This window comes from Sphingobium cloacae, assembly GCF_002355855.1.
GTDB lineage: Bacteria > Pseudomonadota > Alphaproteobacteria > Sphingomonadales > Sphingomonadaceae > Sphingobium > Sphingobium cloacae.
Map to the genome: position 1 here is coordinate 57672 of NZ_AP017655.1, position 54490 is coordinate 112161.

Below are 54490 nucleotides of genomic sequence, written 5' to 3' on the forward strand. Positions count from 1 at the left end.
GGCGCATGTCGTGGTGGAGGCCGGCAGCTTCTATGGCCCCGGTGGCGAGGGTCATCTGCGCCTGTGCTTCGGATCGGAAAGCGCCGAACGAGTCGACGAGGGCATGGACCGGCTTTCGCGTTTCTTCAACGCGCTCTAAAACAGCCCCCCTTCGTAACGGAGACTGCATTGACCGATCTCATCCGCCTGTCGTCCGGTTCCCGCTTCGAGGAACTGGCGGCCTATAGCCGGGCCGTCGTCGACGACCGCTATGTCCATCTGTCCGGCACGGTCGGCGGCGATCCGGCGACGGGCGTCATGCCGGAGGATGTCACGGAGCAGATGGACAATATATTCCGCGTCGTCACCGACGTGCTCGACCGCTTCGGCATCGGGCTGGACGCCGTGGTGCGCACCCGCGTGTTCCTGACCGACATGGAGCATCTGATGCCGGTCGCGGCCGGTCTGCGGGCGCGCTTCGCCGATTGCCCGCCGGCCAACACGACCCTGCTCTGCGGCATTCCCGCGCTCGGTGCCAAGGTCGAGATCGAGATCACGGCGCGCGTGCCCTGATCGGCTCCAAAAAAGGGAGCGGTGCCGCCACGGCGCCGCTCCCTTTTTGTGCCTCAGCCCTGCTCCGCCAGCCAGTTCGCGTAAGTCGGCCGCTCCAGCTGGAACAGATCGGTCGAGCACGCATACCAGCCCGCGCCATGCATGCGCGCCACAAGCTGCATCGCGAGCGTATCGACATGCAGCGCGCGCAACGGCACACCCAGCTTGCAGGCGCCCCAGCCAGATCACGACCAAGCTGCGGCGGCTCGCGACCCAGCGCCAGACCTTCCTCGCCATGCAGGGTGAAGTCAGAGACCAGCGCAGAAATCAGGCACCAGAGGCCCTGCGGCAGACACAGGCTCGACATAACCATAGCGGCATGTCAGCCGACCAATGAGCTTCCTGCCTGCTGGATCATAAAGGGCCGGTCGATACCGACCTCGCCGGTTTCATTCTGTGGGTCGATGGAGAAGTCGCCAAACTGAAAGGCGTTCCGCCTTCCCCTCCCGGCGATCCAAACACGCCTTATTTCCCTGACGACACCGATCTGGCGACCTTGCCTCAGGCCGCCTGGAAGCCGAGATGTCGCGCCTCGAAAAGCTCGTCAGCGCCGACAAGGAAACGCAGCGACAATATAGCACCCTGTCCACCCGCATCGCGACCGAAACCGCCGCGTGGCAGACGCTGACCGAGAAGCTCACCGACGCCAAGGGGGCACGCGAGCGTGCCGTAGCGCTTCAGACAGAACGCGAAGCTACCTACGGCCGCACCATCGATGCGCTGGTGGCCGAGCAACAGGTGCTCCAAGCCCTTTATCAGCCCCTCATGCACCGGCTCGCCACCGCCCCAGGAACCCTGAAGAAGCTTTCCTTCTCGGTCGCCCGTGTGGCCAATGTGGAGCAATGGGCTTCGGAAGCCGAAGATGGGCTGATCGACCTGAGGAAGGCAGGCGCCTTCAAGGGCAAGGGAACCTTGCTGCAAGAGGCCAATGAAACGCTAAAACGCGCCTGGGAGAACCGCTTGACCGGATACCAGGCAAGGTTGCCATATTTATTCGGTTTCAGCATGGGGAACAGGCGTGCGGACGCGCCTTGCTGCTTCTGCCGGTCCACGAATTGAAGGAAACCGATCCGTATCAGTTCGGATTGGATGGGGACCCTTCTGCGGCTGGCCTGGGTCTTGAGGCTGTTTCCATCCTTCTCGTCGGTCATGGACATATACCAGACCCCCATCGGTGTCCGGGCAATATCATCGACGTGAAGCTGGCATATCTCATTGGGCCGGGCGCCGCTGAACAGCATCAACAGCGGTAGCCAGAAGCGCCAGTCGCGATACTTTCCGGCGTAGGGCTCCGCGGCGTCCGGCACGCAGGAGCGGTAAAAGCTGCTGCCCATGAAAAATTCGCGCAGTTGCTGGTCCGTCCATGGCCTGCGCTTCTGGGCAGCGGTTACGCCGTCCTTCCTCAGCGGCTTGACCTCTTCGGCGGGATTGGAGGTCAGATATTTCTTCCGCACCGCCACCTTCAGCATATCCCGCAGGATTTCGAGATAGTGCGCCTGTGTGGAGGAGGAGAGGCGGGACTTGTCGTCCTTCTTCGCCCGTTCGATCGCGGCATCGAGAGACAGGCCCGGATAGAGCTTGGTGCGATTCGACGGCATCTGCGCGAGCAGGCCCCGCACCCGCTGCACGACATCGTCGTCTATCGCATGGACCGGCATCTGTCCGTCGATCATCTCGCACAAGACGGTCACGTTCGCCTTGATCTTGTCCAGCCGCTTCGGGCTGTCGCGCAAGCTTGACGCTATCATCGCGATCAGAGGCAAGCCACTGATGATCGTCAGCGACAATGGTACGGAACTGACCAGCCTGGCCATCCTGCGCTGGACACAGGAGCGGCGGATCGAGTGGCATTACATCGCACCGGGCAAGCCGCAGCAGAACGGCTTCGTCGAGAGCTTTAACGACCGCCTACGAGACGAATGCCTGAACGAAATGCTGTTTGCATCACTCTCCCACGCCCGCGCTGTGCTGCGAGCCTGGCACTACGACTACAACCATGTGCGGCCGCATATGGTGGCTGCCGCCGCGTCGAATGACGGGGCGGCGATCGAAGCCTTGCCGGGCGCCCGGCTTTTCCGGGTCTGGGTCAACGATCAGCCGCGCCTTGAAATCCGGGGTTATCCCTTCGACCGGCTCGACTGGCTGAAGTCCCTGGGCTGCTTCACCGAGATCATCACCTATCGTACCCGACTGTTCGTTCCACTGGGCCAGGCAGAGGAGATTCTAGCGGCCATCGAACCGGTTGGCGGGTGAGGCTCTATCAGCTAGCGCGGCTTTTTTTGGATGATTCCGCTGCCAATTCCTGGGGGAGCTGGAAATCATTGCGTAAACAGCTATATTGAACTAAACCAATAAAACTTAGTCTATGGAAGCAGGCAGATGGAAACGGTGAATATCCACGAAGCGAAAACGCATCTCTCGCGCCTGATCGAGCGCGCGGCCCGCGGTGAGCCGTTTATCATCGCCAAGGCCGGCAAGCCGATGGTCAAGGTTTCGCCAATCGATGCACCGGCCCGTGACGAGGTGCGGCGTATTGGTTTCATGGCGGGGCAGATCAAAGTGCCTTCCGATTTCGACCGCATGGGCTCGACCGAGATCGAGCAGATCTTTAGCGGTCACGAATGAAGCTGCTTCTCGACACGCATCTCCTGTTATGGGCGGCGGACGATTCCAGGCGCCTGTCCAAGGCCGCCAGAGGCCTGATAGCAGATACAGGAAATAGCTTGATGTTCAGCGCCGCCAGCCTTTGGGAGATCACGATCAAGCGAGGACTGGGCCGGGAGGATTTCGAGGTGGACCCCCATATTTTCCGCCGCGCCTTGCTGGATAATGGCTATGATGAACTGGCAATCACCAGCGAGCATGCGGTTGCGGTCGATGGCCTGCCGGAGATTCACAGGGATCCTTTCGATCGGATTCTTGTCGCGCAAGCCACAGCCGAAGGCATCACGCTTTTGACCTCGGATGCGACTGTCGCCCAATATCCGGGGCCGGTTCGAAAAGTCTGATGCTGTTCAGGCCGATGATGGACAGCCAGAGAGGACCTCGACGCCGTCCATATAAATCTTCGTCGGCCCTCGGTGTGAGCCTATAAGCCATGATCTGTATCTGCGCGGCACCGGGCTTCCTTTATGACATCGTCCATGGAACGGGAACTGACGCCTGAGGCAAGCGCCTTATCGACCATGTTCTGCATCGTGACGATCTTCTCCCGGCGCTCCTGATCCCGCCGGATCAGATCGCGGACATAATCTTTGGCATTGTTATACCGCCCGGTTGCAGCCTGACCCTCGACCCATTGCTTCATCGCGTCAGGAAGAGAAACATTCATCGTTGCCATGGAGAACACCTCTTGGCGGCTTTCATGCCATTTTTGGCGAGGATTGTTAAACTAGTGCACTGACTCAGTCGGTTGGTACAGGCAGCCGCCTGAGTTTGGCGAGAATGGTCTCGGCCGGCTTGGTCCAGACGAAGGGCTTAGGGTCGGCGTTCTGCTTTCGGATGTAAGCGCTAATGGTGTCCTGGAGGTCGACGACGGAGGTGAAGACGCCGCGCCGGATGACCCTTCGGGTGAGCGCCGAGAAGAAGTTCTCGACGGCGTTGAGCCATGAGCCCGAGGTCGGGGTGAAATGGAACACCCAGCGTGGATGATCGGCGAGCCACTCCAGGACCTTCGGATGCTTGTGGGTGGCGTAGTTGTCGAGGACGGCGTGGATCACCTTGCCGGCAGGAACGGCGCGCTCGACGGCGTTGAGGAACTTGATGAACTCCTGGTGCCTGTGCTTGGGCATGCAGCGACCGACGACTGTGCCGTGGAGGACGTCGAGCGCGGCGAACAGGGTGGTCGTGCCATTGCGTTTGTAGTCGTGCGTCATTGTTCCGCATTTGCCCGGCTTCAACGGCAGACCGGGTTGGGTTCGGTCGAGGGCCTGGATCTGGCTCTTCTCGTCGATCGAGATGACGACGGCGTGAGCCGGCGGGGCCATGTAGAGACCGACGATGTCTTCGACCTTGGCGGCGAAGGCGGGGTCGCTCGATCTCTTGAAGGTTCGCAGACGGTGGGGTTGGAGGTGATGGACCTGCCAGATGCGCTGGACGGTTCGGAGCGAGACGCCGAAGGCTTTGGCCATTGCGCGGCCGGTCCAATGGGTCACGGCACCGGGCGGTTCGGAGCAGGTCAACGCAACGATCCGTGCGACGACGGGCGCGGCGATCGGCGCCGTACCGGGCTTGCGCGTCTTGTCGCGGAGAAGACCATCGACGCCTTCCTCAGCGAAGCGCTGTTGCCAGCGCCAGACCGCAGGTCGGCTGACGCCGGCGCGGCGGGCCACTTCGAGCACCGGCAAGCGGTCGCTGGAGAGCAGCACGATCCTGGCGCGCAGCACATGCTTGAGCGGGCAGTTGCGGTCGCCGACGATTTGTTCAAGCCGAGCACGGTCGGCGGCGTTCAAGAGGATGTTGACGGTCTGGGCCATGACGGGAGAGTCGCATGTCCTAGACGATTTGTGAATCTCCCGTCTGCGTCATTGCACTAGCGTCCTCGCTCCACGCCGCCGCGTCGACGCAACTCGTTTCCGATCGGCATGGGCGATTGACGGAAGCGCGACGCTTGCGCCCAGCATCAGTATGGCCAGGACCGAGGCCCGGAAACCATGCGTCATTCCGGCTGCGGCGTCTCGGCGGCTTTCTTGCGGGCACGGCGGATGTGCGCAGCCTTGGCGGGTTTGACGGCTTCCGGGCTTGGTCTGGCTACCGACGCTTTCGTTTCCGGTTTGTGGCCCAGGCCAATCGTCTTGGCCAAAGTGCTGCGCTGCTCGGTATAGCTGGGTGCGACCATCGGATAGGCGCCAGCGGCGTCCAATGCCCGATTGGAAATAGGAGCGGCCCGCAGTTCGGGCCGCATCCATTGGTTGATTTCCTGTCGGAAGAATATGGCTGTACCGAACAGGACTATCAGGAACAGCAACCACCCGGGCAGGAGACCCGCCCAGGTGTGAAGCTGCGCCATGGATTGCCGAAACCCCGGCCTTTTCATCTCGCCACTTTCAAAATGGCCGGGGATGAGCGAGGCAGGGCGCTCCTATCCGGATTACCATTTGTAAGTGAGTCGTCCGATTATGCTACGGACTTCGCCAATATTACAGAATTCCAAAGCCGTGCACGATGCCACATAATATTTATCGAAGAGGTTGCGCGCATTGACGGCAAGGTTCCATCCGGAAAGGGCCGGACTTGCCTCACCCAGATCATAGTTGAACGCGGCATCGACAAGCGTAAATCCCGGAACCTTGAACGTATTGAGGGCATTTCCATATGTCGGGCCGACATAACGCGCGCCCATGCCAATTCGCACACCCTTGAACACACCTTCACGCTGGCTATAGTCGGCCCAAAGCGAAGCCAGATGCCTGGGCACGCGAGCGGGTGACATGCCCACATAATCGACCCCGGCGGCATTTGGATTGTCCTTGGTCGTTTCGACTTCATTATAGGTATAGGCCGCAATGACATTAAGGCGGTCCGCTATCTTGACGGTCGTTTCGATTTCTACCCCGCGAGAGCGCTGCTCGCCTGTCTGAACGGTGTATCGCGTGTCATCCGGATCGACGGTCGAAACATTCTGTCGGCGCAGGTCGAACAGCGAGATGGTGACAAGGTTGGGAGACCCTTCCGGCTGGAATTTCAGCCCGATTTCCCATTGCTTCGCTACCTCGGGATTGAATGGCGCGCTTCCCCTCGCCGGTGAGGTCGTGCCACTCACCGGCAGGAAAGATTCCGAATAACTTGCATAAGGCGCGAGGCCGTTGGGAAAGATGTAGGTCAGCCCTGCCCTGCCGGAGAAAGCCTTGTCCTTCTGCTTCGTGAGAACCCCAGTGCCGATATTGAGCGTGCGCTGCCTTGCCCAATCCTGTCGCCCGCCGATCGTCAATACCCAGCCACCAGACCGGATCTGATCCTGGAAATACAGGCCGGTTTGATGGTTCGTCTGCCGCGTCTGGAAAGGGGCGCCGTAAACAGGTGCGATCGATTGACCGTAAACGGGATCGTAGAGATCGATGCCGGATGCGGGCGCATCGATGCTCAGAACATTCGTGGTTCTGCGGATATAGTCCAACCCGAACAGGACGGTGTGCGAGAGAGCCCCTGTCCGGAATTCGCCGGTCATGGCGTTATCCGTCCCTATGCTGTCTCCTGTGATCTTTCGCAAATTGTAGGAACGCCCCACAGTGCGATTATTTGTGAGCAAGCCCAGCTTATAAAGCCATTGGAAATAATCGTCCGCATGGGAATAACGGACGGTCTGTTTGAAATTCCAATGATCGTTCAGGCGCTGTTTGAGTTCATAGGAGAAGGAATAGACTTCCATATCCCCGCGATCATAACCGGGTTCCCCCATGAACCTGCTGCGAGGAATACGGCCGTTGGGATTTGAACCATCCATCGTCTGATAAGGAAATAACGGAAGGTAGAGGGAATGATCTTTCTGATAGGAAGCCTGCACTAGAAGGGATGTGGCCTCTCCGGGGTGCCAGGCGATACTGGGCGCAATATAAACCCTGTCGTCTTTCAGATAGTCGATTTGCTGGTCAAGATTGCGCGCCAATCCGACCAGACGATAGAGAAGGGCGCCATCGCTTGTGACCGGGCCACTAACGTCGAGCGTGCCCTCCAGCCTGTTTTGCGTTCCGGCAAGAATTGCAACCTCGCCCCGGCGGTCCTCTGTCGGACGCTTGGTCACGAGGTTGATCAAGCCGCCCGGCGCATTCTGACCATAGAGAACGGATGAAGGCCCCTTCAAAATCTCTATACGTTCAAATCCATAGGGTTCCTGACTGAAATAGGACGTCGTGGGCAGCAGACGCACGCCATCCACATAGAAATTTGACGTGAACTGCGAGAATCCACGGATGATCAGCGCGTCGTCTTTGGGATTTGCGCCCGCGAAGTTTGAACGAACGCCCGCAGTATAGCGCACGCTGTCATTGATGCTCTGCCCACCCTGGGCTTCGATCCTGTCCCGGGTGAGGATGGATATGGTTTGCGGAATTTCGAGGATCGAACTGTCCGTCTTGGACCCGGTAGCCGTCCGGGTGGCGACATAGCCTGTCACGGGGCCGGTGGCCGTCTCCGCTATGCCAGAGCCGCCACGGCCAGCGCCTTCCCCCTCGACCCGCACCGGCCCGAGCTGGATCGCGCCGTCCGCCGATTGCGGGGCGGGTTCCAGCGTGAAGATATTGGGGCCGGTCTGCCGGAAGGTTATGCCCGACCCGGCCAGAAGCCGGGAAAGCCCTTCAGCGACGCCGAAGCGTCCCTTCAGCCCCGCCGAATCGCGGCCCTGAGTCAGCGCCGCGTCATAGAGGATTTGCGCGCCGCCCTGTTCCCCGAAACTGTTGATTGCGTCAGCCAGCGAGCCAGCGGGAATGTCAAAAACATGGACGGCCTGCGCCGCTGCCGCGCCGGGAAACGCGAATGCGGTCGTGGCAAGGCCTGTAGTGGTCAGAAGGATCGCCCCCAGCGCCGAGCGCAAGGGACGGATATGGGCGGTTTGGCTATATTTGGAATTCACGCTCCTGGTTCCCCCGAATCTGCAAAAAACTGTCGGGGCCTTTCGCTAATGCGAATTGCCCTCATTAATGCAGACTGCCGGGATCGCAATTTGGAAACCTGAAATAGGAAATTTTTTTCCAACGGCTGTCAGCAGTGGAGGAGAATCATCCGGTCGGTGAGCCGGGTCGAACCAATCCCAAGCGTCCGCTGGATCATGTCGATCGTGCCCACGGGATCGCGCACGTCGAAGGTTCCGCTGACGGGGCGCTTCGCCAGATCGTCGCCGATCACCCGGATATAGCCGCGATGATAGCGGCCCAATTCCGCCACGACCTCGCCCAGCGGACGGTTGACGACCCGCATGCGCCCTCTTGTCCATGCATCGGCATCGGCCACCGAAACGGGCCGGGAGGCGCCGAGACGGTCGGCGTCATAGTCGATCGCTTCGCCCTCGCGCAGCACGGCTGATTTCCGCGCCAGCGCGACGCGCACGCTATGTTCCGTCACGGTGACGCGCGCGCCGTCGCCAAGCTGGCGGACGATGAAGCGCGTTCCCAGCGCCGTGCTGGCGCCCTTCCCCGCCTTCACGGAGAAGGGGTGGGCGGGATCGGGCGCGACCTGAAACGCGGCCTCCCCCTTCAACAGCGTCACCGTTCGCCCATCGGGCGCGAACGCTATGGCGCTGCCGGTGTTGAGCATCGCGGTCGAGCCATCGGGAAGCCTGATTTCCCTGATCTCGCCCGTCGCGGTCATGACGTCGGCCCGCCAGCGTGTCGGCAGGTCGCTCTCGACGGCGATGAACAGGGCGAGGCTGGCCGCAATCGCCGCGCCGATCCATTGCCGCCTGTGGCCGCGCGCCGGTTGCATCCGCCGCCCCGGTTCGCGACGCGCCGGGCGAGGGATCGGGGCGAGCATCGGCGCATCCATGGACTGCCAGACGGCCGCCGCCCTCTCGAACGCGCGGGCGTGCCGCGGATCGGCCGCAAGCCATTGCCGAAAGCGGGCTTCATCCTGCGCCGTCATGTCGCCCGATTCGCGCTCGGCGAACCATTGCGCCGCTTGCCTGTTGACCTGCTTCGGGATTGGCCGCTCTCCACCCATCGTCATTTCTCCGCCAGCGAAGCGCCGTTTGCGCTCAGCCTGCTCTCACTTCTTATGACGACCGAAGAGGGAAAATGGAAACCTGTCCGCCCGGATTCATTCATCCGTATCGAGCCGATCGAGGCAATGCGCCATGGCTTGCGCGATATAGCGCGTCACCATCTGGCGGCTGATTCCAAGGCGGGATGCGATTTCACTTGCGGTCAGGCCCTCGACGCGGCGCATGTGGAGAATCGTGCGGCACCGGGGCGACAATTCCCGCACCGCCGATTGCACCAGCCCCAGGGCCTCGCGATCGAGCAGCATCCTTTCCGCCAGCGGGCTTTCATCCGCCACGTCCTCGGAAAGCGGCCCGTCCTCGAACAACGCGTCATGACGGCGCTCGGCCTTCGCGCGGTCCACGGCAAGGTTGGTGGCCAGCCTGAACAGATAGGCCCGCTTGTTGCTGATAGGCGGATCATCCTCGACCTGCTGGACGCGGAACCACAGGCTTTGTGTCACGTCCTCGGCCGCCGGAACACTACCGACGATGCGCTGCACGAGCCGCACAAGCGAAGCGCGCTCGGCGAGCAACAGGCGAGTCAAGGCAACGGCGTTCGTCGTCATCGCCAAGGCCTTAGCGCAGCTTGAGAACCATTCGCAACAACTGGGAGTAACTATGTAGAGAATATCCCGTGGTGAAAATACTCTGCGTGGCGATGCCATGCCCGCCCATGGACATACGGGACATGTTGGCGCGGAACATCAAGCGCTCCCGGCTTGAACGGGGATTGTCGCAGGAGGAACTTGCCCGCCGGGCAGGATCGACCGCACCTGCATCAGCGCGCTGACTTCCGGCCAGCCTCCGGCATCGCAATTGTCAATTGACTCATAAATGATCCCGTTTATCCCTTTGACGCATGTATGATGTTCTGCCATTAAGATGGCATGAGCAAGAAAAGCCCTTCCGCCACTCCTGAGTTCTCGGTTCGCGAGTTCTTCCAGCGGTTCCCCGATAATGATGCCTGTATCGCGCACATCATGCAGGTGCGGTTCGGCGGCACGCGCTTTGAGTGCAGCGCCTGCGGCAAGGAAGCCACGCATCACAAGCTGGCAACCCGCCGCACGTTCGTCTGCGCCAACTGCGGTCATCATGTGAACCCGACCGCCGGCACGATCCTGCATGACACGCGCACGCCGCTGGTTTCGTGGTTCTACGCCATGTATCTGTTCTGCACGACGCGCCATGGCGTGAGCGGTAAGGAACTCCAGCGCCAGCTTGGCGTGACCTACAAGACCGCTTATCGCATCGGGCAGCAAATCCGCGACCTGACCGCCAAGGCGCAGTCCTTTGACGCGCTGCTGGCCGGTCACGTCGAACTGGACGAAGCCTATGTCGGCGGTCGCCGTTCGGGCGGCAAGCGCGGTCGCGGCGCTCCGGGTAAGACGATCGTCATGGGCCTGGCCGAACGCGGCGGCAACATGAAGGCTGTCGTTATTCCCAACGTCAAGAAGGACACGCTGCGCGGCGTGGTGCTGGACAATGTGGAAGCGGGTTCGGTCGTCTCGACCGACGAACTCTACAGCTAAAACTTACTGACCGGCGACGGCTTCGAGCATGGCCGCGTGAGCCACGGGAAGGGTGAGTATGCGGTTTACGTGAAGCGCTTGGGGTTGGTGGTTCAGGTCGAGCGTTAGCTTCCGACTTGCATTGACCCCATGGGGTCAATGCAAAAACTTGATCCGGCAAGGTATTCCGCCGGGGTCAGATTGCCAAGAGCCGAGTGAGGACGGCTAACGTTATAGTCCATCCTCCAGGCCTCGATCAGCCGCCTGGCCTCGGGGATCGAGGCGAACCAGTGGATGTTCAGGCATTCATCCCGCAACGATCCGTTGAACGTCTCGATATACGCATTATCCGTTGGTTTTCCGGGCCGGCTGAAGTCGATCCGAACGCCATGGTGGTAAGCCCACAGATCAACGAGACGACCGGTAAATTCTGCGCCATTGTCGGCAAAAAGATACTTTGGCGCTCTGCGCTGGCGCACGAGGCGATTGAGAACTTCAGCGACATTCTCTCCGCGCAGGCGCTGCCCCACCTCAATCGCCAGGGCCTCCCGGCTGAACACATCGACCACCGTCAACATCCGGAACTTCTGCCCGCTACTCAACTGGTCATGGACAAAATCCAGGCTCCAGGCCTCGTTCGGGCGTTGTGGTTTACACCGCGCCTCCCGATGCACGACCATCTTGCGTCGGCGCGGCTGCTTCGTGCGCAAAACCAGGCCTTCCTCGCGGTAAAGCCGGTAGACAACGTTCCGCCCAATCTGCCAACCTTCGCGCTTCAGCATTACATGCACACGCCGATAACCGTACCGGATCCGTGTCGCGACGATCTCGTGCATCCGTTGCCGAACCGCCGTGCGCGGGTCTCGCATACTCGGCTTGCGCTGGGTCGAGCGATGCTGCGTCGTGACAAGGCAGGCCCGGCGCTCGCTGTAACCGTGCGACGACACGACATAAGCTACAACTTCCTTCATGAGCGCTGGCCGGGGAATTTTTTTGACAAGACATCCTGCAATACTGCCTTGTCGAGGCTCAACTCAGCGACCAGCTTCTTGAGCCGCGCGTTCTCCTCCACGACCTGCTTTAGCTCGCGGACCTGATCCGATTCCAGGCCACCATATTGCCGCTTCCAGCGGTAAAAGGTTTGTTCGGTTATCCCGATCTGCCGGATCAAATCCGCTACCGGCAAGCCCAACTCCGCTCGCTTCAACACCGCCACGATCTGCTCTGTAGAAAACCTCTGCTTCTTCATCGACGTCACTCCTCAAAAGGGAAAATCCGTCGGAAATACTAACTTTGCAACTGGACCACTTTCGCCGTGTCACCTCACCACGCTTTCATCATCCGATAGTACTTTATATCGGAGGCCGTCGGGTCTGTCTTACCTTCAGCGTGGAACGCGATGTAGGTACCCGCTGCTTCCTTCTATGGTCAAACCAAATCGCCTTGCGTGTCCGCTCCGACGACGCTTCGTCTTTGCGCCGAATGATCAGACGTGCCCCGAATGTCGAATCGCCGGGCGCTCCTCGCTTACGGCCGGAGTGATCGACCAGCACCTCGTGTTCGGCTATTTGTCCCGGCTGCATTCCTGCGTAAAGCGCGTTCCAGTCCAGCCGCGCGCCGTTCGGTGTCAGCAATCGGATTGTCGACCAGCCGATCCGCATGATGAAGTCCGCGCCCATCTCGCGCACATGTAGCAATCCCGGCGTCCGGGCATATCCTCGGTCCGCCAAGACGAGATCGCCCTTCTCAAATGTGTGGCGCGACAAGCTCTCACCACCGTGCGTATCGCTGATCTCAAGTTGGCTGAATCGCCCTTCTGCTGGATCGTATGTTGCGTATAGCCGCCAGTTCGTGCCGCCCTTGCCCGACGATCGGATCACGCTGCCGTCCACTACCCGCAGCCGTCGCGCAGCATGCCGGCCGCGGATATTGTCGTTGAGCAAGGATGCGGCAACATGGCTCAGCCAGTCACTTGCCCCTTTAAGGCGCTTCAACAGCCCGACATCCGACAAATGCGCAATATCGCATCCAGCCGCCCATGCCGCTGCAGACCGTAGACTCATCCCGCCCGGCCCATAGGCCAACGCCAGTCGAAGCATAGTCGCGCCATCCCGCACTACCCGCCTGCGCTTCAAAGCGCCATATTCTCGCGCGCTTTGATCGAGATCCAGATTGGCCGGCAAACGCGACAGCAAATCACGCCATGCAATGTCGGAATAGGGATGGGTGTTTGAGTCCATCCTCCTCATGAATCACAGACCGATTCCTGCCGTCCATCGCAAAGTTAGCGCTTATGGGAAGGCTTTCCCCTCCAGCGAAGTCGATGAGCCGCGTCGCCCCGTCCCCGCCATGACGAAGATCGCGAACGCTAGTGCCTCCTTTCACCATATGTTAACCATCCCGCGATAGCCCTATGATTATGTCTATCACGGGAATCAGCGGTTACATGCCGGGAGCTTTCAACCGGCAAATTGCCGATCCGGGCCGCGCAAGCGGGGCCGCTTTTAGTGAAGCTCTTGCCACCGCCAATAATCAGGCCGTCGTATCGCCTAGCGAAAGTGATGCTACGGCTCCCGCCGTTCGGACGTTCACGACAGAGAAGGGCACCGTCTGGACTATAACCGATATTGCGGCGTCTCTCACCGATAGCGACAAGCGCATTTTGGGATGGCCCTCTACCGACCCGGCGACCGGAATGCTTGCGGCCATGGTTGCTCAAGACCGTAATGACGGTTTCCTCAACGGTCCCATGACGAACGACTACATTGTCGGCAATCCTGCCAAGGGCATACCCGGCCTTGTGGACCGCCAACCCAGCGCGGTTATGACACAAGAGCGGGTAGCGGCGCTGCTGGATCGCTTGTCGCAAGGCGTATCTCGCTTCGCTTGAGGCTTATTCCTTCCCGCGCGCACCCAACACCATAGCTGCGCGGACCCGAACATGATCATAGCTTGCGCTGCCCAACCTGACCGTGCCGCGCGAACCTCCAAGGAGCGCGACCAGGGCCCGCAACGCCTGATCGCCGGTGGCGGTGGGGCATGGATGGCCTGCGCGGCAGAGGTATTGTCGCGCTCGCGAGCCGCGATCCCGGCGACGCGGACGCGCGGACCTTCGGCGCAAAACATGGGTCCGTCGCCATCACAGACCAGGGTGGGCGTGCAGGCGAACAGCGCGCCGGCGACAATGATTGCGGGCATGGCCGACCCTACATCATGCCGCGAGCGAAACGAATGACGGGCGGCCCGAAGGCCATCCCGAAACCGATCGCCGTGAACACCGCAAGCACCCAGACTTCGAGATGGAAAAGTAGACGCGAGCCTTTCGGCTCATCGGGATCGGGCCAGTCTTTCATTATATCAATGCTCCCGGCCCTTGGCCTAGCGCAACTGACTATCCTTGCTTCCCCGGCGATTGATCCCGGAGAAAGTCGGACGGCGGTCCCGTTGGCTCTGGCATTCCACGCATGTCGTGACGCCGGGAACGGCCTGACGGCGCCTGGCGGGGATCTCGTTTCCGCACACCTCGCAGTCGAGAGTGCCTTCGCCCGAAGGCAAGCGGGCTCGCGCGGCGGAGACCGCGTCCACAATGGTGGCATCGATCTGATCCTGCACCGCGCTGTCGGGCGCCCATCCATTAGCCATCGCTGCAGGCTCCTTCGATTTGGCGTCTGCGGGATCGGATGGCCGGGATTGTGGCCCGTCATTCCGCGCGACCCGACCGTCTCGCGACGGCGACACCATACTGACTCAAGCAATATAATATACTCCCGAGGAGTATCAAGGCATGCAGGCCAATGGCTGATCGCGACATCTCCCCGACGCACGCCAGAGATACATCGCCCGCGCAGAATTCGGGCGGCCGTCAACCGGGCGCCAAGCAGGGTTGAAACTCCCCCCCTGTATAGTATGGAGAGGTAATTGTTCAGGAAAGCGCGATGCCACATTCACCGGAAGAGAAGAAGCGGGCGGTCACACGTCTGCGCCGCATCAGGGGGCAGGCGGAAGCGCTGGAACGGGCAATCGAAGCCGGAACCGACTGCGGCCCGCTGCTCCAGCAAATCATGGCGATGCGGGGCGCTCTCAACGGATTGATGGCGGAGGTGATGGAGAGTCATCTTCGAGAGACGTTCGGTCCCGGGCACGCTCCGGCAGACCAGAAGCAGGATAGCGACCCCGATGGCGCCATCGACGGCGTGATGAAGATCTTGCGCACGTATCTGAGGTAGTCTCTCCGCGAGATTCCCGTCTCGGTGTTCGCGCGCGCACCTGGGTCCGCGTCATCATATGGTGGGAGTGGAGCCGCCGCACGAAGCCCCCGCTGCCTTTTGCTCGAATGTGAGGGTGATTACGTGGCGATTACGCGGGCGCTCCCGGCACTCTTCGATGCCACGTTATCAATGCTAAGTTATTGAAAAGGTGGTGGACGCACTAGGGCTCGAACCTAGGACCCGCTGATTAAGAGTTTCACTAAGTCTCTGATTGTACTGTATTATTATGTCCAATCTTGTAGCGTAACGCATTGGGAGTGCGAATCTTTGGTGTAGTGACGCGTTCGGATCGATTTCACCCTGTTTCATTCAATTGCACGCGTCTGATGCCCTAAAAATGCCCCGTTTGGATAGCTGCAAAGGAGGCTTGGGAGCGCCATATCGATGGGTTACCACAAATGCACATTTGTGGTAATGTGGGGATCAAGCCATATGCGAGGTTCCCATGAGTCGCCTGACCATAGATATTACCGACCAGCAGCACCAAAGCCTAAAAGCCTTGGCGGCGTTGCAGGACAAGACGATCAAGCAATATGCCATTGAGCGGCTGTTTTCTGCCGATGTGGGCGAAGATACCGCATGGCAAGAATTGAAAACTCTGCTGGGAAAGCGGATTGCCGAGGGCTTGGCAGGCGGCGTGTCCACCAAGAGCATTGATGCCATCGTTGACGAAGAGCTGGGAAGGGATAGCCGCGCTTGACCGCCAGCTATGTCCTGACGTTGGCGGCGGAAGCCGACCTGCGCGACGTTATCCGCTATACACGCAAGCAATAGGGCGATGCGCAGACCCGTAGCTATGTGGTCAAGCTGCGAGCTGGCATGGAAAGCGTTGCGACGGGAGAGGGCTTTTTCAAGGACATGTCTGCGCTCCATCCGGGCTTGCGAATGGTCCGTTGCGAGCATCACTATGTCTTCTGCCTTCCGCGTGACGACGCGCCCGCCCTCGTGGTGGCGATTTTTCACGAGCGCATGGACCCGATGGTGCGACTGGCTGACCGGCTGGAATAGATGCCTTGCGCTCAATCCCCCATAGTGGGCAAGCGGCGCCTGCGGTTTGAAGCCGCTCCATCGGGAAGGCGAGACATCTTTTGCGTCTTCGGTTAGGAAGTTGGGATCGGGGGACGAATGGACTCGCTCAATTTCGGTTTTCTGTCCACGCATGATGGACGACTGGTAACGCTGGGAGGACTCGCGGAACGCTATTTCCGCGACGATCCTTCCACGGCCATCGTCAAGCTGCGCCAGTTCGCCGAGTTGATGGCCAAATTGACCGCGGTCATCCACGACCGGTGAAGCGCGGGGTGGAAAAACTCACGCTCGAAGCGGCCCGGGCAAAAGCGCGGCAGTGGAAGGCGGCGATCGCGAATGGCATTGATCCGACGAAACCGGATCCTGCGGGCGACAGCCAGGAAGGGGCGGATGATGAGAGCGGGGCCGAGCTTTTCGAGTCGGTCTATGGGGAGTTCATGAAACGGCATGTCCTGAAGGAAGGACAAAAAGACTTTCGAGGACGCCCGGTGCCGCCGCTGCGTTCGGCCCGGGAAATCCAGCGCCTGTTCGAACGCTATATTCTCGATGACGCCGACGGCCACCCCCGATGGCGCGGCCGGGATATCAGAAGCATCCGGAGAGCCGATGTCACGGCGCTTATGGACGATGTCCAGGACAAGAGCGGGACGGGGCAAGCGGACGCTGTGCTCGCCCAGATCTCATCGCTCTGCAATTGGTATGCGGCGCGGGCTGACGGCTATGTCTCGCCGATCATCAAAGGCATGAAGCGCGCCGACGGCAGTGCCCGCGCCCGCAAGCGCATTCTGGACGACCGCGAGATCTGGCTGCTGTGGAAAGCCACAAGCGGAGCCGATCCCTTCAACGGGCTTGTCCGGATGGCCTTGCTGACCGGGCAACGCCGGGCGAAGCTCGCGGACATGCGGCATGCGGACCTTTCCCCGGACGGCGTCTGGACGATACCGGCAGAGGACAGGGAAAAGGGTAATGCCAGCTTTCTGAAGCTGCCGCCGCTGGCGATGGACATCATTCGGGCCCAGCCGCGTCACGCGTCCAGTCCCTTCGTCTTTCCGGGCCGTTTCGACGACCGACCTCAAAATGGGTTCAGCAAGGCGAAAGCGCAACTCGACGCCGCGATTGCGAAGAAAGGCGGGGACGCGATCCCGCGCTGGGTTATCCACGACCTCAGAAGAACGGCGAAATCGCTGATGGCAAGGGCAGGCGTGGATTCGCATATTTCCGAGCGGGTGCTCGGGCATGCGATCCCCGGCGTCGAAGGGACCTATGATCGCCATCATTATCTTGAGGAGAAGGCCGCCGCCCTGCGGAGCCTAGCCAGGCTCATAAATGGCATCGTCACGAAACCGACGCCCCCTGAGAAAATCCCGCCAGCGCCCCGCCGCCGGCTTTCGACGAAGAAGGGAGATTCCTGAAATTTGTCCATATAAGGACAATTATATTGTATTTCTTGTGATATGGGGCCATATATGGCCAATGTTCGAGACACCCATCGAAATGGCCCAGGCAATCGGCCACCGCATTCGTGCACGCCGCCTCGCGTTTGGCTGGGGGCAGGTTGAGGCCGCGGATCGCGCCGGGGTATCTTATCGCACATGGCGGCGCCTGGAAACCGAAGGGAAAGCGTCGATCGACGATCTAGTGCGCGCCGCGATCGCGCTTCGCTGCGAGCAGGATTTGAAGGCGTTGTTTCCGGAACCCCCGGCGGTCAGCATGGACGAGCTGCTCGAGCGCCAGAAGAAAGCTGGGAACGGCGCGGAACGTCGCATTCGGGCGCCGCGGCGGTCCGTATGAAGCTTGCTGCGGGCACGCCGCTGCAGATCGGGCTGTGGCAGGATGAAGGAAGCCCGGCCGAACCGGTAGGCCGATTGGCAATGGGGCGGGGGCGTGCCGTGCTCGAATGGTCATCGGAAATGGTGGCGGGCAAGCGCCCGATCGCCCCCGCGCTCTACCCGGCCGAACCCGGTCTCCACGAAGCCCGCAGCCGAGACTTCGAAGGTCTGCATGGGTTTCTTGCCGACAGTCTGCCCGAGGGGTGGGGCGCGCTGCTGATGAAACGGCGCCTCGCGAAACTCGAGGTCCGGTGGGAGGGTCTGGACGGTGTCGACCGTCTGGCGCTGGTCGGTCGGCAGGGGCGCGGCGCCTTGATCTACGAGCCTGCCACCACACCAGCCGAGGAAGTGGCGACGCTCGACCTCGATGCGCTGGCGGCGGAGGCGCGTTCGATCCTGCTGGGAGACGAGGCGCGGCTGGCTGACACGCTGGCGACGCTCGCGGGTGCTTCGGGTGGCGCCCGCCCTAAGATCCATGTCGGTTTTTCGCCAGATGGAGACATTCACGTCGCCGAAGGCGAGGTTGCCGCCGGGTTCGAGAGCTGGATCGTCAAGTTCCGGGCGCTGACGGACCCCATCGATATTGGCGCTGTCGAGGAAGCCTATGCGCGTATGGCGCGGGCTGCCGGTATCGTCATGGCGCCGTCGCGCCTGTTGCCGGCGAAGGATGGCCCAGGCTATTTTGCGACCAGGCGTTTCGACCGGCCTCAGCCGGGACGGCGCGTGCATATGGTCTCGCTGGCCGGGGCGATCGAAGCGCCGCCCCATGCGCCGAGCATAGACTATGATGGCTTTCTTCGCGCCGTGCAGGGCATAACCCGGCATGCGGACGACCTGGACCAGGCTTTCAGGCGCATGCTGTTCAATATTCTGGCGTACAACAGGGACGATCATACCAGGCAGCATGCGTTTCTGCTCGGCACCCGGGATCAATGGCGTCTCGCCCCTGCCTATGACCTCACCTTCTCCCATGGTCCGGGCGGTGAACATTATCTCGCGGTCGAAGGGGAAGGGCGGACGCCAACCCGCGCACATGTCGAGCGGCTCGCGAAACGTCACGGACTATCGGACAGTTCGGTGTCGGACATGATTGACGCAGTCCGAGCGAGTCTTGCCCAATGGCCGGTCCATGCGGAAGAATTGGGGGTCACTGCTTCGCGTGAGGAGGTCGCCGAACGGCTCGCGCATATGAACAGAATATTCTTCTGAGCCCGCTTGGCGGCGGCCGGCTCGGTCGAATGCGCGAGCGATGCTGTCGCGACCAAAGGTTGGTCATGGACGCTGACCAAGTGAAGCTCTTAATGAGCAAAACGCCGCCGGTTTGAGGAACGCGCCATGGGAATGTACGATCGAGTCTATTGCGAAGTTCCGTTGCCGGATGGCTTCATGGGAGAAATGCAGACCAAGGATTTCGACTGTGCGTTGGATAATCGCTATCGCTACGACCCGGAGAAGCGGAAGACGCTCGATACGTGGGCGGCCCATCTGCAAAATCTGATCGAGGGGCGCGAACCTACGACCAATGTGGTGCCGTTTGCCCGATACGCATGAGGCTAATGGCGAAATGGGTTGCCGCTGTTGACCGACCTTCTTGAAATTATAGCTCTAAGGACTATAGTATGAAGCGTTTCGCTGCTTGGGTGCTGCCATGAGCGTGTTCATGACCAAAGGGTTCGCCCGGTTTGCGCGCAAGGCAGGGGTGGCAGGCGAGAGCCTGTACCGAGCTGCGGTAGAGGTTGCGGCCCGGGAATATGACGCGGACCTGGGCGGAGGTGTGTTCAAGCAGCGCGTCGCCCGACCGGGTGGCGGCAGATCGGGAGGCTTTCGGACGATCATTCTGTTCAAGGCTGGCGGGCACAGCTTCTTCGCCCACGGCTTTGCCAAGAATGAGAAGGCCAATGTGAACGCGAAGGAGCTAAGGGCGCTGAAACAACTGGCGACCATATATTTGGGTCTTTCCGACGACCAGATTGAGGCCGCTGCGACGGCCGGAGAATTGATCGAGGTATCGAGTGATGACGAAGACGAAGGGCAAGCGGGCTGAAAGCCTGATACTGGCATCGGTCCACGAGGCGGCGGCAGGACTCCATCGAGTAGGCTTGGTGGACAAATCGACCATGCGCGAGTTCGATGCGTTGTGCCTTACGCCGGTGGAGCCTTTGGCACCGGAGGAAATCCGGGCGTTGCGCGAACGCGAAAAGGTGTCGCAGCCGGTTTTCGCTCACTATCTCAATGTCAGGAAAGATGCAGTCAGCAAATGGGAACGTGGCGAAAAGCGCCCCGATGGTCCTTCGCTCAAGCTGCTCAATCTGGTGAAAGCGAAGGGGCTGCAGGCGATCGCGTAAGCGCGGTGCGTTAGGAAATCCGCCGTGATGAACATGGTGCGCTGCCTTTGTGCGAGGCGCCAGCTACAAGCCGTTGCTTCTATTCGTTCCGGCGAACAATTCCGCATAGCGAGTGGCGGCAACCCATTGGGCGCGTTTCAAATGGCTGGACCAGCAACGCCGCGCGCGTTCGGTATCGGCCGCAGGATCGCGGTTCAGGACGATCCGGGCCACTTCCCGCCAGTGCGCACCATCGGCTTCTGCATCGAGGAGCCGTAGATAAAGGCACAGCCTTTCCTCATCGTAGGGCGTCAGCTTGTCTTCGGAAGGAGCATCATCGGCAACTGCGGGATCAGGCTCGACCATCTTCGATCCTCCGGGATAGGCACGTTGAACGGTTCAATCCCGTTATGGGATAATCCGAATTTGGGATCAAAGAAAATACCGGCCTTTCATTTTGCCGGATTCCATGACCAGTTCCCTTCGCTCCCCTCAACATCATAAACTTCGGGAAATCCTGATTGAAAGCCGCAAGTTTGCCGGGTTGACGCAGGCCGTTCTTGCAGCCCACCTGGACCGGCCGCAATCCTTTGTCGCCAAATATGAACTTGGCGAACGGCGGGTTGATGTTGTGGAGTTTGTCGCGGTGGCGAAGGCTTTGGGCCGCGATCCGACGGAATTGCTGGCGGTTTATCTGGACGCTTGTGGGGCCGACGGTATCTAGTGCAATGACGCAGACGGGAGATTCACAAATCGTCTAGGACATGCGACTCTCCCGTCATGGCCCAGACCGTCAACATCCTCTTGAACGCCGCCGACCGTGCTCGGCTTGAACAAATCGTCGGCGACCGCAACTGCCCGCTCAAGCATGTGCTGCGCGCCAGGATCGTGCTGCTCTCCAGCGACCGCTTGCCGGTGCTCGAAGTGGCCCGCCGCGCCGGCGTCAGCCGACCTGCGGTCTGGCGCTGGCAACAGCGCTTCGCTGAGGAAGGCGTCGATGGTCTTCTCCGCGACAAGACGCGCAAGCCCGGTACGGCGCCGATCGCCGCGCCCGTCGTCGCACGGATCGTTGCGTTGACCTGCTCCGAACCGCCCGGTGCCGTGACCCATTGGACCGGCCGCGCAATGGCCAAAGCCTTCGGCGTCTCGCTCCGAACCGTCCAGCGCATCTGGCAGGTCCATCACCTCCAACCCCACCGTCTGCGAACCTTCAAGAGATCGAGCGACCCCGCCTTCGCCGCCAAGGTCGAAGACATCGTCGGTCTCTACATGGCCCCGCCGGCTCACGCCGTCGTCATCTCGATCGACGAGAAGAGCCAGATCCAGGCCCTCGACCGAACCCAACCCGGTCTGCCGTTGAAGCCGGGCAAATGCGGAACAATGACGCACGACTACAAACGCAATGGCACGACCACCCTGTTCGCCGCGCTCGACGTCCTCCACGGCACAGTCGTCGGTCGCTGCATGCCCAAGCACAGGCACCAGGAGTTCATCAAGTTCCTCAACGCCGTCGAGCGCGCCGTTCCTGCCGGCAAGGTGATCCACGCCGTCCTCGACAACTACGCCACCCACAAGCATCCGAAGGTCCTGGAGTGGCTCGCCGATCATCCACGCTGGGTGTTCCATTTCACCCCGACCTCGGGCTCATGGCTCAACGCCGTCGAGAACTTCTTCTCGGCGCTCACCCGAAGGGTCATCCGGCGCGGCGTCTTCACCTCCGTCGTCGACCTCCAGGACACCATTAGCGCTTACATCCGAAAGCAGAACGCCGACCCTAAGCCCTTCGTCTGGACCAAGCCGGCCGAGACCATTCTCGCCAAACTCAGGCGGCTGCCTGTACCAACCGACTGAGTCAGTGCACTAGGTTTCGTGGACAAAGCTTGACTGGGGACTCGGTCGCTGATTCAAGGCTGGCTTTTGGAGGCAGCCTTGGGCGAGCGGATCGGCGTTACGGACGAAGAATGGGAAGTGATCGGGCCGCTGCTGCCGCCTGAGCACGGTCGTGGATGCCGCCCGGCGCAGGATAATCGCCCTTATTTCGAGGGCATGATGTGGATTGCGCGGACCGGCGCGCAATGGCGGCACCTGCCGGACGAGTATGGCAAGTGGAACAGCGTGTTCCGGCGCTATCGACGATGGGTCACGACCGGCGTGTTCGATGCCATGCTCGAGACGCTGGCCGAACTGGCGGGGCGCGACGCGGCCGCCGACATGATCGACAGCACGGTGGTCCGGGCACATCATTGTGCCGTCGGCATAAAAAGGGGACTCAGCAAACCGAGGCGCTTGGCCGATCGCGAGGCGGCTTCACGACGAAGCTCCACGCAAGGTGCGATGCCAGGGGCCTCCCCCTCGGCTTCGTGCTGACACCCGGACAGGCGCACGATGTGCAGGGCTTCGCCCCACTGTTCCGTATGATAACCGACCGGATCAAGGCCTTCCTGGCCGACCGGGGCTACGATGCCGATGCGATCCGCGAAGAGATCGAGGCGGCGGGTGTCGAGGCGGTGATCCCTGCCAAGGTCAACCGGCGCAATCCCGCCCCGCACGACCGCGCGAAATACAAATGGCGCAACCTGATCGAACGCCTGTTCAACAAACTCAAGAACTGGCGGCGCATCGCGACCCGCTACGATAAAACCAAAGAATCATACCTCGGCTTCGTAGCGCTCGTGTCAGTCAAACTCTGGATACCCTTTGTCCACGAAACCTAGGTCTGGGCGGTGATGTTGCTGGCGCTTGTTGTGCGATCATCTCTACCGCCGACTTGTTGAGCGAGAGCGTTGGCAGTGTCCTTGACGTGCATATGGCTGCGTCAAGCCGGTTCCGGGGCGTTCGGCATCTAACAGCCTATGATGAACAAGTCGGTCCGGGCTTTGGTGCGGCGGAAGCAGGCATTATGCGCCGCCCGGAGTTTGCGCGTGGCATAAGAGAGCTTCGCGAGCGAGGGCTCATTTTCGAGGCCTGGACCTTTCAGTCCCAATATCGAGAAGTTGTGGAACTGGCGAGATCTGAGCCGGCGATGACGATCGTTCTTGATCACTTCGGTGGCCCGGCAGGTGTTGGAGGATATGCGACCGACAAACGTCGATCCATGGCCGAGTGGAAGACTGGTCTTCGAGAGGTGGCTCGATGCGAAAACGTCTATCTCAAGCTCGGCGGCTTAAACCAGGGCTTTACTGGACTGGTAGATGTTGACCAGTCTCGTCCTCTCACTTCTCTCGAAATGGCGAAGCAACAAGAAGAGTATTTTAGAGAGGCGATCAATATATTTGGCACAAAGCGTTGTATCATGGAAAGTAATTTTCCAGCCGATATGATCTTTACGTCTTATACGATAATATGGAACGCCTTCAAAATCATGACATCTGATCTCTCCGATGAGGAAAGATTGGACCTGTTCATGCATAACGCGATGAGAGTGTATAATATCGACGCTCCAATCGGCAATTAAGATATCGGAAGAGGAGATTTAAATGCTTGTGAACCATCCCCAACGGCAGTTCGAGCGCCAACCAGCGCCCGAGAAGCTGTGCAATATTCCTCGTCTGGTCGAAGTGATGGAGGAGCGGGGAGTCGACGGCATTGTCGCGTTGTTCGGTACAAATCAATACTATATGAGCAGCTTTAGCAAGCACTCCTCCCTGCCAGAGACGACAGGTTCTTTGCCTGTTATCTTCTCACGCCATGATCCTGAGCATCCAATCTTGGTCATGTCTGAAAGCGAACTGATGCGCTTGCAGGTCCAGCCAACGTGGATCAAAGACATCAGGCCCTTTGCTTCGTCGAACCTACCGTTCCACCGGGAGGCGAACTTCGAGGAGCTTGCTCGGTTTGCGGGTCAGGAGGTGCTTGAGAATTCGACTTGGGGACGCCAAGGCGCAGCCACTTACTATTCGAATATGGGCCAGGCGATCGTGGCGGGCTTGCGCGACCTTGGGCTGACGCGCGGTCGCGTTGCGTTTGATAACTATGAAATGGGCGTGCTTTTTGCATCAGCTATTCCTGAACTGGAAGCCGTTCCTGGAGAAAACCTGTTCCGGCATGTACGTGCAAGAAAGACGGATGTCGAAATCGAGCTCTTGCGGAAGGCGTCGTGGATCAATCAGACGTCGCTGGAGGGTGCTGTCCGGAACTGGCAGAAGGGAATGAGCTGGCACGATCTCATCTTTGAATACCAGATCAATGCTCTCACGCATGGCGGGTCTCCAAATCTTCCTGATACAAACGCACCGGATAACGGATTGAGTCCATATTTCCATGCTGACCTTGAGGTCGTGGATTTTGAGCTTCGCGAGGGTATGAACATCATGTTCGATCTTCATGGCCGGTATAACGGCTATTGCTGGGATGGTGGAAAGAGCTGGACGGTGGGAGGCAACCCGAACCCCGTCACAGAGAAGAACTGGGAAGCTACTGTTGCTGCAACACGCGAAATGGCCAATGCTTCGCGGACAGGTACGAAGATCAGCGAGCTCTCGCGCATCGGATTTGAAACGTTTGCAAAGTTTGGCCATGACGAGAAGGGACTAATTATCTTCTTCCACAGCCTTGGTCTCGATCATATTGATCAGGATCTATCGCACGGCATGAAGGATTGGGCGCTTCAACGTGATATGGTATACTCGATCCACATCGCCTTCCCCGGCGATGAAAACCAGCGCCTGTTTATCGAAGATATCCTTCACGTGAAAGATGACTGCTCGGATCGCATTTTTACTTGGGATGATCAATTGCTCTCCTGATGTCTGGATGCCGGCGTCTCGGAGATTGTATCTGAGGTGCCGAACCCATCGCGTGCCGAAAATGCTTGATATTTTGCTCAATTAAATAGGCTTAATTGGTGGAGTTCATCTCTACTGTGATGGGTCAAATATAAAATGTCTTATTATATCATTTGAATTGATGTTTGCTTTCTTGGGGTGTGCCCGAATGCTTGTCATTAATGATTGGCGCAGGGGTATAATATTAGAATCTCTACAGGGAGAGGGCTATGTTTAAGTTCCACGGAATAAACCAAACCGCGTCTTGTCGTGCGAGGATGCGCAAGCGTGTACTCATCTGCACAGCGGCCGTCGTTGGTATTGCTTCAACATCCGCTCGAGCGCAGGAGGACCCAGCGAAGGCGGCTCCTGTTCGTGACACTGGCGAAATCGTGGTTACGGCGCGGCGCGTTAGTGAGAGTTTGTCGAAAGTTCCGGTCGCGGTCAGCGCGCTTAGCTCAGAGCAGCTTGCGGCGCGCGTGGTACTGTCCGACTCTGATCTCCAGAAAAACTTTTCAGGTCTTATCGTTCGCACAGCCCAGACCAACAATGCCGTGAACTTTGCGATACGGGGACAAAGTATCGATATCTATACCGGCTCACAACCTGGAGTTCTGCCATATTTCAATGATGTGCAGATTTCCTCCTTTAATAGCTCGGGCTATTATGATCTTGGCAATATACAGGTTCTCAAGGGCCCGCAGGGAACTTTGTTTGGCCGAAATGCAACCGGGGGCGCCGTTTTGTTCAATTCGGCTAAGCCGACAGATAAATTCGAGGGCTTCCTAACGGGGCGCCTTGGCAATTACAGCCGCCGTCAGATCCAGGGTGCTATCAACGTTCCTATTGTCGATGACAAGGTCCTACTGCGTGTCGCGGGTGACCTCGAGCGGCGCGACGGGTATCAGTATAATGTGTATAAGCATGTGAATGAGGGGGCGGTAGACCGAGAATCCGGCCGTGTATCGCTTACGCTGCGTCCGACTGAACGCCTGACGAACGAGACGGTTTTTCAATATTCACGGGCGCGCGGTACAAACGTGCAGATTGAGGCATTCTCGGCCTATGCGTGTGGTACGCCTGGTGTCAGCAGCACTGTCGCATGCCTTTATTCCCCATCGTTTCTAAACCAATTTCCTGGCGGGTATGCTGCATATCAGGCGTTGCATCCCGGCTCCGAAGCGATGCCCAATGGCTATATTGACCAGATTGCCTTTCAAAAGGTGCTGGGTCCTTGGAAGGTGAACACTTACGCGCCATCCGTTCACCGTGGGAAGGATATCGTTCTAACGAACAGCACGGCATTCGAACTGACGGACGACGTGACGATTAAGAACATTTTTGGCTTTGCTAGGACGAAAACCTTTGATTTATACGATGGCGTGAATGGTGGTCCCTTTACGTTGCAATCCCTTGACAGTTCGATGGCTAGCACGGCTCAGCCGGCATATACCGGCGAGTATAAAGGTCTTTCTACCAAAGTTCGCAGTATTTCTGAGGAGCTTCAGGTCATTGGATCCATCGGTTCCTTGAGCTATATTGTTGGGGGATATTATTCTAAAGAGAGAAAGTCTTCTTCTTCACCTATTGCCTATCTGGAAATCGCACCCTTTGGTCAGTATCTGGGCTATCCTGCAGGATATCAGCAGAGCGTCCAAATGAACGATTTCGGAACTGCCGATATCAGCAAGGCGCTTTACGGTCAGCTTACCCAAGATTTTTCGTCAATCGGCTTGGAAGGCCTGAAGCTAACCGGTGGCTTTCGTTACACTTGGGAGAAGTTCTCTCTGACTCAGGGGGAGCTAGCAACATCGCGACTGTATACCAATGCTGCGGTCAATCCATCAGTTATTTTCGAAACGACTTCGTTTAGCAAGCCGAGTTGGAACGTAACAGTTGATTATCAGGTGACGCACTCGCTGCTCGTATATTTTGCCCAGCGTGGCAGTTGGCGGGCCGGTGGCGTCAATGGTCAAGGACCTGCTCGGTACTTCTATGCCAGTGAAGGAGGCAATCGATTCAAACCTGAAACGACATATGATTTCGAACTTGGCATGAAGTTCAAGGGCGATGTAGGCATGATTCCCGTTAGGGCAAATCTTGCACTCTACAATCAGATTGTCAAGGATGTGCAACGGGTTATCTATGCCACAGCGCCTGCAGCGTTTGCTGTTGGTGGTGTTTCGAGCCTTTTGGCTCTGACTGTGAACATACCTAAGGCGCGGGTACGCGGCTTTGAGTTTGATCTGGCGTTGAATCCGACCAACTGGCTTGAGATTGGTGGCACCCTTGTTCACACCGATGCGGAGTTTTTGAATGGGAAGACGACGCTTTTTGGTCAGGAGGCGATATACGGAACCTATGCTGACACGCCGCGCTGGAGCGGATCTGTTTACGGCGCGGTTACCGTTGGCCTTCCGAACGATCTAGGCGCGCTGTCCCTGCGGGGTGATCTCTATGCCCAAACCGGCCAGTGGTTCTCCAGCCAAGGTACTACCGTGGCGCCGGATACATATTTGCCGTCCTACAAGTTGGTGAACGCCCGTTTGGAATGGAAGGATATTGTTGGATCTCCAATGTCCTGGGCTCTCTTCGTCAAGAACCTTACCAATCAGGGCTATTACACTGGCGGTAATGCACTAGTGCCTTTTGGAACCAACGGTGCTGTTCCTGGTGAACCTCGGATGTATGGATTTGAGGCGACTGTGCGCTTCTGAGATTGTCTCTACCTCTGAAAGGAATGCTTAGGTATCACCCAGGGTTAGGCGTGGCCCTGCCCTGGATGATATGCTTGGCCCGGGCGATGAGAGATGGCCCCAGTTCGCTGGCTTAGTGCGAATTGGTGGCAGCCGGCAGAAGCTTTCATGACGAGAACATGAATTCTCATTGGATCGGACTGAGGTGGTGAGGTGGTCCCGCCTTCTTGGACAGTTTGGCGGCTAAGTTAAGCTAATCCCGTTTGTCGTTCATGCCGCCTGTCTGATTGCCCGATCCGCCGATAGGCCTCTTTCGGGGTTCTCCCGGCAAGGCCTGAGTGCGGACGCTGAGTGTTGTAATAGGTGATCCACCGCCCAAGGCCAGCCTTCAGCTCCGATCCGGTCTCGAAGGCATGGAGGTAGACGCACTCGTATTTCAGAGAGCGCCAGAGTCGCTCGATGAAGACGTTGTCCATCCACCGGCCCCTGCCGTCCATGCTGATGCGGACTTCGGCGTCACGCAGCACGCTGGTGAAGGCGAAGCTGGTAAATTGGCTGCCTTGTCCGTGTTGAAGATCTCGGGCCGGCCGAAGCGGGCCAGCGCCTCCTCCAGTGCCGTGACGCAGAAGCCCGCATCCATCGTGTTCGACAGCTGCCAGGCCAGGACCTTGCGCGTCGCCCAGTCCATGATCGCCACCAGATAGAGGAAGCCGCGCCGCATCGGGATATAAGTCACGTCAGCGCACCACACGTGGTTGGGCCGCTCGATCACCAGCTTGCGCAGCAGATACGGATAAACCCGGTGCCGCGGGTGCGGATCCCGCAGACGCTGGTCTATCCTCAGCGTGTATCATCGTTCGTGACCATGTATCGGTGGTGGGCGGAAAGGGGGGGCGGGGGTTTTTGCGCAGGCTTTTGGATGCGCGGCAGCTTTACGTACAAAGTCCACGCCCGTTGCGACAATAAGGGGGCGCTCTCGGCTTCATCCTGATTGGCGGTGCGGCATACTTTTATGGCGCCGTGGATGCTCTGATCGCGATATCCGTCATCAAGCCCAAGGCTCTGATTGCCGACAATGGCCATGATCGCGACGTTGTTGGCCAGTAACTTCCAATGCAGGGCATCCTGCCTATCATTGCGCCTAAGTCCAATCGCTGAGAGCCCATTCCAAGCGACTTTGCGCCGTTAATGGGTATTGCGACAGCATCAAGCGCATATTCGGCATTTCAAGCGATTTCCACTGTGGTGCCGATGTTACGGCAGCATGACTCTAATATGGCGCCAACTCCCTCAACATCGCCGCGATCCGCAATCGGTTGCCCCACATTGTCAACGCGGCCCAGATAGGTTGGCTGGCGCCAGTAATGCAGTCCTGCGCAATAGTCTGTGCACTTCAGGAAAGGTGAAACTTGGCGGCCCGTGTAAGCCAGTCTTCATAGCGTAGTTTTTTGCTTTGCGGGGTTGGAATGCAGGAACAGGCAGTCAAGGAAGTCGCCAGTGGGTTCGACGCGGAAGCAAGCTTCCGTACCCCATTTTGCGATCTCGTTGGTATTCGATATCCCATTGTGCAAGGCGGCATGCAGTGGATCGGGACGGCGGAGCTGGCTTCGGCCGTCTCGAACGCCGGCGGGCTTGGCATTTTGACGGCTCTTACGCAGACCAGTCCCGAAGCGTTGTTCGTCGAGATAGCGCGGACCCGCGAGATGACCGATAAGCCTTTCGGTGTTAATCTTACGATCCTCCCGACCATCACGCCTCCTCCCTACGAAGAGTATCGCCGTGCGATCATAGAGGGTGGGGTCAAGGTTGTTGAGACGGCAGGTTACAAGCCGGAGGAGCATGTCAGCGAATTCCGGGCGCATGGCGTCAAGGTTATCCATAAATGTGTGGCGGTCCGTCATGCTATTGCGGCTGAGCGGCTGGGGGTCGATGCGATATCGATCGACGGATTTGAATGCGCCGGGCATCCAGGTGAAGAGGATGTGCCGGGCCTTGTCCTTATTCCCGCTGCCGTTGACAAGGTTTCGATTCCCGTAATCGCGTCCGGTGGCTTTGCCGACGGCCGCGGGCTCGTGGCGGCCCTCGCTCTTGGGGCGCAGGGCATAAATATGGGAACGCGGTTCTGCGCGACGAAGGAAGCGCCCCTTCACGAAAATTTTAAGCGTGCGATCGTCGAAAATGATGAGCGTTCCACGGATCTGATCTTCCGCAGCTTCCGCAATACGGCTCGCGTGGCGCGAAACGCCATCAGTCAGGAAGTACGCCGGCTGGAGGCTGAAGGCGTTCCCTTTGAGGCCGTGCGCCCGCTCGTCGCCGGCGTGCGTGGGTGCGAGGCTCTGCAGAATGGCGATCTCGATCATGGGATCTGGACAGCCGGCATGGCCCAGGGCCTGATCAGCGATATCCCAAGCTGTGCTGATCTTCTGCGAAATATCATTTCCGAAGGGCGGGACATCATCCAGCGTCGCCTTCCTCCTGTCGTCGCCTGATTGGGGGCTCAGCAAATGCAAGAAGCGTGGATCATCGATGCGGTTCGCACGCCGCGAGCTGTCGGAAAAATCGGCAAGGGGGCGTTCTCTGATACGCACCCTCAGCGGCTTCTGTCCGCCGTCCTGGCGGCTCTTTCTGAGCGCAATAGCCTCAATGTCGCGGAGATCGACGAGGTCATTGCCGGATGCAACAATCAACTGGGGCGCCAAGCTTACTGTATCGCCCGTGCATCGCTGCTTGATGCGGGCTGGGACCCCATCGTTCCGGGCATGACCGTGCAGCGCTTCTGTGGCTCGGGGCTGTCTGCTGTCAATTCTGCGGCGATGGGCGTGATGTCAGGCGTGCAGTCATTGGTCGTGGCTGGTGGCGTCGAGTCTATGTCGCACGTGTCGACCCACCAGCTTTATCCGCTGGTGGACGCCGGCAATGCCCATCTTCGTGATCTTCACCCTCAGCCGCACCAGGGTATTTGCGCGGATGTCATCGCCACGATTGAAGGTATTGCGCGAGATGACGTGGACGCCCTTGCGATGGAAAGCCAGCGTCGGGCTGCTGAGGCCATAAGGGAAGGCCGTTTCAGTCGAGGTGTAATCCCTGTATATGATTATGATGGCACGCTTATTCTCGACCATGAGGAGTTTCCGCGCCCGGGCACGACACTTGAGGGGCTGGCCACGTTGGCCCCTGCATTCGCTGGCCGTTATGATGCACATCTGACGGATGACGGAGTTACGTTCAGGCAATTGGTTGAAAAGACCTTCCCCGGGATGGTGGTCAATCATGTCCATCATGCTGGTAACTCATCCGGCGTCGTCGACGGAGCTGGCGCGATCGTTGTCGCGTCATCGGACTATGCGAGAAGTCGCGGGCTCAAGCCGCGAGCCCGCATCAGGGCAATGGCTACGGTCGGCGATTCTCCTGAGTTGATGCTGAATGCGCCCGTGCCGGCGGCACGAAAGGTGCTGCAAAATGCAGGGATGTCGGTCGGTGATGTCGACCTTTTTGAGGTAAATGAGGCCTTCGCGGCCGTGCCCATTAAGTTCATGCGCGATCTCGATGTGGATCCTGCTAAAGTCAATGTGAACGGCGGCGCTATTGCTCTTGGGCATCCGATCGGTGCTACCGGCGCGATGCTCATAGGTACACTGGTTGACGAACTCGAGCGACGCGACCTGAACACCGGACTTGTTACGATGTGTACAGGCGGCGGAATGGCGCCTGCTATGATCATTGAGCGGATCTGACGCATGGGAAGTGATGCGCCATCCGATAGGCCTGGGGTTCTGTCCGGTCTCCGGATCATTGAAATGGGCGGTATAGGGCCTGGCCCATTTGCAGGAATGATGCTTGCCGACCACGGCGCAGAGGTCATCAGGATCGATCGTCCCGGCGGCGGGGCCTACTATTCTCCGAAGGACGTATTGAACCGCTCACGTCGTTCCATTGCCATTGACCTCAAATCTCCCGCCGGCGTTGAAGTCGTTCGTGATCTGTGCAGGTCTGCCGAGGGATTGATCGAGGGCTTCCGGCCGGGCGTTATGGAGCGTATGGGGCTCGGTCCCGAAGTTCTTCGGGCTGACAATCCTGCGCTTGTCTATGGCCGCGTAACAGGTTGGGGGCAATCGGGCCCCTACGCCCAAATGGCTGGTCACGATCTCAACTATATTGCCATTACCGGCGCGCTGCATGCCTGCGGCGCGGCAGGAGGAAAGCCTGCTGTGCCCTTGAACCTCTTCGGAGACTTTGGGGGTGGAGGAATGATGCTGGCTTTTGGCATGGTGAGCGCGATCTTGCAGGCCCGGGCGACGGGCAATGGTCAGGTCGTCGATTGCGCCATGGTGGACGGCGCATCGACGTTGATGGCGATGATTTGGAGGTTCCGGGCTGAAGGACGCTGGAACGACGAGCGTGGTACGAACTTCCTCGATGGCGGTGCCCATTATTATGACAGCTTCGAGACCGCCGATGGGAAATATGTGTCCATCGCGGCAGTCGAGCCGCAATTCTATGCTCTGCTACGCGAAAAGCTTGGGCTTCTAAGCGACGAGGAGTTCGATGCACAGAACGACAAAGCGCGCTGGCCATATCTGAAAGCAAAGCTTGAGGCGATTTTCAAGAGCCGGACGCGCGCCCAATGGTGCGATGTCTTTGAAGGCACTGACGCGTGCTTTGCGCCGGTTTTATCCATGGCCGAAGCGGCTGGCCATTCTCATCTCGCTCAACGTGAAACGCTCGTTGATATTGACGGCATCGTGCAACCTGCACCTAGCCCAAGATTTGATGGGACGCCTGCGGCGACCCCAATACCCGCTCCGATTCCTGGCGCGCACAGCAGGGCCGTGCTGGAGAGCATAGGCTACTCGCAGGAACAGATCGCCGATCTCGTTGCCCAAGGGACGATCGCGACGCCCAAACTTGAATCCGCAACGATCTAACGCAGCCAGAAAGGGCATTTGCGTGTCTAGCATTACCGTCGAGAAGCCTGATTTCATGATAACCGAAGAGTTGGCCATGTTCGAGGACATGGTCGAGCGCTTTCTGCAGCTGAATGCTTCTCCGTTCCAGGCTGCGTCGTGGCGTGACGAGGGCAGTGTGCCTCTTTCACTTTGGCGGGAGGCGGGGGCTGCGGGTCTTCTTGGAGCGTCGCTGCCGGAAGCCTATGGCGGCAGCGATGGAGACTTTCGGTTCGACGTCGTCCTTATGCAGATGCTGGGCAAGCATAATGCGCTGAACTTTGCCTTGCCGCTCCACAGCGCTGTCATAGCGCCTTACATCGCACAATATGGCACAGAGGGGCAGAAACGCCGCTATCTTCCCGAGGCCGCGAGTGGAGAACGCATTCTAGCGATTGCCATGACTGAGCCGGCGGCGGGCTCTGATCTCCAGGGCATGCGCACGACGGCGCGCCGCGATGGAGACGACTATATCATAGATGGGCAGAAGACTTTCATTTCAAACGGTGAGGTCGCTTCTACCGTGATCGTTGCGGCCAAGACCGATCCGGCAGCGGGTGCCAAAGGCATTTCACTCTTCATCGTTGATACGGATACCCCGGGGTTTCAGCGTGGCGCTCCGCTGCACAAGCTCGGACAGGCGGGCAGAGATACGGTCGAGCTCTTTTTTAGCGACATGCGTGTCCCCGCGACAGCAATGCTCGGCCGAGAAGGCGGCGGCTTTGCGATGCTGATGGAGAAGCTTCCGCAAGAGCGCTTGGTCATTGCGTGGCAAGCTATGGCGATGATGGAGGCCGCGATCGATACGACGGTTGCCTATGTTAAGGAACGCAAGGCATTTGGCAAAAGCCTGTTCGATTTTCAGAACACTCAGTTCAAGCTTGCCGAATGCAAGACACAAGCGACGATCGCCAAAGTATTTCTGTACGACTGTACCAGGCGTCTGCTCGAAGGGAAGTTGGACGCGGCTACTGCGTCAATGGCTAAGCTGTGGGTATCGGAAGCTCAGGGTAAAGTTATAGACGAGTGTCTACAGCTCCACGGCGGATATGGCTATATGGCGGAGTATCCAATCTCGGACATGTACCGCGATGCGCGCGGATATCGCATTTACGGCGGCGCTAACGAGATCATGAAGTTACTGATTGCACGCTCGCTATGAAATCGTTGGGCTTCGTTGATAAAATTTCAGAACGAGAGGAAATGGAACTGTGAATATTCAAGGTATGGGGGCGCTCGTGACGGGAGGCGCGTCGGGTCTTGGACGGGCAACCGCAGAATTGCTTGCCTCTAAAGGCGCGAAGGTCGTCATTCTAGATCTGCCAACTTCCAATGGTGAAGCGGTTGCAGCGGAAATCGGAGGTGACACGCAATTCGTCGGCGCAGATGTCACGAACGAGGACCAGGTGAATGCTGCGATCACTGCAGCAAGTGAGAAGGCTCCCTTGCGCGCTGTTGTCAATTGCGCAGGTCGCGGCCATACCCTCGGCGATTATCGCCTTCCATTCGCGCGCCTTCTGGCGAGCGGCGTCTAGTGTGAGTCTACAGACGCCCTTAGCGACGACATACACGCGGTCCTTCGCGTCAGCCGGGCAATAATCTCCGAGAACACGCCGGCTAGCGTGCAGCGTTGTGCCATCACCTCCTGGAAATCGCGCCATGAGAAGAAACGACACCCGGCGCTTCGGATTGACGCGAACGATCAACCCAGCCTCGATTTCGTCCATCCACTCATCGCGAGACCCAGGCTCAGCAGCTTTCAGCCCTCGGAGCCACGGATCAGAGAATTTTTTTGTAGCCATAGCAGCCTCATATGTGGACGACCCCCTCTTACAAGGTCTTTCTTGGGCATTAATTTGATCAGATCGCTTGCTTCCATATGTCCGGCCTTTTTGCGCGCTCGAGTGAACGCTGGCCAAGATGGTTTCCGCGACGTCGGTTCCAGCCAAGTGTGCGACCTCGAAGGCCATTGGGGCTACCGGATTTTCCTACGTCGGGATCGATCGATCACACCATCTGCTTTTTCCTTGCAAGTTCGGGCATCGGCTCAGCGCGGTTGCATCTCTTTGCTCCCCGCGTTGGCTGACCTCTATGCGGCGACGGCTATCTCGACCGGTGCAGTCTTGCCGGCGTAGCTTTGGCCGGTAACCATCAGCTTCCAGGCTATGCGAGCCATCTTGTTGGCGAGAGCAACGGCGACGAGTTTGGGAGCCTTGCGCTTGAGCAACTGTTCCACCCAAGGCGCGAAGGCATTTTTGCTGGTGCCCGCGGCGACGTGCCTGACGACCGCTGTGGCGCCCGCCACCAGGACGCTGCGCAACCCTTCATCGCCTGCGCGGGTGATGCCGCCATGCCTGACTTTGCCGGCGGTGGAGTGATCTTTCGGTGTCAGGCCGATCCAGGCAGCGAACTGGCGCCCTGAGGCAAACCTCTCTGGTGCCGGCGTCTTCATCACGAGCAATGCGGCGCCGATCGCTGCGATACCGGGGATCTTCGCTAGGCGATTGCAGTGAGGCTCAGTTTTCTGCCAGGCTGCCAGCTTGGCATCGACCTCCGCGATTTTTGCCTGAAGCTGCTTATATTCTTCCGCGTGGGCCGCGAACAATTCGCGGGCCAATGAAGGAAGGCTGTTGTCGGCTTGCAGCTGATCAAGCAATCGACCGAGATGATCGATACCCCGGGCGGCCGTCAGCCCGAACTCTGCAGCAAAGCCGCGGATAGCGTTCGAGAGCTGCGTCTGGTTGCGGATCAACCGGTCACGCACACCCATCAGCATCAACACGGCCTGCTGATCGGCCGTCTTTACTGGCACAAACCGCATAGTCGGTCGGCTCATTGCTTCGCACAGGGCCTCGGCGTCGGCTGCGTCATTCTTCCCACGCTTGACGTACGGCTTAACCAGCTGTGCGGCTATCAGCTTCACCTCGTGACCGAATGAGGTGAGCAGGCGCGCCCAGTGATGCGAGGCACCGCACGCCTCGATCGCCACGACGGTCGGCGGCAGTTTTTCGAAGAACGTCACCATGTCCTTCCGACGCAGCTTGCGACGAAGAACGACCTCCTCGGCCGCATTCACTCCATGAAGCTGAAAAACACTCTTCGACGTATCCATTCCGATTCTGATAAGCTGTTCCACGGGCGGCTCCCTTGTTTGAGCGTTGACAACTCATTCTGGCACATTCGATGCCGCTGGGGGTCGTCCACTCCAACAAGTGTGCAGCAAACTGTGCAGCAAATCGGAAGTAATGCCCCATTTCAGCTTGCTCAGGATATTGCCGGGAAAAGGTAGGAAAATAAAGGGAAATCATAGACTTCATAGGTGACACGATGTGCCCCAAGGTTACTCCATGTTCCACCGCGAGACGCCGAATCCAATTTCTCTTAATCAGCGGGTCCTAGGTTCGAGCCCTAGTGCGTCCACCATTTTTTCACTATATATCAAGCTTTTAAGTTACTTCCAGAAGTGGGCTTTTCGTTCGCTTCCAGGGCTAGGTAGCTTTCTAGGTAGCAGGCAAGATTTCCGCATATCCTAAAGCGGCGCTCGTTTGGCCGATGTCTATCGAACGCGGTGGTATGTGGACTTTTGTGGAAGCGTGCGGATGGTAGCGGAGGAGGAGTATTTTTTAGACATTTATCATACTGATATATAATGCTTTCCGTGAGGGTCGCGCCCCAAATACCCCCACTGATACCCCCAGAATTTCGATGCGGCGAAGCGCATATTTTATGCGGCGATTTGCCGAGTCTTCAGCGCCAGTCACCGCACCTTCCGCCTCGACAATCACCCACCAGCGCATTCGGCTTCCAGGTAGCGCCGGACACGTATGATGTCCGCCAGCTCGCCGTTCAGCATGAGATGAAGTGCGCTCACGCCATCAAAAGCGGCATTGTCCATTCGTATCCACGAATAGGCTCGCTCCGGCTTCCGGAAGATTGTCATGAGCGCCTCCTGGATGCCCATCAAATTCGACAATCGAGCATGGCACTCTGAAGAGCACTTCGCTAAGCTCTTCTCCTTCCATTGCCGATAGGTCCGCAACGGCAAATCCAGCAGCATGGCCGCCTGCTCCTCCGTCACGCCCCATTTCTCGAAAAGGTTCAGGCTCGTACGAAAGAACGCGGCAGCTTCCTGCTGGGCATCGATGGCATAAACTTCGCCGAGCATTTGCTCCAAATCCTCGCAAAATCGAAATCTGCTCGGAGACTTCATAACATGAGGGCATGGTGTGATCCACACGGCGGCGGCCACCCGCCATTCCCATAAACTGTAGCCATTGACTACATATAAGCCATGAGCTACACTGCAGGAAATGAAACCAGTCACCTACACGCGGGCTGCGTTGAAGGCCCTTCGCAAGATGCCCGTGGACATAGCCGAACGGATCATAAGGAAGATCGAGCAATATGCCGCCGACCCAACCTCGCAGGCCAACAATGTCACGGCTCTTAAGGGGCGGGAAGGTATCCGTTTAAGAGTGGGTGATTGGCGCGTGATCATGAATGATGAAGGCGTTGTTCTGACGGTTCTCGATATAGGACCACGTGGCAGCATCTACGGTTGATGGAGGCAGATATGGGTGAAATGATTTCGATCCCGCTTGAGGAATACCGTAGCTTGCAGGCCGCCGCCGAACAGCTGGCCGATCTGCAAGCCTATGACCGTGCTCTGGCGCAGTTGGCAAACGGCGATGAGGAAATGCTCCCTACCGAGTTCGTGAAGCGCATGCTCTCCGGCGAAAGTCCTCTGCGCGCCTGGCGCGAGTTTCGTGGCCTCACCCAGACCGCCCTCGCCGAAGCTTCGAGCGTCAACCGCGTGCAGATCGCGGATATCGAATCCGGACGGAAGAGCGGTTCAATCGAGACCGTCAAGAAGCTGGCCGAAGCCTTGGGCATTACTCTCGATGAACTGATTTAAAGGCACCGCAGGAAACGCTAACTTTGCGGACGTTCCACCGTTCAAGATGGCTCCCTGAAACCTGCCCTTCATTCATCAAGCTGACGTGCGGTAGCGAGCGACCTGACTTGGGACAAGTACGAACCCGCTGGCGCGGGAGTGGCGTTTGTTTTGAGGCCTGGTCAGTGATCGGCGGTCTGGGTCTAAGTTGAGGTCTGGGCCAGGTAGGCAGACGATTGCGGCTCCTTTCAACCAAGGAGTCGTATCATGACCAATGTTCTATCTGATGCCCCCGTCACTTCGCTGCGTCAGCGCATGATCGAAGACATGAATATGCGCCGGTTTACGCGGAAGACCCAGTTCGACTACGTGCGGCATGTCGCGAGGTTCGCTACATATCTTGGGCGCCCTCCCGATACTGCGACTGTTGAAGAGCTCCGGCAATTCCAGGTCGAACAGCGCGAAGCGGGTATAGGGATCCCGACCATGAACAGCATCGTTTCTGCGCTGCGTTTCTTTTTCACTCACACCATTGATCGCCCGGATCTGTCCCGCAAGCTCTACACGGTCAAGAATCCGCGCTCCTTGCCCATTGTCCTCAGCCGCGAAGAGGTCGTGCTTCTCCTCGGCGCGACCAACTGCCTGAAGCACAAGGCTGCACTGTCCGTTGCGTATGGCGCTGGTTTGCGCGCCGCCGAAGTGACGATGCTGAAGGTCCGCGATGTAGACAGCAAGCGCATGCTCCTGCGAGTGGAGCGCGGTAAAGGCGGGCGCTATCGCAATGCGCTCCTGCCCGCTGACCTTCTTGCTCTTTTGCGTGAGTGGTGGACGGTGGGCCGCAAGCAAGGCGTCATGCACGCCGATGGCTGGCTGTTCCCGGGAATGCACTATCTCAAGCCGCTGAGTACCCGACAGCTCCATCGCATTGTTGTCGATGCTGCAGAGGCCGCAGGTATCAAGAAGCGGGTCGGCCCTCACACCCTGCGGCACAGCTTCGCCACGCATCTGTTGGAAGACGGCGTCGATATTCGGATCATCCAGGCGCTGCTGGGGCATGCGAACCTTGAGACCACCGCCTTCTACACTACGGTCGCAACTCGAACCGTGCGTGCGGTCATCAGTCCGCTGGACAAGTTGACGACGCTGCTCGAGGCGCAGGTAGCGCCGCCCGGCTGAGCCGTTGCGCGCCTCGCTCGAGGTCGCCGATATCTTTCGTAGCGCCGGGCCCGCCTATCGCGCGGCCCATGCCGGGCATCTCAACCTCGGCCAGCTCAAGGTCATGACGGCCATCGAGAATTGCCGCACCGCCGCGCTGGGCGGTCACGTCGAGGCCTGCGACGACTGCGGGCACTGGCGGATCGCTTACACGGCATTGCCCTAAATGCCAGGGCGCTGCGGCGCGCACGTGGCTGGTGGTGGCATCGCGCTCGACGGCACGCGATGGATCTCATCGCGCCCCGCGTTCCTGCTGCCGGTGCGTGTGCTGGGCGCCTTGTTCCGCCGACTGTTCCTCATCCGCCTGCTGGCGCTGTTCGACGCCGGCAAGCTGGGCTTCTTCGGCACCATGGCTGACCTCACGACACGCAAGGCCTTCCTGCGGTATCTGTCGCCAATCCGGAGGAAGCGCTGGATGGTCTATGCCAAGCCGCCCTTTGCCGGACCACAGGCCGTACTGGCCTAACTCTCGCGCTACACGCACCGCGTTGCCATCTCGAACCGGCGCCTCATTGCCTTCGACGAGTGAGGTGGTCCCGCCTTCTTGGACAGTTTGGCGGCTGAGTTACGCTAGTCCCGGTTGTCGTTATGCCGCCTGTTTGATCATCAGATCATGGTGGGCATGCCCCCCATGATCTGATTGCCCGATCTGCCGATAGGCCTCGAGCGGGGTTCGCCCGGCTAGCCCCGAGTGCGGGCGTTGGGTGTTGTAATAGGTGATCCACCGGGCAAGGCCAGCCCGCAACTCTGAACCGGTCTCGAAGCCGTGGAGATAGACGCATTCGTACTTCAGGCTGCGCCAGAGCCGCTCGATGAAGACATTGTCCATCCACCGGCCCCGGCCGTCCATGCTGATGCGGACCTCGGCCTCGCGCAGCACCGTGGTGAAGGCCTGCGACGTGAACTGACTGCCTTGGTCGGTGTTGAAGATCTCGGGCTTGCCTGTCATCGGTCGTGCAATTCTCCGCAAAAGTGGGCTTTGAAAATTCCCTAGTTGGTGGCCCCTTCATCTCATTCTGCCGGGGCTAGCCCCGGCAGAATGAGATGAGCCGACATTGTCCTCATCTCCTTTGCAGACGCGGAGACGGGGCCGATGATCCGACTTGGAGAATTGATGATGATCCTCGAACTACATCGGCAGGGCGTATCGATATCCGCCATTGCCCGACGCACTGGTCGCGATCCCAAGACCATCCGAAAATATATCGAACGGGGCATCGAGGCCCCGGTTTACGGCCCTCGCATGCTGGGTCGACCGAACAAACTGGCACCCTATCTGGAATTTTTGCGTGAGCGAGTGACGGCCTTTCCCGATCTGACTGCGGCGCGCCTGACGCGGGAAATCCGTGAGCTGGGATATATGGGCGCCTATACCGCGGTAAAGCGGTTCCTGGCAGCGATCCGGCCGGAAAACGGCCCCAAGCCCTTTGAGGTTCGGTTCGAGACGCCGCCTGGCGTGCAGGCACAGGTCGACTTTGCCCGGTTCGTCGTCGAATTTACCGATGAGCCCGGCGTCAGCCGGATCGTCTGCCCGTTCAACTCGGCCACGCAGCGCGCGCTTTTCGAAACTCATGTCGACGACGGCTATTGCACCAACGCGGCGTGCTTCGAACTCAAGACCGAAGCCGCCGAGGTGATCCGTTTCGAACAGGAAGAACGCGCCGCGAAGGCCGCACGGGCCGCGGCTCCACCCCCCGTCGAGACGGACGACGGTGACGATCATAGTGATGGGATCGAGGACACCACGTCATCGCCCGACACTCAGCCGCGTTCCGACGCTACCACCTTGAACTTGGATGGCGCCGGTACGCGCGCCGCGACGCCCGCCGCCCCGGTCAAGCCCGCAACCAGCGCCAGTGCGGCGGACAAGCCAGCTGTCACCGCCAGGTCGATCGCAGCCCGCACCACCGAGCTTCGCGAGGCGATGTGGCGAACCGCGCTTGCCCGGGCGCTCGCCGGCAATGCCGAGCAGGCTCGCACGACCATCCTTGTCGCGGCGATGTCGGGCACGCTCTCGCAGATCAAGTCCAATACGCTGACGTCGCGCGCCGGCCTGCTGGTCGGCCCCGAGTTTCCGGAGCTCGACTACAGCGCCCAGATCACCGCGATCCGCGCGCTGCCCGACGCCCGCGCGGCGAATGTGCTGTCCGTCATCGGCGCCGCCTACGCCAAGGATGTGGTCAGTTTCGGCCATGTCGCCGATCTCGCCAGGATGTTCGAGGTCGACCTTCGGCCAAGCTGGCAGGTCGATCAGTCGTTTCTCGAGCGATACACGAAGGGCGAGCTCAAATTCATCGCCCAGGAATGCGGCCTTGTCGCACATGTAGGCGAGAAGCGGTTCGCGAAGATGCTCGCCTCAAAGAAGCCCGAGCTGATTACCGGCATGCTCAATCGGATCGGCTTCGATTGGGCCGGGCGCCTGCCGAGCGCCATTACCCTCGACGGCACTTATGGTGCGCCCCCGGACCGCGGTGCCCACCAGGCCGAAGCGCCGATCGCGGAACTCGCTGCCTGACCGGCTTCCCCACACTCCCAGACAAAGGATACCGACATGCTTGTTACAAGCCTGCTCCCGCTGCTCGTCCGCTATTCGCTCGGTCTCGACATGGTCGCCGGACCCGACGAGACCGTCACCCTGACGATCATTCCGCGTAAGGCGGGCCCAAAGTCTGCCGCGCTCGACGGCAGCGAGACCCGGCCAATCTCGATCACGGCCAGCGCCGAGGAGATCGATGCCGAATTGGCGCGCGGCGCGAACGGCGCGCTCGGCCAGCTCATCGCCACGCGCAGGACGCTCGCGGACCAGATTGCCGAGCAGCGGCAGGCGGACGAAGACGCCAGGGCCGCCGCGGCGGAAGCTGCGAAGGCAAAGGCCGCCAAGGCTGCGGCGACCAAGCCGCCCGCTCCGACCAGCCCTCCGAAGATCGAGACGCCGACCAGTCCCCCGGCTGACGCCAAGGCAGATGAACCCGCCACCCTGTTCTGAGCCGATCCGCTCGACCCGTTCCCTCATCACCAACCCGGAGATCTCATATGCAGGTTAATCAACTCACGCGCGCCTATCGCTACGACGGTATCGACCTTCCGGTGCCGCCGCATCTCGCGGGTGACCCGGATGCCCTGCGCGCCTATCACGCCACCCTCTACCCGGCGATAACAAACGCCGAGATGATCGACGTCGGCGTTTCGGGCACGGCGCACGTGACCGAATATCGCCGCGCGGTCGGCACCAAGGGCTGACCCATGCCGCACGCTAAACGCGCGGCTATCCCGGCCGCACCCCGCAAAAGCCTCATCGAATGGATCGAGAACGATGGCAACTCGGCTGATATCTCCCAACCTGCCTGCAGCAGTCAGGCCAAGGCGCTCCATGCGCGGATCCTCTCCGACCCCTATGACGGGAACCGCGAAACCCCGGAACCGCTTGCATGCCCGGCCGGCTTGCCCCTCCCGCCGCTCGGCTGACCTCGCGGGGCGCGCCGTCGCGATCTCGGCGGATGTCCCCGCGATATTCGATGCGCCGCTGCCGCCGCATCACAAGCTGATCGGCCGCTGGGTCGCCGCGCGGGAAGCGTCGTCGGGATTATACACGCGCGCCGCGGCCCGTCAGCATATCGAAGGCATTTTCAACGCCGCCGTGCTCGAGATCCTCGATCCCATCGAAATCGCCGACTTCAGGGTCGCCGTCATTCTCAAGGAGGGGGACGGCACGCCGGCGATTGCCGTGATCTGCCAGAACTTGGGCCAGATCGAACTGGGATGGATCGAAACCGGCGATGCGCCCATTCCCTGGCGCGCCGCCGCATACAGGGCGCTCGAGCAGTGCCTCGGCCGCGTCCTTCCGATCTTCAGCTACGAGGATCTCTTCAACGAGATATCTATCTACTATTGGGATGGCGAGACCGACGACGAACGCGCGCGGCAAAGCCTGATAGCCTATCACGGCGCGGACGCGGACGAGCTCGACGAACTTACGCTGCCGTCCGAAATGAACGCGCGTCGGCCCGAATGGATGATCAAGGAAAACGCGGCGCCTTCAGCGCGGCTCCCATCAGGCCTGCGGCAGAAACTCAAGAGATTTCACGCCGCGCACAAAGCTGTCGGCTCTCTCCGGCCCGAACGCAACGCATGGGACTTCGATCTCGAGGTCGCCTACGACTATATCCCCGGCATCGAGGAATGCTCGTCCCTTCCGCCGCTCACGCTCGTTCCCTTCGATCACTTCGCGCGCGAACTCGATGATGTCGCCCGCAACGGCATGGAGATGGGCTTCATGGAGGTCGCCGGGCTGTGCCCGCTGCGGGATGCACACCACATCGACGACTGGTTCGCGTCCGTACGGCTCGGCGCGGAATTCCTGCTCGCAGCACAAGAGCTGATCCAGGTCGATCCAGCCAAACTCTGAGGTGTCCAATGTCCGAACATTCTACCCAGTTCGAAGCCGCTGGCGGCGGCCTGGTCCTGAGGGGCGCGATCCTGCTCTACCGCAGCGAAGGGCCGCGCAATTTCAGCTCCTATGGTGCCCACCGCGGGGATGCGGGGGCGTTCGCCAGCATGCACGCGGTCGAGCATGACGACGAGGGCCGGCCGACGATAGCCGCGGGCGTTCCGCTCTCTCGCGCGCATCTGCGGCAATGGACCGAAGCCCTCGGGCGGACAGTCCGACCCGAACTCCTGCCCGAAAACATACTGGTCGCTCACCCCGACATGCTTGTCTGGTGGGTTCCCGAACAGGTGCGCCCCGCCTATTTCAACCTGTCGACGCGTTTGGCGGGGCTTCAGGTCCTGACGGAACGAACGGTCGTGCCGGTGCCCTATCCCGCACATCTGTTCATCGCCACCGGGTCGCGCCTCGGTGTCTACGCGCTGCCCGTGAACGAGCGTCCGACCGCCGACACGCGCGTGCTGCACTCACCGATCCTCAACGTCTTCGTCAATGGATCGCTTTGCTGGGGCAATATCCCGACACCGCGCGCGCTCGCCATTTCGTCCATCCCGGAGTTCGAGCGGGCGGTGTTCGACAGTTGGTCGACGCACCCAAATCCGGGACAGGAGTTCACCATCAGCGGCAAGGGCGGCCTCGTCCGGCTCTGGGACGGTCTTGCCGCCCGCCGTGCGAAGCGCTTTCCGATCAAGCGCCTCAAGCCGTTTGGCGCCGGCGCCCGGCAGGGACGGCGCTCATCGACCGAACCAGTAACCGTTGGCAGAATCATCGGAGGCGCGAAATGACCGCCTTGCTCGCCGACGATCCCACGGCTGCCGCGCTCCTTGCCGATGTGCCCTGCTATCCGGTCCCGCTGCATGGCGGATCGCCGGCGCTCGACGCACTACGCGCCGCTCGGGTCGGGCGCGGCCTCGCTGTCGGGACGGATGGCGTCCTCCTGATCCTGCGCCGTCCATGGCTCGCGCTCGACATTCCGGTCACACGGCCGATTGCGGCGCACCTGCCTTATGGTAGCGTCGGCGGCCCAAAGGCAGACCTGCGCTGCGGGTTCATCCCCGCGGGATTCCTCACATCAGTCCTCGAGTCGCTGCGCGCGGCCCTACCGAATGAAAGCGCGGCTTTTATTCTCTGGAACGAGGCCTCGCGCGAGTTCGCCCTGGACTTTCCCGTCATCGACGAGGCCACGCCCTCGCGCCTTGTCTATCGCACGCCGGTCCTGCCGCCCGATTGGCACATGATCTGCGACATCCATAGCCATGGCACCGGGCCGGCCTTCTTCAGCGCCACCGACGATGCCGACGACGCGCACGCGACGAAGATATCGCTCGTGTTCGGCCGGTTGGACCAGCTCGACGGTCCCACAAGAGCGTCGCGCCTCTGCGCCGGCGGCATGTTCCTGCCGCTGCCGCGCAGCCCATTTGCAGGAGACCATCATGCCGCCTGACACCAGCGCCCGCCACTATCTTCCAGCCGCATTCGGCGACCGCACGCTCAAGGTTCTGCTCATAGGCTGCGGCGGCAACGGCGCGCAGATGCTTATGGGACTCGCCTCGCTCGACATGGCGCTGCGCGAGATCTCCTCGCGATCGCTGCACGTCACCGTGGTCGACGACGATATCGTCACCGAGGCCAATCTCGGCCGGCAGCCCTTCTTTCGCTGCGATCTCGGCAATTCAAAGGCGCGGACGCTCATCGAGCGCATCAACCTTGCGCATGGCCTCGCCTGGAAGGCGGTTCACGGACGCGCGCCCGGCAAGGTCGGCGTCGACGGCGCCGATATCCTCATCACCTGTGTCGACACGGCCTCGGCCCGCCGTGCGATCGGAGCGGCGCTTGCTGATGAACGGAACGGTCCCGCCTATTGGATGGACCTCGGCAATCGCTCGAGTGACGGACAGTTTCTGGTTGGCTGCCCCGCACGGGCCGGCGCCAAGGTTCGCGCACGGCTTCCGACCGTACTCGAATATTTCCCCGAACTCGCCGACGACAGCGTGCCTGACGACAACGCCCCGTCCTGTTCTGTTGCCGAGGCGCTTGAACGCCAGTCGCTGTTCGTCAACCGCGTCATGGCGAGCCACGCCCTCGCGCTGCTGTTCGACCTGCTCGGCCGGGGCTCGATCGGCCATGCGGGCGGTTTCATCAATCTTGCCAGCGGGCAGGCGGTCCCGATTCCGCTGCCGCGCAACGACTGAAGCCGTATTCGCTCGGACGGCATGTCTTCGACGGCCTGCCGACGGCTCACCATCCGGAAACCGGCCGCCTTTGGGCAACAGCGCATCGGTGCCGCCGCTTTTTACCCCCGAGATGGCGCACTCACGGGTCGCGTTGACACCGCTGAGCGAGACTAAAGGAGAACAAATATGCCTCAATTTGAAGTCCAGGTGATCGCGCGGCTGTGGGTCAATCAACGTATCGTGATCAACGCACCAAATGCGGAAATTGCGGCGCAACAGGCAATCGAGACGGCCCGGGAAAGCCCCGCTGCTTGGGAGGTTCCCGGCGCGAAAGATTTCACCGAGATACTGATCGACCCGGAAGAACTGACTGATTTCGACACGGACGAAATCACGGTTGAAGGATAGCGGCTAGCTCCGCCCAAGTAGTCCCACCCGTCCCTGTTTCTCTCTTTTGGAAGGATAGTGTGCATGACGCCTATTACTGACGATAACTGGACACTCCACTATACGATTGGCCGCGTTCTCGCCGCCAAGGTCAAACCCGGCGATGTGGTTCACATGCCGGGCGGGGGCGGCGACCTGATCGTGCTCGGCGGAAGAGCGCCGCTGCGCGCCAACGACCGCGGCAGCATCATCGTCCGCTATGCCCTCGCCGGGGATAGTGACAGGTTCGAGACGCGTCCCGGCGCGGTTGGGATGGTCTGGATCAGCGCCGCCGGTGGCTGGTCGGAGCTACCGGCATGAAACCGCACCATGTCCATGTCTACACGACGATCCGGGTCAAGGTCGCGGTGACCGCGGAAGATCATGCGGACGCCATGCGGCAAGCGGCAGCGATCGTCGGGACAGGGATTTTCCCTGTTCGTCTCCTTCCCAACGCTGCGGCGGTGCTCGACGCGCAGCCAGCCGAAGAGATCACCAGCTTTCTGGTGGACGAAGCGGACGATCCGGAGTTCGAGAACAGCTGCTTCTACGATGCGGAATACCGCAGTCGCGAGGACTGCCCAACATGACCGAATGAAGGGGAGGAGGAAGGGAAAGGCGCTCCGTTTGGTGGAGCGGTCTGGAGCATCCCCCATGAAAATCGAACTACGGCGCATCTCCTACAATGCCGCGCTCTCGCAGGAAACCGCCGCTTTTGCAGCCGAGGTCTGGATCGACGGCGAGCTTGCCTTCCACGCACGCAACCAGGGAACGGGCGGGGCGGACTTCTATCGTCAGGTCGGCCGATGGACCGAAGCTGAAGTCAATGCCTGGCTGACGGCCAATAGACTCCCGCGCAGCCTTGGCGACGACCTCGCTTGCGATCATGATCTTGAGATCGAGGTGAGCGACCTTCTGATGCGCGCCGTCGAAGGCAAACGCCTCAAACGCCTTCTCCGCACCAATCTGATCGCGATCGAACGCGATCAGATCCTGCAATATCCGCTCCGCAAGCGGCCACTGGCGATCGTCACCCGCGCCGTGCGCGCCACCAATCCCGATGCCGTCATTGTCAACGACGCCGGCGACGATGTGTTCGCGCGCGCCCTGGACGTGCTGCTCGCCAGCCGCTGACAGCCCGGATCGGAACGCCGATGACCAACGACTTCGATCCCGCCGATGCGGGATGCTGGATGGCGCAAGGCCGTCCGGCCCACCACGCGCATGCGCTCGCCGACGCTTGGCGCCGCTTTCCCGACCTGCCGAACGACGCGCCCCTGGACGAGCGCATGGCGCGTGCCCGCGAGCGTGTTCAGGCGCTTCGCCCGCTCAACGAAGCGATCGGACTGGAGACCGAACGCCAGCGCCAATTCGCGAACTTCGCCTGCATCGAACGCCAGATTGCCGAGGGCAGCACCGACAGCCGCAATGCCTTCATCCTCCATGCCCGCGACGTTCGTGGTTATGATTGGGACGCCTCTTACGCCTATGCTGACGGTCGCTATGCTGCGGAGGCTGGATGGGAATCGCGTCCACCGTCACCATGCCGCGCGGGGGAACAGGACGTCCGCCGACCCGCCTACCACCAGGGCTTTCTGGATGGCGGCGGTCAGCCCGACGACATCTTCGATGCCGCGCGGCGGTCCTTGGCGGTCACCCCATCCGAGATCGCGCACCCTGAAAACCCGCGCGCCGCCCGGCCGCTTCCCAGCCAATGGCCAGGCCCGACCGATACCCCGGCGCCCGTGTCATGGCATCGCCGCCTGCTGCTGCTCGGCGCTTCGGAGCGCGAGACAGGCGCGATCGGCATCCTCGCGATGCTGAGCGAACGGCCCGGACATGAGGCTGCGGCCCAATATGTCATCAGCGCCGAAACCGGGCTGCATCCGCTATCCGGCTTGTCGGCCCCGCCACCCGGCGATGGCGCCGCGCTCCGCCAGATCCTGCGCCAGGGCGACTATACGGACATCCTGATCGTTGCCGACGATGCGGAACTCGACCGGCTCGATGCCGATGCCGATATCCTGCCGCTCGCGCGAACGATGGAGCGGACCCGCAATTCGGTGCTCCAGCAGCGCGCGCAGTTTCGCCTCTGGCTCGCCCGGGGCCGCGCGCCCGGCGACCAGTTCGCCGCCGGCCATATCCGGTGGTCCAAAATGGCGGCCGGGCTGTCGGGACGCCTCGGGGATTTCACCGCGCGCTATGCCGGTCCGGCGCGACCTCGCGGCCACCGCATCGTGATCGAGGATGCGAGCGGCGATCTCGCCCATGGCTATCGCACGCCGTTCGGCGAGAAACTCCATCCCGAGATCGTGATCGGCAACAAGGCGCATGCCCGAACCGCGATGGCCGACCTGCTGCGGCAATATGCGGCTTCGCTTCGCCTGGGCTGATCCCGCATTTCCGGCCCGGCGGGACATAAACGCAGATGCCGCCTTTCGAGCAGACGCGTCATGGATGGGAAGGGGGAGGAGGATTGGCGGTATTTTCGACGAAGGACTTCCGCCAATGAACTCTGCCCTTGCCAACGAGCTTGACGCCCGAGCCGCCGAAGGCCGGCATCCGGTCACTCTCAGCCAAATCAAGCAGCAGTTGCGCGATCTGGGATACGCGCTCGATCGCACCCTCGACTGCCGCTCAATCGCCCGCATCATGACGGGGCCCCGCGCCGGACAAACCTACCCCAGTCTCTCGACGGGGATCAAGGAAGCGGACACCGGACGTAGCGCTTTCCACGTCGATGCCCGCCGCGACACCAAATTCCGGATGCTTCAAAAGCTTCGGTTTGAGGTCGGCCTCTATACCGTCCTCAAAGGGGCGATCCTGGACCTCTGATCGAAACCGCCCGGCCTCCCATCGATCACGCAGCGCCAGGGGCAGTCAGCCAAATCATTGCCAACCGCGCACGTAACAAGCCCGCTTGAGCCGCCGCTCGGCGTGAGGCCGCAGCCCCCCTGACATCCGACCGGGCCGCCACGCCGCGCCCGCAAGACCACCGAAAAGGAAGCATTCCATGCGAAACAGTGCATCCGCGCTGGCTCTCCAGCTGTGCCTCGACTTCGACCAGCCGGTCGCGCCCGCCAAGCCAGCCGCCCCCGTCGATCCGGAGCCGACGCTCTTTTCGGCAACCATCGTCGACACCGCCCGGCCGCCAGTCGAGGCAGCTATTGATTTCTCCCTATCGGCGGGGCGGACCCTGGCGTCCTCATGGAAGGAACGCGCACGCGACAATGTCGAGGCGATCCGGCTGCTGAACCTGCTCGACCGCGAAGGACGGTCCGCATCACCGGCCGAGCAGCAGGCGATTTCCAGGTTCATCGGCTTCGGCGCGTCGGAACTTGCCAACAACATGTTCGCCCGCCGCGGGAAAGAATATCGCGAGGGCTGGGAGGAACTAGGGCAGGCCCTGGTCGCCGAGACGACCGATGTCGAACTCCAGTCTCTCAAACGCGCGACGCAATATGCGCATTACACCCCCGAATACATCATCCGCGCCATGTGGGACGCTGCCCGGACCCTCGGCTTTACCGGTGGGCAGGTTCTGGAACCGGGGTGCGGCAGCGGCCTCTTCATGGGGCTCCGGCCGGATGCATTGTCGCAGGACACGCTGTTCGTGGGCATCGAGAACGATCCCGTCACCGCTCGCGTCGCAAAAGCGCTCTATCCCAATCAGGTCATCCGCTGCGTCGATTTCGACAAGGCGCCCCTGCCCGCCGACTTCGACCTCGCGATCGGCAATCCGCCCTTCTCGAACCTCACCATCCAGAACCGGACCGAACTCGGTAAGCTCGGCCTGTCGCTTCACGACTATTTCATCGCCAAATCGCTCGAGCATCTACGGCCCGGCGGCATCGCCCTGTTTGTGACATCGCGCTATTCGCTCGACAAGAGCGATCCCAAAGCCCGCCACCATATCGACGGCATTGCCGATTTCCTCGGCGCGGTGCGCCTTCCGGGCAAGGCCATGCGGCAAGAGGCGGGCACGGACGTCGTCGTCGATATCCTGCTTTTCCAGAAACACACCCCCGATGCCCTTCCACGCACGCAGAACTGGATCGAGCTGGCCGAGATCCCCGACAGCGACGAAGGTTTCGGGCCGCTGCGGATCAACCGCTATTTCCTCGACCATCCCGATCATGTGCTGGGGCGTCACGAATGGCGCAGCGGCCAGTTCGGCATGGACTATAATTGCGCGGCCGACCCCGACGCAGACCTCCCGGTCGTCCTCGCGGCCACCTTGTCCGCGATCGCATCGAAGCACGCGGGCGCCTGCAAGCCGCTCGAGCGCACCACATCCCTGCGCGACATGCCAAGCGCCACCCTGGATGTGCAAGTCGGCACCGCCGCGGACGAAGCCGAGTTCAAGGAAGGCAGCTATCTGGTTTCCGGCGGTGTCCTCCACCAGATCATAAATGGCACCCCGACCGTGGTCGGCGTCAAATCCGGCCGCGGCGGCGCTGGTCTGTTTCCCAAGCACGCGGCTATCATCAAGGCCCTCATCCCGATCCGCGATACGGTCCGCGCGATCCTGCGCGCGCAGTTGGGCGACCGGCCCTATGATGCCCTTCAGCAGGCGCTGTTCACCCACTACCGGCAGTTCGCGAAAAAATACGGTCCGATCAACCGCACCATCACCAGCATCCGCACCGATCCGGAGACAGGGGCCGAGAAGGAGTATCAGCGCCGCCCTAACCTTCAGCCCTTCCTCGATGACCCCGACGTCTGGCTGGTCGCTTCGATCGAGACCTATGACGAGGCGAGCGACACGGGCACGCCCGGTCCGATCTTCACCGAATGCGTCGTCAAGCCGCCGGTAACCCATGAAATCCATTCGGCGCAGGATGCCCTGGCGCTATCGCTCCATGACCGCGGCCGCGTCGATTTGCCCCTGATCGCTCAGATGCTCGGCGTTACCGAAACCGAGGCGCTCACCGATCTTGCGGGGGACATCTATCTCGACCCCGTCCGCAGCACACCGCATTTCGATCACTGGGTCACGGCCGACGAGGTCCTTTCCGGGCCGGTTCGCACCAAGCTCGCCCTCGCGCGCGAGAAAGCCGGGACCGATCCGCGATTTTCTGCTGTCGCCACCGCGCTCGAAGCGGTCCAGCCGGTCGATCTGAAGCCCAGCGAGATCACCGCGCGTCTCGGCGCGCCCTGGATTCCGGTCGATGTCATCGAGGCGTTCATCCTCGAAATCATGGAGGTCGAGACCCGGATCCTCCATACGGTGGAGCTGGCGAGCTGGACGGTCGACAAGGCCCCGTTCGCCGGGCACGTCAGTTCCTCCTCGACCTGGGGCACAGCCCGCCGGAGCGCGGCGGACCTGCTCGAAGACGCGCTGAACTCCCACATTCCCAAGATCTACGACGTCCACCGCGACGCCGACGGTTCGGAACGCCGCGAGCTCAACGTCGTCGACACCGAAGCGGCCAAAGAGAAGCTGGCGAAGATCAAGTCGACCTTCGAGACCTGGGTCTGGCAGGAGAGCGAACGCGCCGATCGGTTGGTCCGCATCTACAACGATGCCTACAACAATCTCGTGCCCCGGAGCTTCAGCGGCCAGCACCTGAAGCTGCCGGGCGCGTCGACGACGATCCGCATGCGCGATCACCAGAAGCGCGTCGTCTGGCGGATCATCGCGTCGGGCTCGACCTATGTGGCCCATAGCGTCGGCGCGGGCAAAACCTTCAGCCTCTGCGCCGCAGTGATGGAGCAGCGGCGTCTCGGCCTCGCCAACAAACCGATGATCACGGTGCCCAACCATTGCCTCGCGCAGATCGCGCGCGAGTTCCTGATGCTCTATCCCACCGCGCGCATCCTGGTCGCCGACGACACGAACTTCGTGAAGGAGAAGCGGCAGCGGTTCCTGGCGCGCGCGACCACGGGCAATTGGGATGCGATCATCATCACGCATGATGCGTTCAAGTTCGTGCCCACGCCGTCATCTTTCGAGAAGCAGCTGATCGAGCACCAGCTCGACAGCTACGAGGTGCTGATCACCGGCATCGACAGCCAGGACCGCGTGTCGCGCAAACGCGTCGAACGCCTGAAAGAAGGACTGAAGCAAAGGCTGGAGAATCTCCAGTCCCGCAAGGATGACCTCGTCCATATTGGCGAGATCGGCATCGACCAGATCGTCGTCGACGAGGCCCAGCAGTTCCGCAAGCTGACCTTCGCCACCAATCTCGGCGACCTGAAGGGCGTCGACCCGGTCGGCTCGCAGCGTGCCTGGGACCTGTTCGTGAAGAGCCGTTATCTCGCCGGGACCAATCCCGGACGCGAACTGATCCTGTCATCGGGCACGCCCATCACCAACACGCTGGGCGAGATGTATACGCTGCAGCGCTTCATGCAACCCGACGAGCTTCACGCCAAGGGCCTGCACGAATTCGACGCCTGGGCGTCTGCCTTCGGAGACACCCGCACCGAACTCGAACTCCAGCCGAGCGGCAGCTACAAGCCCGTCACCCGCTTCTGCGAGTTCGTCAACGTCGCCGACCTGATGGCGATGTATCGCAGCGTCGCCGATGTCGTCTTGAAGGATGATCTGCGCCAGTACGTCAAGCTCCCCACCATCAGGGGCGGCAAACGGCAGATCGTCGTCGCGAAATCCGGCGCGCCGTTCAAAGCCTATCAGCGGGTGCTCGCCAAACGCATCCAGGCCATCGAGACCCGCGGCGGCCGGCCGCAAAAGGGCGACGACATCCTGCTGTCGGTGATTACCGATGGCCGCCACTCGGCGATCGACCTGCGGTTCGTCGACGCGGATGTCGGCAACGAGGAGGGCAACAAGCTCAATCTCCTGATCGAGAATGCTTATCGTATCTGGGAAGAGACGGCCGACTATCGCTACATCGATCCGGAAACCGGCAAGCCGTATCCGCTCTCAGGCGCGGTGCAGATGATCTTCTCCGATCTCGGCACCGAGGCCGCGCTCGAAACGCGCGGCTTCTCCGCCTATGTCTGGATCCGCGATCGGCTTGTCGCGATGGGCGTGCCGGCCGAGCAGATCGCCTTCATGCAGCATTACAAGAAGAACAGCGCCAAACAGCGCCTGTTCAACGATCTCAACCAGGGGCGCAAGCGGTTCGTTCTGGGATCGACCGCGACCATGGGCACCGGCGTCAACGCGCAGCAGCGCCTGAAAGCCCTGCATCATCTCGACGTTCCCTGGCTGCCATCCGATATCGAGCAGCGGGAAGGGCGCATCGAGCGCCAGGGCAACCAGAATGACGAGATCGAGCTTTACGGCTACGCCACCAGCGGCTCGATGGACGCGACCAACTGGCAGATGCTCGAGCGCAAGGCCCGCTTCATCAACATGGCCATGTCGGGTGACCGCTCGATCCGGCGGATCGAGGACGTCAGCTCCAACGTCAATCAGTTCGCGCTGGCCAAGGCTCTCGCGTCGGGCGACGACCGCCTGATGAAGAAGGCCGGGCTCGATGCCGAGGTCGCACGGCTCCTGCGCCTGCGCGATGCCCATGTCGACGACCAGTATAATATCCGCAGGACCATCACGCGAACGACGCGCGAGATCGAGGACTGCCACAAGCAGATCGCCAGGCTCGAGGCCGATCTTGCACATCGTGTTCCCACGAAGGTGGATGAGATCCTCTTCGATTGCGACGGCACGATGATGACCGATCGCAAGGCTGCCGGCGAACGTCTCCTCGGATATGCGCACCGGGTGCGGAAAGGTCGCGCCGAGGCGCGCTGGACGCTCGGCACCTTCAACGGCATCGGCCTGGAACTCTCGGGCTACGAGGCCCTCGACCCCGATGGACGGCGCTACCTCTGCACCGTGATCGCGATGCAGCATCACGGCGAGCACGCCGACTTCGAGGTGACCGAGAAGACGCGGCCGAGCACGGTGATCGGCCGGATCGAGTCCTCCATCCGCGATCTCGACACGGATCTCGCCGTCGTCAGGGCCAGTCTCGAAGCCAACGAACGGCGTCTTCCCGCCTTCGAGGCTCGCTTGGGGCAAGCATTTCCCGACGCCGCCCTGCTCGACGAAAAACTCAACGAACTCGCCGAGCTCGAGGCCGAGCTGGCGAGCACCAAGGGCGAGTTCAACGCGGACAATGACGGTGACGCGCCGCTGCCCCCGCTTTTGGACGGCGCAGGCACGCCGGTGCCACAAGAAGCCGCCGTTGCTGCCTGATGCTCACATCGGTCTGGCTATCAATGGCAATTTGTGCCATTATGACCTCAGGAGATACGTCAATGGCGTCCATGAATGTTTCATTGCCCGATCCGATGCGCGATTATGTCCAGAAGCGCATCGACAAGGGGCACTATGCAAGTGTCAGTGACTATGTGCGCGATCTAATCCGTCGTGACCAGGCGGACACGGAGAATGAACAGCGCTGGCTGAGCTCGCTTGATGCTTCAGTCGAGGAAGCGGTAGAGGAACTGGAGAGCGGCGGCGGCCGTGAGCTCGGGGCCTTCTGTCGGGAGCTCACCTCCGAAATCGAAGCTCAAGGCCACCAGACCCCGCTTCAATGATTGTCATACTGGCGTCGGCCGCCCAGCGCGATCTACGCGCGATCGGCCGCTACATCGCGCAGGATAATCCCTTGCGCGCAGTCTCCTTCATCGCAGAGCTCGAGAGCGCCGCACAGGGCCTTGCCGAGATGCCACAGGGCTTTCCGCTGGTTCCGCGTTACGAACGATACGGTATCAGACGCA

At 60.5% G+C, this 54490-nt stretch carries 61 protein-coding genes and 6 pseudogenes (2 of these 67 only partly in view); 48 read left to right on the top strand and 19 right to left on the bottom strand.

Going from position 1 to position 54490, the window contains the following annotated elements; translation table 11 throughout:
• Together SCLO_RS00275 and SCLO_RS00280 are read left to right on the top strand one after the other, a co-directional pair.
• Positions 1-139: the final stretch of a pyridoxal phosphate-dependent aminotransferase gene (locus SCLO_RS00275; RefSeq protein ID WP_066521600.1), read on the top strand. Its footprint begins 1031 nt before the window's first position; the window shows 139 of its 1170 coding nt (coding positions 1032-1170); the start codon falls outside the window, past its left edge; its stop codon occupies positions 137-139.
• Between the two features lie 29 nt (positions 140-168).
• Entirely contained in the window at positions 169-552 is a 384-nt protein-coding gene (locus tag SCLO_RS00280) for a Rid family hydrolase (RefSeq protein WP_066521602.1), read from the top strand.
• A 53-nt stretch (positions 553-605) separates the two neighbouring features.
• On the opposite strand, the gene SCLO_RS00285 is transcribed toward SCLO_RS00280, so the two are convergent.
• From SCLO_RS00285 to SCLO_RS23190, 3 genes are all read right to left on the bottom strand, one after another.
• Positions 606-743, bottom strand: coding sequence for a hypothetical protein (locus tag SCLO_RS00285; RefSeq protein ID WP_197705116.1), 138 nt, complete (start codon positions 741-743; stop codon positions 606-608).
• 349 nt (positions 744-1092) lie between these two features.
• Positions 1093-1338 carry a hypothetical protein gene (locus tag SCLO_RS23185; RefSeq protein WP_157080340.1) on the bottom strand — a complete coding sequence of 82 codons (246 nt, stop codon included), beginning with the start codon at positions 1336-1338 and terminating at the stop codon, positions 1093-1095.
• 8 nt (positions 1339-1346) lie between these two features.
• On the bottom strand, positions 1347-2324 hold the full coding sequence (locus tag SCLO_RS23190; protein WP_157080341.1) for a phage integrase SAM-like domain-containing protein: 978 nt from the start codon (positions 2322-2324) through the stop codon (positions 1347-1349).
• Here SCLO_RS23190 and SCLO_RS00295 point away from each other — a divergent pair.
• From SCLO_RS00295 to SCLO_RS00305, 3 genes and pseudogenes are all read left to right on the top strand, one after another.
• A pseudogene (locus SCLO_RS00295) lies at positions 2314-2601 on the top strand (transposase family protein); the annotation flags it as partial. The gene SCLO_RS23190 and the pseudogene SCLO_RS00295 sit on opposite strands and share 11 nt — an antisense overlap.
• A 369-nt stretch (positions 2602-2970) precedes the next feature.
• Complete coding sequence (locus SCLO_RS00300) at positions 2971-3216, top strand: type II toxin-antitoxin system Phd/YefM family antitoxin (protein ID WP_066521609.1); 246 nt, start codon at positions 2971-2973, stop codon at positions 3214-3216.
• Entirely contained in the window at positions 3213-3599 is a 387-nt protein-coding gene (locus SCLO_RS00305; RefSeq protein ID WP_066521611.1) for a type II toxin-antitoxin system VapC family toxin, read from the top strand. Before SCLO_RS00300 ends, SCLO_RS00305 begins: the two co-directional genes overlap by 4 nt.
• A gap of 80 nt (positions 3600-3679) precedes the next feature.
• Here SCLO_RS00305 and SCLO_RS00310 read toward each other — a convergent pair whose 3' ends face one another.
• The 6 genes from SCLO_RS00310 to SCLO_RS00335 form a co-directional block, all read right to left on the bottom strand.
• Complete coding sequence (locus SCLO_RS00310; protein WP_066521616.1) at positions 3680-3931, bottom strand: type II toxin-antitoxin system ParD family antitoxin; 252 nt, start codon at positions 3929-3931, stop codon at positions 3680-3682.
• A gap of 64 nt (positions 3932-3995) precedes the next feature.
• A complete protein-coding gene (locus tag SCLO_RS00315) occupies positions 3996-5066 on the bottom strand; it encodes an IS630 family transposase (protein WP_066522499.1) in 1071 nt (356 codons plus the stop codon).
• A gap of 182 nt (positions 5067-5248) precedes the next feature.
• The gene (locus SCLO_RS00320) at positions 5249-5599 is read right to left on the bottom strand and encodes a PepSY-associated TM helix domain-containing protein (RefSeq protein WP_066521660.1); all 351 of its coding nucleotides are present in this window, start codon (positions 5597-5599) and stop codon (positions 5249-5251) included.
• Between the two features lie 81 nt (positions 5600-5680).
• A complete protein-coding gene (locus SCLO_RS00325) occupies positions 5681-8158 on the bottom strand; it encodes a TonB-dependent siderophore receptor (RefSeq protein WP_066521665.1) in 2478 nt (825 codons plus the stop codon).
• Between the two features lie 128 nt (positions 8159-8286).
• Positions 8287-9246 carry a FecR family protein gene (locus SCLO_RS00330; RefSeq protein WP_083949220.1) on the bottom strand — a complete coding sequence of 320 codons (960 nt, stop codon included), beginning with the start codon at positions 9244-9246 and terminating at the stop codon, positions 8287-8289.
• A 90-nt stretch (positions 9247-9336) separates the two neighbouring features.
• Positions 9337-9846 (bottom strand): RNA polymerase sigma factor, encoded by a 510-nt coding sequence (locus SCLO_RS00335; RefSeq protein ID WP_066521669.1) that lies wholly within the window; start codon positions 9844-9846, stop codon positions 9337-9339.
• Positions 9847-10167: 321 nt separating this feature from the next.
• On the opposite strand from SCLO_RS00335, the pseudogene SCLO_RS00340 reads away from it, so the two are divergent.
• Positions 10168-10878: pseudogene (locus SCLO_RS00340) on the top strand (IS1595 family transposase); the annotation flags it as partial.
• Positions 10879-10913: 35 nt separating this feature from the next.
• On the opposite strand, the gene SCLO_RS00345 reads toward SCLO_RS00340, so the two are convergent.
• Positions 10914-12037 (bottom strand): IS3 family transposase gene (locus SCLO_RS00345; protein ID WP_407695313.1). Its coding sequence is split into 2 segments (ribosomal slippage): positions 10914-11773 and positions 11773-12037, totalling 1125 coding nucleotides; the frame shifts between segments, so codons are not numbered across the junction.
• Positions 12038-12140: 103 nt separating this feature from the next.
• Entirely contained in the window at positions 12141-13028 is an 888-nt protein-coding gene (locus SCLO_RS00350) for a transposase (protein WP_169800589.1), read from the bottom strand.
• A gap of 179 nt (positions 13029-13207) precedes the next feature.
• Between SCLO_RS00350 and SCLO_RS00355 the strand changes: the two genes are divergently transcribed.
• Positions 13208-13678: a hypothetical protein gene (locus tag SCLO_RS00355; RefSeq protein WP_145980658.1), complete on the top strand. Its 471-nt coding sequence runs from the start codon at positions 13208-13210 to the stop codon at positions 13676-13678.
• 316 nt (positions 13679-13994) lie between these two features.
• Here SCLO_RS00355 and SCLO_RS23195 read toward each other — a convergent pair whose 3' ends face one another.
• Together SCLO_RS23195 and SCLO_RS00360 are read right to left on the bottom strand one after the other, a co-directional pair.
• The gene (locus SCLO_RS23195) at positions 13995-14141 is read right to left on the bottom strand and encodes a hypothetical protein (protein ID WP_157080343.1); all 147 of its coding nucleotides are present in this window, start codon (positions 14139-14141) and stop codon (positions 13995-13997) included.
• Between the two features lie 25 nt (positions 14142-14166).
• Positions 14167-14430, bottom strand: a complete 264-nt coding sequence (locus SCLO_RS00360) for a DksA/TraR family C4-type zinc finger protein (protein WP_066521686.1) — start codon at positions 14428-14430, stop codon at positions 14167-14169.
• A gap of 293 nt (positions 14431-14723) precedes the next feature.
• On the opposite strand from SCLO_RS00360, the gene SCLO_RS00365 reads away from it, so the two are divergent.
• The 10 genes from SCLO_RS00365 to SCLO_RS00405 all read left to right on the top strand — a co-directional run bounded on the left by SCLO_RS00365 (position 14724) and on the right by SCLO_RS00405 (position 20259).
• Positions 14724-15014, top strand: coding sequence for a metal/formaldehyde-sensitive transcriptional repressor (locus SCLO_RS00365; RefSeq protein ID WP_066521692.1), 291 nt, complete (start codon positions 14724-14726; stop codon positions 15012-15014).
• Between the two features lie 487 nt (positions 15015-15501).
• Positions 15502-15756, top strand: a complete 255-nt coding sequence (locus SCLO_RS00370) for an antitoxin (protein WP_066521693.1) — start codon at positions 15502-15504, stop codon at positions 15754-15756.
• Positions 15757-15875: 119 nt separating this feature from the next.
• Entirely contained in the window at positions 15876-16064 is a 189-nt protein-coding gene (locus tag SCLO_RS23695; protein ID WP_231923287.1) for a type II toxin-antitoxin system RelE/ParE family toxin, read from the top strand.
• A 117-nt stretch (positions 16065-16181) separates the two neighbouring features.
• Entirely contained in the window at positions 16182-16349 is a 168-nt protein-coding gene (locus SCLO_RS23200) for a hypothetical protein (RefSeq protein WP_157080344.1), read from the top strand.
• Positions 16346-17497 carry a tyrosine-type recombinase/integrase gene (locus SCLO_RS00380; RefSeq protein WP_066521694.1) on the top strand — a complete coding sequence of 384 codons (1152 nt, stop codon included), beginning with the start codon at positions 16346-16348 and terminating at the stop codon, positions 17495-17497. The genes SCLO_RS23200 and SCLO_RS00380 overlap by 4 nt, the downstream gene beginning before the upstream one ends.
• A gap of 61 nt (positions 17498-17558) precedes the next feature.
• Positions 17559-17876, top strand: a complete 318-nt coding sequence (locus tag SCLO_RS00385; protein ID WP_066521696.1) for a helix-turn-helix domain-containing protein — start codon at positions 17559-17561, stop codon at positions 17874-17876.
• A complete protein-coding gene (locus tag SCLO_RS00390) occupies positions 17873-19123 on the top strand; it encodes a type II toxin-antitoxin system HipA family toxin (RefSeq protein WP_066521699.1) in 1251 nt (416 codons plus the stop codon). The genes SCLO_RS00385 and SCLO_RS00390 overlap by 4 nt, the downstream gene beginning before the upstream one ends.
• 126 nt (positions 19124-19249) lie before the next feature.
• On the top strand, positions 19250-19465 hold the full coding sequence (locus SCLO_RS00395) for a hypothetical protein (RefSeq protein ID WP_123905418.1): 216 nt from the start codon (positions 19250-19252) through the stop codon (positions 19463-19465).
• Positions 19466-19562: 97 nt separating this feature from the next.
• Entirely contained in the window at positions 19563-19958 is a 396-nt protein-coding gene (locus SCLO_RS00400; RefSeq protein ID WP_066521701.1) for a type II toxin-antitoxin system RelE/ParE family toxin, read from the top strand.
• On the top strand, positions 19930-20259 hold the full coding sequence (locus tag SCLO_RS00405; RefSeq protein ID WP_066521707.1) for a helix-turn-helix domain-containing protein: 330 nt from the start codon (positions 19930-19932) through the stop codon (positions 20257-20259). Before SCLO_RS00400 ends, SCLO_RS00405 begins: the two co-directional genes overlap by 29 nt.
• A gap of 63 nt (positions 20260-20322) precedes the next feature.
• Here SCLO_RS00405 and SCLO_RS00410 read toward each other — a convergent pair whose 3' ends face one another.
• Positions 20323-20604 (bottom strand): DNA -binding domain-containing protein, encoded by a 282-nt coding sequence (locus SCLO_RS00410; RefSeq protein ID WP_066521708.1) that lies wholly within the window; start codon positions 20602-20604, stop codon positions 20323-20325.
• Between the two features lie 103 nt (positions 20605-20707).
• On the opposite strand from SCLO_RS00410, the gene SCLO_RS00415 reads away from it, so the two are divergent.
• The 6 genes and pseudogenes from SCLO_RS00415 to SCLO_RS00440 all read left to right on the top strand — a co-directional run bounded on the left by SCLO_RS00415 (position 20708) and on the right by SCLO_RS00440 (position 27718).
• Positions 20708-20962 carry a helix-turn-helix domain-containing protein gene (locus SCLO_RS00415; protein ID WP_066521710.1) on the top strand — a complete coding sequence of 85 codons (255 nt, stop codon included), beginning with the start codon at positions 20708-20710 and terminating at the stop codon, positions 20960-20962.
• Between the two features lie 56 nt (positions 20963-21018).
• Entirely contained in the window at positions 21019-22089 is a 1071-nt protein-coding gene (locus tag SCLO_RS00420) for an IS630 family transposase (RefSeq protein ID WP_066522499.1), read from the top strand.
• A gap of 117 nt (positions 22090-22206) precedes the next feature.
• Positions 22207-22952 (top strand): annotated as a pseudogene (locus SCLO_RS00425) (IS5 family transposase).
• 92 nt (positions 22953-23044) lie between these two features.
• Positions 23045-23692 carry an amidohydrolase family protein gene (locus tag SCLO_RS00430; protein WP_145980659.1) on the top strand — a complete coding sequence of 216 codons (648 nt, stop codon included), beginning with the start codon at positions 23045-23047 and terminating at the stop codon, positions 23690-23692.
• Between the two features lie 22 nt (positions 23693-23714).
• Positions 23715-24983 (top strand): M24 family metallopeptidase, encoded by a 1269-nt coding sequence (locus SCLO_RS00435; RefSeq protein ID WP_066521539.1) that lies wholly within the window; start codon positions 23715-23717, stop codon positions 24981-24983.
• Between the two features lie 296 nt (positions 24984-25279).
• Positions 25280-27718, top strand: a complete 2439-nt coding sequence (locus tag SCLO_RS00440; RefSeq protein ID WP_231923288.1) for a TonB-dependent receptor — start codon at positions 25280-25282, stop codon at positions 27716-27718.
• Positions 27719-27945: 227 nt separating this feature from the next.
• On the opposite strand, the pseudogene SCLO_RS00445 reads toward SCLO_RS00440, so the two are convergent.
• Together SCLO_RS00445 and SCLO_RS23700 are read right to left on the bottom strand one after the other, a co-directional pair.
• Positions 27946-28514 (bottom strand): annotated as a pseudogene (locus SCLO_RS00445) (IS3 family transposase); the annotation flags it as partial.
• 23 nt (positions 28515-28537) lie between these two features.
• Complete coding sequence (locus SCLO_RS23700) at positions 28538-28780, bottom strand: hypothetical protein (protein WP_123905420.1); 243 nt, start codon at positions 28778-28780, stop codon at positions 28538-28540.
• 383 nt (positions 28781-29163) lie between these two features.
• On the opposite strand from SCLO_RS23700, the gene SCLO_RS00450 reads away from it, so the two are divergent.
• From SCLO_RS00450 to SCLO_RS00470, 5 genes are all read left to right on the top strand, one after another.
• A complete protein-coding gene (locus SCLO_RS00450; RefSeq protein ID WP_066521544.1) occupies positions 29164-30186 on the top strand; it encodes an NAD(P)H-dependent flavin oxidoreductase in 1023 nt (340 codons plus the stop codon).
• 15 nt (positions 30187-30201) lie between these two features.
• A complete protein-coding gene (locus tag SCLO_RS00455; RefSeq protein WP_066521566.1) occupies positions 30202-31431 on the top strand; it encodes an acetyl-CoA C-acetyltransferase in 1230 nt (409 codons plus the stop codon).
• Between the two features lie 3 nt (positions 31432-31434).
• Complete coding sequence (locus SCLO_RS00460; protein WP_066521546.1) at positions 31435-32622, top strand: CaiB/BaiF CoA transferase family protein; 1188 nt, start codon at positions 31435-31437, stop codon at positions 32620-32622.
• A 22-nt stretch (positions 32623-32644) separates the two neighbouring features.
• Positions 32645-33802, top strand: a complete 1158-nt coding sequence (locus tag SCLO_RS00465) for an acyl-CoA dehydrogenase family protein (protein ID WP_066521548.1) — start codon at positions 32645-32647, stop codon at positions 33800-33802.
• Between the two features lie 64 nt (positions 33803-33866).
• Positions 33867-34175 (top strand): SDR family NAD(P)-dependent oxidoreductase, encoded by a 309-nt coding sequence (locus tag SCLO_RS00470; protein ID WP_231923427.1) that lies wholly within the window; start codon positions 33867-33869, stop codon positions 34173-34175.
• A gap of 554 nt (positions 34176-34729) precedes the next feature.
• Here the strand turns inward: SCLO_RS00470 and SCLO_RS00480 are convergent.
• Together SCLO_RS00480 and SCLO_RS00485 are read right to left on the bottom strand one after the other, a co-directional pair.
• On the bottom strand, positions 34730-35776 hold the full coding sequence (locus tag SCLO_RS00480; RefSeq protein ID WP_066521554.1) for an IS110 family RNA-guided transposase: 1047 nt from the start codon (positions 35774-35776) through the stop codon (positions 34730-34732).
• Between the two features lie 645 nt (positions 35777-36421).
• Positions 36422-36805, bottom strand: coding sequence for an MbcA/ParS/Xre antitoxin family protein (locus tag SCLO_RS00485; protein ID WP_066521569.1), 384 nt, complete (start codon positions 36803-36805; stop codon positions 36422-36424).
• A gap of 145 nt (positions 36806-36950) precedes the next feature.
• Here SCLO_RS00485 and SCLO_RS00490 point away from each other — a divergent pair, with 145 nt between their 5' ends.
• The 4 genes and pseudogenes from SCLO_RS00490 to SCLO_RS00505 all read left to right on the top strand — a co-directional run.
• Positions 36951-37202: a type II toxin-antitoxin system RelE family toxin gene (locus tag SCLO_RS00490; protein ID WP_066521555.1), complete on the top strand. Its 252-nt coding sequence runs from the start codon at positions 36951-36953 to the stop codon at positions 37200-37202.
• Between the two features lie 11 nt (positions 37203-37213).
• Positions 37214-37555 (top strand): helix-turn-helix domain-containing protein, encoded by a 342-nt coding sequence (locus tag SCLO_RS00495; protein ID WP_066521556.1) that lies wholly within the window; start codon positions 37214-37216, stop codon positions 37553-37555.
• Between the two features lie 246 nt (positions 37556-37801).
• Positions 37802-38710 carry a tyrosine-type recombinase/integrase gene (locus SCLO_RS00500; protein WP_066521558.1) on the top strand — a complete coding sequence of 303 codons (909 nt, stop codon included), beginning with the start codon at positions 37802-37804 and terminating at the stop codon, positions 38708-38710.
• A 4-nt stretch (positions 38711-38714) separates the two neighbouring features.
• Positions 38715-39275, top strand: a pseudogene (locus SCLO_RS00505) (transposase); the annotation flags it as partial.
• 60 nt (positions 39276-39335) lie between these two features.
• On the opposite strand, the pseudogene SCLO_RS00510 reads toward SCLO_RS00505, so the two are convergent.
• Positions 39336-39692 (bottom strand): annotated as a pseudogene (locus SCLO_RS00510) (transposase); the annotation flags it as partial.
• Positions 39693-39842: 150 nt separating this feature from the next.
• Here SCLO_RS00510 and SCLO_RS23710 point away from each other — a divergent pair.
• The 16 genes from SCLO_RS23710 to SCLO_RS00595 all read left to right on the top strand — a co-directional run.
• Positions 39843-41264 carry a helix-turn-helix domain-containing protein gene (locus SCLO_RS23710; RefSeq protein ID WP_231923289.1) on the top strand — a complete coding sequence of 474 codons (1422 nt, stop codon included), beginning with the start codon at positions 39843-39845 and terminating at the stop codon, positions 41262-41264.
• Between the two features lie 36 nt (positions 41265-41300).
• Positions 41301-41735, top strand: a complete 435-nt coding sequence (locus SCLO_RS00520; RefSeq protein ID WP_048575831.1) for a PRTRC system protein E — start codon at positions 41301-41303, stop codon at positions 41733-41735.
• A gap of 47 nt (positions 41736-41782) precedes the next feature.
• On the top strand, positions 41783-41989 hold the full coding sequence (locus SCLO_RS00525; RefSeq protein WP_048575830.1) for a PRTRC system protein C: 207 nt from the start codon (positions 41783-41785) through the stop codon (positions 41987-41989).
• Between the two features lie 154 nt (positions 41990-42143).
• Entirely contained in the window at positions 42144-43154 is a 1011-nt protein-coding gene (locus SCLO_RS00535) for a hypothetical protein (RefSeq protein WP_231923290.1), read from the top strand.
• Positions 43155-43162: 8 nt separating this feature from the next.
• Positions 43163-43978 carry a PRTRC system protein B gene (locus SCLO_RS00540; RefSeq protein WP_048575828.1) on the top strand — a complete coding sequence of 272 codons (816 nt, stop codon included), beginning with the start codon at positions 43163-43165 and terminating at the stop codon, positions 43976-43978.
• A complete protein-coding gene (locus SCLO_RS00545) occupies positions 43975-44637 on the top strand; it encodes a PRTRC system protein A (protein WP_048575827.1) in 663 nt (220 codons plus the stop codon). Before SCLO_RS00540 ends, SCLO_RS00545 begins: the two co-directional genes overlap by 4 nt.
• Positions 44627-45385, top strand: coding sequence for a PRTRC system ThiF family protein (locus tag SCLO_RS00550; protein ID WP_048575826.1), 759 nt, complete (start codon positions 44627-44629; stop codon positions 45383-45385). The genes SCLO_RS00545 and SCLO_RS00550 overlap by 11 nt, the downstream gene beginning before the upstream one ends.
• 168 nt (positions 45386-45553) lie before the next feature.
• A complete protein-coding gene (locus tag SCLO_RS00555) occupies positions 45554-45775 on the top strand; it encodes a hypothetical protein (protein WP_048575825.1) in 222 nt (73 codons plus the stop codon).
• A 63-nt stretch (positions 45776-45838) separates the two neighbouring features.
• Positions 45839-46114, top strand: a complete 276-nt coding sequence (locus tag SCLO_RS00560) for a hypothetical protein (RefSeq protein WP_048575824.1) — start codon at positions 45839-45841, stop codon at positions 46112-46114.
• Positions 46111-46383, top strand: a complete 273-nt coding sequence (locus SCLO_RS00565; RefSeq protein WP_048575823.1) for a hypothetical protein — start codon at positions 46111-46113, stop codon at positions 46381-46383. Before SCLO_RS00560 ends, SCLO_RS00565 begins: the two co-directional genes overlap by 4 nt.
• 64 nt (positions 46384-46447) lie before the next feature.
• Complete coding sequence (locus tag SCLO_RS00570) at positions 46448-46927, top strand: hypothetical protein (RefSeq protein WP_048575822.1); 480 nt, start codon at positions 46448-46450, stop codon at positions 46925-46927.
• Between the two features lie 20 nt (positions 46928-46947).
• A complete protein-coding gene (locus tag SCLO_RS00575; protein ID WP_048575821.1) occupies positions 46948-48186 on the top strand; it encodes a hypothetical protein in 1239 nt (412 codons plus the stop codon).
• A gap of 115 nt (positions 48187-48301) precedes the next feature.
• On the top strand, positions 48302-48628 hold the full coding sequence (locus SCLO_RS00580; RefSeq protein WP_048575820.1) for a hypothetical protein: 327 nt from the start codon (positions 48302-48304) through the stop codon (positions 48626-48628).
• Positions 48629-48806: 178 nt separating this feature from the next.
• Entirely contained in the window at positions 48807-53963 is a 5157-nt protein-coding gene (locus tag SCLO_RS00585; protein ID WP_066519794.1) for a helicase-related protein, read from the top strand.
• 62 nt (positions 53964-54025) lie between these two features.
• On the top strand, positions 54026-54307 hold the full coding sequence (locus SCLO_RS00590) for a type II toxin-antitoxin system ParD family antitoxin (protein WP_048575818.1): 282 nt from the start codon (positions 54026-54028) through the stop codon (positions 54305-54307).
• On the top strand, positions 54304-54490 hold the 5' portion of the coding sequence (locus tag SCLO_RS00595; protein WP_048575817.1) for a type II toxin-antitoxin system RelE/ParE family toxin. 110 nt of this gene lie beyond the right edge of the window; 187 of the gene's 297 nt are visible here — the first part of the coding sequence; the start codon lies at positions 54304-54306; the stop codon falls past the right edge of the window. Before SCLO_RS00590 ends, SCLO_RS00595 begins: the two co-directional genes overlap by 4 nt.

Bases quoted from the DNA above. Each gene is read 5' to 3' on its own strand.
- SCLO_RS00400 (WP_066521701.1), top strand. From the start codon at position 19,563: ATGAGCGTGTTCATGACCAAAGGGTTCGCCCGGTTTGCGCGCAAGGCA.
- SCLO_RS00570 (WP_048575822.1), top strand. From the start codon at position 46,448: ATGAAAATCGAACTACGGCGCATCTCCTACAATGCCGCGCTCTCGCAG.
- SCLO_RS00470 (WP_231923427.1), top strand. From the start codon at position 33,867: ATGGGGGCGCTCGTGACGGGAGGCGCGTCGGGTCTTGGACGGGCAACC.
- SCLO_RS00435 (WP_066521539.1), top strand. From the start codon at position 23,715: ATGCTTGTGAACCATCCCCAACGGCAGTTCGAGCGCCAACCAGCGCCC.
- SCLO_RS00455 (WP_066521566.1), top strand. From the start codon at position 30,202: ATGCAAGAAGCGTGGATCATCGATGCGGTTCGCACGCCGCGAGCTGTC.
- SCLO_RS23195 (WP_157080343.1), bottom strand. From the start codon at position 14,141: ATGAAAGACTGGCCCGATCCCGATGAGCCGAAAGGCTCGCGTCTACTT.
- SCLO_RS00415 (WP_066521710.1), top strand. From the start codon at position 20,708: ATGACCAGTTCCCTTCGCTCCCCTCAACATCATAAACTTCGGGAAATC.
- SCLO_RS00485 (WP_066521569.1), bottom strand. From the start codon at position 36,805: ATGCTCGGCGAAGTTTATGCCATCGATGCCCAGCAGGAAGCTGCCGCG.
- SCLO_RS00450 (WP_066521544.1), top strand. From the start codon at position 29,164: ATGCAGGAACAGGCAGTCAAGGAAGTCGCCAGTGGGTTCGACGCGGAA.
- SCLO_RS23695 (WP_231923287.1), top strand. From the start codon at position 15,876: ATGGAAAGCGTTGCGACGGGAGAGGGCTTTTTCAAGGACATGTCTGCG.
- SCLO_RS00580 (WP_048575820.1), top strand. From the start codon at position 48,302: ATGAACTCTGCCCTTGCCAACGAGCTTGACGCCCGAGCCGCCGAAGGC.
- SCLO_RS00430 (WP_145980659.1), top strand. From the start codon at position 23,045: ATGGCTGCGTCAAGCCGGTTCCGGGGCGTTCGGCATCTAACAGCCTAT.
- SCLO_RS00330 (WP_083949220.1), bottom strand. From the start codon at position 9,246: ATGACGATGGGTGGAGAGCGGCCAATCCCGAAGCAGGTCAACAGGCAA.
- SCLO_RS00335 (WP_066521669.1), bottom strand. From the start codon at position 9,846: ATGACGACGAACGCCGTTGCCTTGACTCGCCTGTTGCTCGCCGAGCGC.
- SCLO_RS00420 (WP_066522499.1), top strand. From the start codon at position 21,019: ATGGCCCAGACCGTCAACATCCTCTTGAACGCCGCCGACCGTGCTCGG.
- SCLO_RS00550 (WP_048575826.1), top strand. From the start codon at position 44,627: ATGCCGCCTGACACCAGCGCCCGCCACTATCTTCCAGCCGCATTCGGC.
- SCLO_RS00320 (WP_066521660.1), bottom strand. From the start codon at position 5,599: ATGGCGCAGCTTCACACCTGGGCGGGTCTCCTGCCCGGGTGGTTGCTG.
- SCLO_RS00315 (WP_066522499.1), bottom strand. From the start codon at position 5,066: ATGGCCCAGACCGTCAACATCCTCTTGAACGCCGCCGACCGTGCTCGG.
- SCLO_RS00535 (WP_231923290.1), top strand. From the start codon at position 42,144: ATGACGGGAACCGCGAAACCCCGGAACCGCTTGCATGCCCGGCCGGCT.
- SCLO_RS00405 (WP_066521707.1), top strand. From the start codon at position 19,930: ATGACGAAGACGAAGGGCAAGCGGGCTGAAAGCCTGATACTGGCATCG.
- SCLO_RS23710 (WP_231923289.1), top strand. From the start codon at position 39,843: ATGATCCGACTTGGAGAATTGATGATGATCCTCGAACTACATCGGCAG.
- SCLO_RS00540 (WP_048575828.1), top strand. From the start codon at position 43,163: ATGTCCGAACATTCTACCCAGTTCGAAGCCGCTGGCGGCGGCCTGGTC.
- SCLO_RS00460 (WP_066521546.1), top strand. From the start codon at position 31,435: ATGGGAAGTGATGCGCCATCCGATAGGCCTGGGGTTCTGTCCGGTCTC.
- SCLO_RS23700 (WP_123905420.1), bottom strand. From the start codon at position 28,780: ATGGCCATTGTCGGCAATCAGAGCCTTGGGCTTGATGACGGATATCGC.
- SCLO_RS00365 (WP_066521692.1), top strand. From the start codon at position 14,724: ATGCCACATTCACCGGAAGAGAAGAAGCGGGCGGTCACACGTCTGCGC.
- SCLO_RS00560 (WP_048575824.1), top strand. From the start codon at position 45,839: ATGACGCCTATTACTGACGATAACTGGACACTCCACTATACGATTGGC.
- SCLO_RS00545 (WP_048575827.1), top strand. From the start codon at position 43,975: ATGACCGCCTTGCTCGCCGACGATCCCACGGCTGCCGCGCTCCTTGCC.
- SCLO_RS23200 (WP_157080344.1), top strand. From the start codon at position 16,182: ATGGACTCGCTCAATTTCGGTTTTCTGTCCACGCATGATGGACGACTG.
- SCLO_RS00500 (WP_066521558.1), top strand. From the start codon at position 37,802: ATGACCAATGTTCTATCTGATGCCCCCGTCACTTCGCTGCGTCAGCGC.
- SCLO_RS00410 (WP_066521708.1), bottom strand. From the start codon at position 20,604: ATGGTCGAGCCTGATCCCGCAGTTGCCGATGATGCTCCTTCCGAAGAC.
- SCLO_RS00590 (WP_048575818.1), top strand. From the start codon at position 54,026: ATGGCGTCCATGAATGTTTCATTGCCCGATCCGATGCGCGATTATGTC.
- SCLO_RS00350 (WP_169800589.1), bottom strand. From the start codon at position 13,028: ATGGACTCAAACACCCATCCCTATTCCGACATTGCATGGCGTGATTTG.
- SCLO_RS00440 (WP_231923288.1), top strand. From the start codon at position 25,280: ATGCGCAAGCGTGTACTCATCTGCACAGCGGCCGTCGTTGGTATTGCT.
- SCLO_RS00525 (WP_048575830.1), top strand. From the start codon at position 41,783: ATGCAGGTTAATCAACTCACGCGCGCCTATCGCTACGACGGTATCGAC.
- SCLO_RS00520 (WP_048575831.1), top strand. From the start codon at position 41,301: ATGCTTGTTACAAGCCTGCTCCCGCTGCTCGTCCGCTATTCGCTCGGT.
- SCLO_RS00355 (WP_145980658.1), top strand. From the start codon at position 13,208: ATGTCTATCACGGGAATCAGCGGTTACATGCCGGGAGCTTTCAACCGG.
- SCLO_RS00395 (WP_123905418.1), top strand. From the start codon at position 19,250: ATGGGAATGTACGATCGAGTCTATTGCGAAGTTCCGTTGCCGGATGGC.
- SCLO_RS00565 (WP_048575823.1), top strand. From the start codon at position 46,111: ATGAAACCGCACCATGTCCATGTCTACACGACGATCCGGGTCAAGGTC.
- SCLO_RS00585 (WP_066519794.1), top strand. From the start codon at position 48,807: ATGCGAAACAGTGCATCCGCGCTGGCTCTCCAGCTGTGCCTCGACTTC.
- SCLO_RS00385 (WP_066521696.1), top strand. From the start codon at position 17,559: ATGTTCGAGACACCCATCGAAATGGCCCAGGCAATCGGCCACCGCATT.
- SCLO_RS00360 (WP_066521686.1), bottom strand. From the start codon at position 14,430: ATGGCTAATGGATGGGCGCCCGACAGCGCGGTGCAGGATCAGATCGAT.
- SCLO_RS00495 (WP_066521556.1), top strand. From the start codon at position 37,214: ATGGGTGAAATGATTTCGATCCCGCTTGAGGAATACCGTAGCTTGCAG.
- SCLO_RS00305 (WP_066521611.1), top strand. From the start codon at position 3,213: ATGAAGCTGCTTCTCGACACGCATCTCCTGTTATGGGCGGCGGACGAT.
- SCLO_RS00490 (WP_066521555.1), top strand. From the start codon at position 36,951: ATGAAACCAGTCACCTACACGCGGGCTGCGTTGAAGGCCCTTCGCAAG.
- SCLO_RS00555 (WP_048575825.1), top strand. From the start codon at position 45,554: ATGCCTCAATTTGAAGTCCAGGTGATCGCGCGGCTGTGGGTCAATCAA.
- SCLO_RS00575 (WP_048575821.1), top strand. From the start codon at position 46,948: ATGACCAACGACTTCGATCCCGCCGATGCGGGATGCTGGATGGCGCAA.
- SCLO_RS00310 (WP_066521616.1), bottom strand. From the start codon at position 3,931: ATGGCAACGATGAATGTTTCTCTTCCTGACGCGATGAAGCAATGGGTC.
- SCLO_RS00390 (WP_066521699.1), top strand. From the start codon at position 17,873: ATGAAGCTTGCTGCGGGCACGCCGCTGCAGATCGGGCTGTGGCAGGAT.
- SCLO_RS00370 (WP_066521693.1), top strand. From the start codon at position 15,502: ATGAGTCGCCTGACCATAGATATTACCGACCAGCAGCACCAAAGCCTA.
- SCLO_RS00300 (WP_066521609.1), top strand. From the start codon at position 2,971: ATGGAAACGGTGAATATCCACGAAGCGAAAACGCATCTCTCGCGCCTG.